Source organism: Weizmannia acidilactici (genome assembly GCF_008974225.1).
GTDB lineage: Bacteria > Bacillota > Bacilli > Bacillales > Bacillaceae_C > Weizmannia > Weizmannia acidilactici.
Window position 1 is genome coordinate 1 of the sequence record NZ_BKZR01000032.1, and the last position, 42,079, is coordinate 42,079.

General features: G+C 46.4%; 35 protein-coding genes, 1 tRNA gene, 2 pseudogenes and 1 riboswitch. Of the genes and pseudogenes, 9 read left to right on the forward strand and 29 right to left on the reverse strand.

Annotated elements, in window-relative coordinates:
• Window positions 1–24: 24 nt before the first annotated feature.
• The 11 genes from GBH70_RS11810 to GBH70_RS11860 form a co-directional block, all read right to left on the reverse strand.
• Window positions 25–462 carry an HIT family protein gene (locus tag GBH70_RS11810; RefSeq protein WP_151681239.1) on the reverse strand — a complete coding sequence of 146 codons (438 nt, stop codon included), beginning with the start codon at window positions 460–462 and terminating at the stop codon, window positions 25–27.
• 63 nt (window positions 463–525) lie between these two features.
• A complete protein-coding gene (locus GBH70_RS11815; RefSeq protein WP_151681240.1) occupies window positions 526–1,554 on the reverse strand; it encodes an IS1595 family transposase in 1,029 nt (342 codons plus the stop codon).
• Between the two features lie 78 nt (window positions 1,555–1,632).
• Window positions 1,633–2,739, reverse strand: a complete 1,107-nt coding sequence (locus tag GBH70_RS11820) for a DEAD/DEAH box helicase (RefSeq protein ID WP_151681241.1) — start codon at window positions 2,737–2,739, stop codon at window positions 1,633–1,635.
• A gap of 122 nt (window positions 2,740–2,861) precedes the next feature.
• Window positions 2,862–5,474: a bifunctional acetaldehyde-CoA/alcohol dehydrogenase gene (gene adhE / locus GBH70_RS11825; protein WP_151681242.1), complete on the reverse strand. Its 2,613-nt coding sequence runs from the start codon at window positions 5,472–5,474 to the stop codon at window positions 2,862–2,864.
• A 388-nt stretch (window positions 5,475–5,862) separates the two neighbouring features.
• Window positions 5,863–6,804 (reverse strand): magnesium transporter CorA family protein, encoded by a 942-nt coding sequence (locus tag GBH70_RS11830; protein ID WP_151681243.1) that lies wholly within the window; start codon window positions 6,802–6,804, stop codon window positions 5,863–5,865.
• A gap of 353 nt (window positions 6,805–7,157) precedes the next feature.
• Window positions 7,158–7,230: transfer RNA gene (locus GBH70_RS11835), tRNA-Lys, on the reverse strand.
• A 102-nt stretch (window positions 7,231–7,332) separates the two neighbouring features.
• Window positions 7,333–8,781: a sodium/pantothenate symporter gene (gene panF / locus GBH70_RS11840; RefSeq protein WP_151681244.1), complete on the reverse strand. Its 1,449-nt coding sequence runs from the start codon at window positions 8,779–8,781 to the stop codon at window positions 7,333–7,335.
• A complete protein-coding gene (locus GBH70_RS11845; RefSeq protein WP_151681273.1) occupies window positions 8,778–9,050 on the reverse strand; it encodes a YhdT family protein in 273 nt (90 codons plus the stop codon). The genes panF and GBH70_RS11845 overlap by 4 nt, the downstream gene beginning before the upstream one ends.
• 8 nt (window positions 9,051–9,058) lie before the next feature.
• Complete coding sequence (locus tag GBH70_RS11850; protein WP_151681245.1) at window positions 9,059–10,174, reverse strand: AbrB family transcriptional regulator; 1,116 nt, start codon at window positions 10,172–10,174, stop codon at window positions 9,059–9,061.
• Window positions 10,175–10,365: 191 nt separating this feature from the next.
• On the reverse strand, window positions 10,366–11,250 hold the full coding sequence (galU, locus tag GBH70_RS11855; RefSeq protein WP_151681246.1) for a UTP--glucose-1-phosphate uridylyltransferase GalU: 885 nt from the start codon (window positions 11,248–11,250) through the stop codon (window positions 10,366–10,368).
• Window positions 11,251–11,315: 65 nt separating this feature from the next.
• A complete protein-coding gene (locus GBH70_RS11860; RefSeq protein ID WP_151681247.1) occupies window positions 11,316–12,770 on the reverse strand; it encodes an NAD(P)H-hydrate dehydratase in 1,455 nt (484 codons plus the stop codon).
• Window positions 12,771–12,918: 148 nt separating this feature from the next.
• Here GBH70_RS11860 and GBH70_RS11865 point away from each other — a divergent pair, with 148 nt between their 5' ends.
• The 5 genes from GBH70_RS11865 (at window position 12,919) to thrB (ending at window position 17,668) form a co-directional block, all read left to right on the forward strand.
• Entirely contained in the window at window positions 12,919–13,338 is a 420-nt protein-coding gene (locus GBH70_RS11865; protein ID WP_151681248.1) for a DUF4064 domain-containing protein, read from the forward strand.
• A 153-nt stretch (window positions 13,339–13,491) separates the two neighbouring features.
• A complete protein-coding gene (locus GBH70_RS11870; protein WP_151681249.1) occupies window positions 13,492–14,271 on the forward strand; it encodes an arginase family protein in 780 nt (259 codons plus the stop codon).
• A gap of 116 nt (window positions 14,272–14,387) precedes the next feature.
• The gene (locus GBH70_RS11875) at window positions 14,388–15,683 is read left to right on the forward strand and encodes a homoserine dehydrogenase (RefSeq protein ID WP_151681250.1); all 1,296 of its coding nucleotides are present in this window, start codon (window positions 14,388–14,390) and stop codon (window positions 15,681–15,683) included.
• Window positions 15,684–15,686: 3 nt separating this feature from the next.
• Entirely contained in the window at window positions 15,687–16,751 is a 1,065-nt protein-coding gene (thrC, locus tag GBH70_RS11880; RefSeq protein WP_151681251.1) for a threonine synthase, read from the forward strand.
• Window positions 16,748–17,668 (forward strand): homoserine kinase, encoded by a 921-nt coding sequence (thrB, locus tag GBH70_RS11885; RefSeq protein WP_151681252.1) that lies wholly within the window; start codon window positions 16,748–16,750, stop codon window positions 17,666–17,668. Before thrC ends, thrB begins: the two co-directional genes overlap by 4 nt.
• Window positions 17,669–17,739: 71 nt before the next feature.
• On the opposite strand, the gene GBH70_RS11890 is transcribed toward thrB, so the two are convergent.
• From GBH70_RS11890 to GBH70_RS11915, 6 genes are all read right to left on the reverse strand, one after another.
• A complete protein-coding gene (locus tag GBH70_RS11890) occupies window positions 17,740–18,489 on the reverse strand; it encodes an ABC transporter ATP-binding protein (protein WP_151681253.1) in 750 nt (249 codons plus the stop codon).
• Window positions 18,486–19,484 carry an ABC transporter substrate-binding protein gene (locus GBH70_RS11895; RefSeq protein ID WP_151681254.1) on the reverse strand — a complete coding sequence of 333 codons (999 nt, stop codon included), beginning with the start codon at window positions 19,482–19,484 and terminating at the stop codon, window positions 18,486–18,488. The genes GBH70_RS11890 and GBH70_RS11895 overlap by 4 nt, the downstream gene beginning before the upstream one ends.
• On the reverse strand, window positions 19,481–20,278 hold the full coding sequence (locus tag GBH70_RS11900) for an ABC transporter permease (RefSeq protein ID WP_151681255.1): 798 nt from the start codon (window positions 20,276–20,278) through the stop codon (window positions 19,481–19,483). Before GBH70_RS11900 ends, GBH70_RS11895 begins: the two co-directional genes overlap by 4 nt.
• Window positions 20,229–20,552, reverse strand: coding sequence for an MTH1187 family thiamine-binding protein (locus GBH70_RS11905; RefSeq protein ID WP_151681256.1), 324 nt, complete (start codon window positions 20,550–20,552; stop codon window positions 20,229–20,231). The genes GBH70_RS11900 and GBH70_RS11905 overlap by 50 nt, the downstream gene beginning before the upstream one ends.
• Window positions 20,553–20,627: 75 nt before the next feature.
• Window positions 20,628–20,731, reverse strand: a riboswitch (TPP riboswitch).
• Between the two features lie 87 nt (window positions 20,732–20,818).
• On the reverse strand, window positions 20,819–21,451 hold the full coding sequence (locus tag GBH70_RS11910) for an RraA family protein (protein ID WP_151681257.1): 633 nt from the start codon (window positions 21,449–21,451) through the stop codon (window positions 20,819–20,821).
• A gap of 82 nt (window positions 21,452–21,533) precedes the next feature.
• Window positions 21,534–23,024, reverse strand: coding sequence for an amidase (locus GBH70_RS11915; protein ID WP_151681258.1), 1,491 nt, complete (start codon window positions 23,022–23,024; stop codon window positions 21,534–21,536).
• Window positions 23,025–23,141: 117 nt separating this feature from the next.
• Between GBH70_RS11915 and GBH70_RS17825 the strand changes: the two genes are divergently transcribed.
• Both GBH70_RS17825 and GBH70_RS17830 read left to right on the forward strand, forming a co-directional pair.
• Entirely contained in the window at window positions 23,142–23,285 is a 144-nt protein-coding gene (locus GBH70_RS17825; RefSeq protein ID WP_172967534.1) for a general stress protein, read from the forward strand.
• A gap of 105 nt (window positions 23,286–23,390) precedes the next feature.
• Window positions 23,391–23,660 (forward strand): annotated as a pseudogene (locus GBH70_RS17830) (YsnF/AvaK domain-containing protein); the annotation flags it as partial.
• Between the two features lie 12 nt (window positions 23,661–23,672).
• On the opposite strand, the gene prpB reads toward GBH70_RS17830, so the two are convergent.
• From prpB to GBH70_RS11975, 11 genes and pseudogenes are all read right to left on the reverse strand, one after another.
• Window positions 23,673–24,587: a methylisocitrate lyase gene (gene prpB / locus GBH70_RS11925; protein ID WP_151681260.1), complete on the reverse strand. Its 915-nt coding sequence runs from the start codon at window positions 24,585–24,587 to the stop codon at window positions 23,673–23,675.
• 15 nt (window positions 24,588–24,602) lie between these two features.
• Window positions 24,603–26,051: a 2-methylcitrate dehydratase gene (prpD, locus tag GBH70_RS11930; RefSeq protein ID WP_151681261.1), complete on the reverse strand. Its 1,449-nt coding sequence runs from the start codon at window positions 26,049–26,051 to the stop codon at window positions 24,603–24,605.
• 26 nt (window positions 26,052–26,077) lie between these two features.
• Window positions 26,078–27,199 carry a citrate synthase gene (mmgD, locus tag GBH70_RS11935; protein WP_151681262.1) on the reverse strand — a complete coding sequence of 374 codons (1,122 nt, stop codon included), beginning with the start codon at window positions 27,197–27,199 and terminating at the stop codon, window positions 26,078–26,080.
• Window positions 27,200–27,499: 300 nt separating this feature from the next.
• Complete coding sequence (locus GBH70_RS11940; protein ID WP_151681263.1) at window positions 27,500–27,880, reverse strand: DUF956 family protein; 381 nt, start codon at window positions 27,878–27,880, stop codon at window positions 27,500–27,502.
• A gap of 218 nt (window positions 27,881–28,098) precedes the next feature.
• The gene (locus tag GBH70_RS11945; RefSeq protein ID WP_151681264.1) at window positions 28,099–29,010 is read right to left on the reverse strand and encodes a PTS system mannose/fructose/sorbose family transporter subunit IID; all 912 of its coding nucleotides are present in this window, start codon (window positions 29,008–29,010) and stop codon (window positions 28,099–28,101) included.
• Window positions 29,011–29,029: 19 nt separating this feature from the next.
• On the reverse strand, window positions 29,030–29,839 hold the full coding sequence (locus GBH70_RS11950) for a PTS mannose/fructose/sorbose transporter subunit IIC (protein ID WP_151681265.1): 810 nt from the start codon (window positions 29,837–29,839) through the stop codon (window positions 29,030–29,032).
• Between the two features lie 30 nt (window positions 29,840–29,869).
• Window positions 29,870–30,847, reverse strand: coding sequence for a mannose/fructose/sorbose PTS transporter subunit IIA (locus GBH70_RS11955; protein WP_151681266.1), 978 nt, complete (start codon window positions 30,845–30,847; stop codon window positions 29,870–29,872).
• A 76-nt stretch (window positions 30,848–30,923) separates the two neighbouring features.
• Window positions 30,924–31,421 (reverse strand): PTS sugar transporter subunit IIB, encoded by a 498-nt coding sequence (locus GBH70_RS11960; RefSeq protein WP_253693820.1) that lies wholly within the window; start codon window positions 31,419–31,421, stop codon window positions 30,924–30,926.
• A 612-nt stretch (window positions 31,422–32,033) separates the two neighbouring features.
• A pseudogene (locus tag GBH70_RS17290) lies at window positions 32,034–32,105 on the reverse strand (group II intron maturase-specific domain-containing protein); the annotation flags it as partial.
• 595 nt (window positions 32,106–32,700) lie between these two features.
• The gene (locus GBH70_RS11970; protein WP_151681268.1) at window positions 32,701–35,565 is read right to left on the reverse strand and encodes a sigma-54-dependent transcriptional regulator; all 2,865 of its coding nucleotides are present in this window, start codon (window positions 35,563–35,565) and stop codon (window positions 32,701–32,703) included.
• 185 nt (window positions 35,566–35,750) lie between these two features.
• On the reverse strand, window positions 35,751–38,474 hold the full coding sequence (locus GBH70_RS11975; RefSeq protein ID WP_151681269.1) for a P-loop NTPase family protein: 2,724 nt from the start codon (window positions 38,472–38,474) through the stop codon (window positions 35,751–35,753).
• Between the two features lie 400 nt (window positions 38,475–38,874).
• Here GBH70_RS11975 and GBH70_RS11980 point away from each other — a divergent pair, with 400 nt between their 5' ends.
• The gene (locus tag GBH70_RS11980) at window positions 38,875–39,927 is read left to right on the forward strand and encodes a lactonase family protein (RefSeq protein ID WP_151681270.1); all 1,053 of its coding nucleotides are present in this window, start codon (window positions 38,875–38,877) and stop codon (window positions 39,925–39,927) included.
• A 217-nt stretch (window positions 39,928–40,144) separates the two neighbouring features.
• Here GBH70_RS11980 and GBH70_RS11985 read toward each other — a convergent pair whose 3' ends face one another.
• Window positions 40,145–40,453 (reverse strand): MTH1187 family thiamine-binding protein, encoded by a 309-nt coding sequence (locus GBH70_RS11985; RefSeq protein ID WP_151681271.1) that lies wholly within the window; start codon window positions 40,451–40,453, stop codon window positions 40,145–40,147.
• A gap of 222 nt (window positions 40,454–40,675) precedes the next feature.
• Here GBH70_RS11985 and GBH70_RS11990 point away from each other — a divergent pair, with 222 nt between their 5' ends.
• Window positions 40,676–41,905, forward strand: coding sequence for a 3D domain-containing protein (locus GBH70_RS11990; RefSeq protein WP_151681272.1), 1,230 nt, complete (start codon window positions 40,676–40,678; stop codon window positions 41,903–41,905).
• The last annotated feature ends 174 nt before the right edge of the window (window positions 41,906–42,079 follow it).

Consider the following 42,079-nt stretch of genomic DNA (forward strand, 5'->3'; position numbering starts at 1 on the left):
GCCATCGTTAGCTGATACAGATTATTATTTAACAGCGTATATTGCCTCTTGTAATTTTAACATTACGTCCCTAAGATTTTTTACTTTATTATCATTTTCTGTCTCATCTTCTAAGTAAAAATCTGAAAAAGACTGATTTTCGTATCTTGGTACAATATGCATATGATAATGGGTTAATTCATTAAAAATACCACCATTTTGACAAATTGTAATACCATCAGGTTTATACAATAACTTAATAGCCTTTGAAACAAGTATAGATGCCTTCATAATTGCATTTGCTGTATCCACATTGAGTTCTTCCACTTCTTTAAAATGTTTCTTTGGTAGTATCAAAGTATGTCCATCATTAAAGGGAGCGTGGTCTAAGATACAAGTCACATACTCATCTTCGTACACAACATAAACTGGTAGTTTTTTGTTTGCTAATTCACTTCCTAAACAATACTTTTCTTGTGGCATATGTTTCCCCCTTTTTCTTCGTAATCTGTTTAGTTAGTCGGAAAAGAAAACTTTATTCATAAATTACACACTGAATTTAGATAAACGTAAACTATCATAAGTATCGGTCATTTCAAATACAAATGAGGATAGTAGGAACTCTTTGATATTGTGTTTTGTGCTTTCATTACTGCGACTATCTATAAACAAGAACCAAGCAAGGTAATTATCAAGATATTTTGTAGCCACACCTTTAAAACGGTCAATCCACTTCTTCATCCGAGAATGAAAACTGTTGACATTTTGAATGTGATATAAGCCTTTTATAACGTGCTTTCCATCATCGGATTTGATTCGGTAATGCTTTAACCCTTTTTCTTTTGCATAGGTTTTGTATGCTCTCCAAGCATCTGTAACAAGCACATTGTCAGACGATAGTTTAGTACCAATGATAGTTTCAATTTTGGTTTTTACAATACGCCCCATACAAGATACTTTGGAGACGGTTGCTTTTGTACGGTCTCTTGCAACAAGAACACATACTTGTTCGTGGCTGATTCCTCTGTGTTTGGATTTTCCTCCACGTTTTCGAGGCTTCCGTTCTGTAATGCCACGTTGCCCTTTTTGAGAGTACAAGAAATAGGTATCGTCAACTTCAACGATACCTTCAAAATGGTCAAAATCCATTTGCTTTAAGGCGGATAGCAGTTTATGTCTCCAGTAAAAAAGTGTAACCCAAGTAACCCCTACGATTTCAGCCGATTTACGCAGGGAGTAGCCTTTGAACATACAATCCACAAATGTAATCCATTCATCACCTTTTCGGGTGCGAAAAAGAACGGGGTTAGTCGTATCCGTAAAGGTTTTAAGGCAACTTTTACAACGATACCGTTGACGACCCTTGACTTTTCCGAATCGAACAACGTGTTCAGATGTACAATGGGGACACTCGAAACCATCTTTAAAACGAGTTTCCCTCATTTCGTTAATCAATCTACCACCAACGGAAGAGGTCGGGTCAACATAACGTTTTACCCATTGATATACTCGTTCCTTTTTAGTATGGGGTAACTTGTCGATGTATTTTAATAGGTTACTGAACGCTTTGTCCATCATTAACACTCCCGAACCTTTGTTCTAATTGTAATTATAGCAAGAACTTGGTTGCGTTTCAAATATCAACAATGTTCTTTAACAGAGCCTTCTTTTTAAATCCAAATCCCTCGCTTTTGCATATTTTTTCAAAACGGTTTCTTCTTTTGGCGTAACGAGGGAAATAACGGTGCCTGCAATGGATCCGAGCCGGCCTGTCCTCCCTGAACGGTGCACGTACCGGGAAACATCCTCCGCCAAATCAAAATGGATCACATGGGTAATCGAAGGAATATCCAAACCGCGCGCAGCCACATCTGTTGCCAAAAGGAGCGGAGCAGCCCCGTTCCGGAACAGCCGGACCGCTTTTTCCCGTTCTTCCTTCCGCATATCGCCATGCAGTTCGGCAGCAACAATTCCTTTATATCGCAGTTTTTCCGCCGCAACCGAAACATCCCATCTGTCATTCAAAAATACAAGCGCCCGGACACCACCCATACGGGCAATTTTGCGCAGCTGTTCGATTTTATCGCGGGGGTCGCCGGTTACGATATATACATGCTCTACCGGTTGTGCCGCATGATCTACTTTAACGTGGACAAGCATCGGATCTTTCATCAGTTCTTTTGCCTTTTGGACGACTGCTTCAGGTAAAGTCGCCGAAAAAAGCAGCAACTGGCAGTCCCGCAGAGCGGATTTGACAATTTTTCCAACTGTGCCGCTGTATTCTTTCCCAAGAAGCTGGTCCCCTTCATCGAGCACAATCGTTCTTACTTCATGCATTTTCAATTTTTTCTGCCGGATCAGTTCCAGGATGCGCCCGGGTGTGCCGGCCACAATTTGCGGGTGCTTTTTCAGTTTTTCAATCTGCCTTTTCACATTTGCACCGCCGATCAGCGAAGCAGCCTGGATGCCGCTTCCCTCCGCCCATTTTCCGATTTCCGCCGTAATTTGCATGACGAGTTCCTTTGATGGGGCCAAAATCACGGCCTGGACATTTTTCTTTCCGGTTTCGATACGCTCGAGCACCGGTAGCAGATAGGAGAGCGTTTTTCCGGATCCTGTCGGCGATTCCGCGATCACATCCCGGCCATCTAAAACAAGCGGGATTGTTTTTTCCTGCACGCCCGTAAGGTGTTCAAACGAAGATTTGTCCCAATTTTGCCGCAAAAAAGTCTGTAGCGAATGAACGATAGTGTTTCCCATTTTTTTCTCCTAACATTTGTTTTTCAGTGCTTTTATCATACACTACCCCGGCCGGAAAAGAAAAGAACCCGGACCGGCAGCCCTTCAAAACGGGAGCCGGCACCGGGCTGATTGTATCATGATTACTTTTCTTCAACACCGTCAAAAGCTTTGCGCAAAATTTCCTCCAATTCGCTGACAAGCGGCAGTTTCGGGTTAGCAGGCGTGCATTGGTCTTCAAATGCACGGTCTGCAAGCAGGGAAACGCGTTTTTCGAAGTCTGCCCTTTTCACGCCGGCTGCTCTAAGGCTGAGCGGCATGTTGAACATTTTCGCCATCCGGATGATCTCCTGGATGAGGCTCTCTACGCCTTCCTCTGTTGTACTGGCTGGAAGGCCGAGGATTCTTGCGATCTCTGCATAGCGCTTGTCGGCTGTGAAATGCTCGTATTTCGGGAATGCCGCAAATTTTTTCGGTTTCACCGCATTATAGCGGATCACGTGCGGCAGTAAAATGGCATTGGCGCGGCCGTGCGGAATATGGAATTCGGCGCCGATTTTATGGGCAAGAGAATGGTTGATGCCCAAGAATGCGTTCGAAAATGCCATCCCTGCCAGGGTCGATGCATTGTGCATTTTTTCGCGCGCCAACGCATCATTACCGTCCGCATACGCTCTCGGCAGGAATTCGTGGACAAGCTGGATTGCTTTGATTGCCAGGCCGTCCGTATAGTCATTGGCCATGTTCGAAACGTATGCTTCAATCGCGTGCGTCAGAACATCCATCCCGGTATCCGCAGTGACCGATTTCGGCACCGTCATGACGAATTGCGGGTCAATGATCGCTACATCCGGCGTCAATTCATAGTCCGCCAGCGGGTATTTCATATTGTTCTTTTTATCCGAAATAACGGCAAAAGATGTTACTTCAGATCCGGTTCCGGACGTTGTCGGGATACATACAAGCTGCGCTTTTTGGCCGAGTTTCGGGAATTTTGCAACCCGTTTGCGGATATCCATAAATTTCTGCCTTAATTCATTGAAGTCGACTTCCGGATGTTCATAGAACAGCCACATGCCTTTGGCCGCGTCCATCGCAGAACCGCCGCCCAGCGCAATAATTACGTCCGGCTGGAAGCTTTCCATCGCCGCTGCGCCTTTGCGTACCGTTTCAATGGAAGGATCCGGCTCTACTTCAGAGAAAATTTCACAGTGGACATAGTCCGGGCGTTTTCTTAAATAGTACAATACTTTATCGACATAGCCAAGCTTTACCATATCCGGGTCGGTGACGATAAAAGCGCTCGAGATGTCAGGCATTTTTTCCAGGTACTGTACCGAATTCTTTTCAAAATAGACGCGTGGCGGAATTTTAAACCATTGCATATTGACTCTCCGTTTTGCCATTGTTTTTACGTTATACAGGTTGATGACGCCGACGTTTGTAGAAACAGAGTTACCGCCGAATGTGCCGCAGCCCAGTGTCAAAGAAGGCATGTAGGCGTTGTAAATGTCGCCGATTGCCCCTTGGGAAGACGGAGAGTTTACGATAATGCGGCCGGCTTTCATCCTTAAACCGTATTGTTTGATCACTTCATCATTTTGCGAATGGATGACGGCTGAGTGGCCAAGGCCGCCGAATTCCAGCATCGCTTCCGCAAATTCAAAACCTTGTTTCGTGCTGTTTGCTTTGAAGCAGGCAAGAACCGGACTCAGTTTTTCCCTTGAAAGCGGATAGTCAGGACCAACGCCGGAGAGTTCCGCAATTAAAATTTTTGTATCTTCCGGAACATCGATTCCCGCCATTTTTGCGATTTCATAGGCCGGTTTGCCGACAATCGCGCCGTTCACCGATTGCGTTTTTTCGTTGATCACGGTTTTTTCGACTTTTTTCTTTTCGCTTTCGTTTAAGAAATAGCATTTGTTTGCGATCAATTCATTCTTCACTTGATCGTAAATTTCTTTGTCAATAATAACCGCTTGTTCGGATGCGCAGATCATGCCGTTGTCAAACGTTTTAGATAATATTAAGTCGTTGACGGCCCTTTGAATATCTGCGGTTTTTTCAATATAGCAAGGAACGTTGCCGGGTCCGACGCCGAGAGCCGGTTTGCCGCTCGAGTACGCGGATTTCACCATGCCCGATCCGCCCGTTGCAAGAATGAGCGAGATGCCCGGATGGTTCATTAATTGCTGTGTGGCTTCAATGGCCGGTTTTTCGATCCATTGGATGCAGTTTTCCGGCGCCCCCGCTTTAACAGCTGCATCGAGCATCACTTTCGCCGCATAGCTGCTTGATTTTTGCGCGGACGGATGGAACGCAAAAATGATCGGATTTCTTGTTTTAATCGAAATCAAAGCTTTAAACATTGTTGTTGAAGTCGGGTTGGTAACCGGTGTAACCCCTGCAATGACGCCGACCGGTTCAGCGATTTTTACAATTTCTTCATTTTCATTTTCTTCAATAATGCCGACGGTTTTGTTGTATTTGATGTTGTGGTAAATATATTCCGTCGCAAATAGGTTTTTCGTAATTTTATCTTCGTAGACGCCGCGTTTCGTCTCTTCGACTGCCATTTTTGCCAGCACCATATGCTGTTCCAAACCTGCCAGTGCCATTTGTTTCACAATGTGATCCACTTGTTCTTGGCTTAACTCCATAAATTCGCGCAGCGCTTTTTGCCCTTTGGCTACGAGCGAATCCACCATTTCCGTAATTTGAGCTGATTTGTCTACAACTTTTTCATCATCCGCCATGATCGTGGCCTCCATTCAAAAAGGTTTTGTGAAAATTTTCACATGCAAAACCAAAAAAAATATAATTGTGAATGAGTTCACAAATATGTGTTGTGAGGCATCTCTTCCTCTTGACTCCATTATAAACGATTTCACATAATATAACTGTGTCTGATTTGTGACAAATGAATAAAAGATTAATAATCCTTTTTCAAAAAATATTGCTTTGCTGCTTAGGTTCAATTAAAATAAATGTTTTTATTATTTCACTGTTGTAAGTGCTTTCATTTTTGATGAATAAATATGCACATATATACAAAGATCTCACTTGTGAAAAATGCGCATTCACAATGAAAAATAAAAAAGGAGATGAATTTTATGCAAAAACATCTCCCCACAGCTAACTGTTTCAAAAATATTTTTTCTTCCAAAAAATGACAGCCGTTACACAGGAAAGTATCAATGAGGTCAGGAAAGCCATCCAGAAACCGTGCGCACTTGAATGCCATGGCATGCCTTGCAAGTTCATGCCGAAAAAACTGGAAACCATCGTCGGCAGTGACAGGATAATCGTGAAGGTTGTCAAAAATTTCATTACAGCGTTCACGTTATTGGAAATGACTGACGCATACGCATCCATCATGCCGCTTAAAATGTTGCTGTGCACTTCACACATTTCAATCGCCTGTTTGACCTCAATCATGACATCATCCAGCAGATCCATATCATCTTCATACACTTTCAAGAAATGCTGCCGCGTCATTTTTTCCATCACAATTTTGTTGGCTTTCAGAGAAGTGGTAAAATAAACGAGCGTTTTTTCGAGGCTCAGAAGTTCAAAAAGTTCTTCATTCCGCATCGACTCGTGCAGTTCGCGTTCGATCAGGCTCGATCGGCGGTCAATATATTTCAAGTAATTCAAATAATAGCTTGCAATTTCATAAAGGATTTGAAGGGTAAATCTCGTTTTCATGTAGGAGTAAAATCCCCGTACCCGCCTGTGGATAAATTTTCCGATTATCGGATTTTCCTGCAGGCAAACGGTAATGAAATAAAAAGGCGTGACGATAATCCCGAGCGGAATGGTATCATACAGCGCGGAGTCCACATCGTCTTTTACCTTTACAGGAAGGCCGACAATGATTAAAATATCATCGTCTTCTTTTTCAATACGTGAGCGTTCGTCAACATCCAAAGGGTCTTTAATAAAATCAACCGGAATATTGGTTTGTTGTACGACCCAATTGATTTCTTCTTCTGTCGGATTCACAAGGTTCATCCAGCACCCTTTTGACAAGGTGTCTATTTCTTGCAGTTTGCCGCTTTCATTCGTTAAATATATATTTAACATGCAGCCACCTCCTCTTGTATTTTGAGGAAGCTCATGCATACTTTACTCTTCCAGAGATTGATAACCTTTTGGATTTGATGAGGTCAGTATGAAGACTTCCTCTTGCGTATGTTTCATGTACGACCTCGGATGCGCGTCTGAATCCATAAGTTATCATCTCCTTTTTTCCTTGTATGATGATTTGCGGCCGATTTCCGCAACCACCTTATTATACCACAATATAGTATGCGTGAATATGTCCGCCCGTTATTTTTTTGCTGGACAATTTTTCGTACTCCACGTCCAGGAAAAGTTTTTTTAAGTATAAAAAAAGCAATATAACCGCACATCATGCCGATTATATTGCTTTGCTATGGGACATGAGGGGCTCGAACCCACGACCCGCTGATTAAGAGTCAGCTGCTCTCCCAACTGAGCTAATGTCCCGCTGATGACAATAAATATATTAGCACAATTTCTAGATGCGGGCAAGAATAAAATTTTTCCTGCCCGCCAACAGGTGTGAAATGGGTTTTCACTATTTAAGGCTCACTCCGTTTTTACCGGAATGGCGGCTGCTTTATGTCTGAACAAGAGGCTTGCCGCGATAAATCCTGCGCATGAAATCAAAATCGGCAGCACGACCGTATGCATGCCGAACGGGTTCGGATGGAGCCGGTCAAACAAAATATAAGAGCCCATGCCAAGCACCATGGAAGCAACGGCGCCGTATTTGTTGCCTTTCTTCCAATACAGCCCGAATATCACCGGCCAAATAAATACGGATTCCAATCCGCCGAAGGAAAACAAATTGAGCCACACAATCAGGTTCGGCGGGCTGAGGGAGAGCAGTACAACAATGATCCCCATCGCCGCGGTCACGCCGAAACTGGCCGCCTTGATATGTTTGATGGAAGCGTTTCGTTTCACATAATTTAAATAAATATCCTTCACAAGCGCGGAGCTGACCAAAATCAGTAGGGCATCAACAGTCGACATAATGGCAGCCATCGGGGCGGCGAGGACAATACCGGCAAAAAATGGCGGCAGCACCTTCATGGACAAAAGCGGCATCACCGTATCCGGTATTTTCACGCCGGGCATGACGGCACGCGCCATAACACCGATTAAATGCATGCCGAGCATGATGAAGCCGACGACAATGGTTCCAATGATAATTGCCCTGTGCATCGCCTGTGAATTTTTATAAGACATTGCGCGCACCGTAATTTGCGGCAAACCGGCCACACCGACTCCGACCAAAATCCAAAAGGACGATACGTATACAGGCTTGAGCCCATGGCCAACACCGAACGGGGTAATCAAATCCGGATTTTGCGCGGCTAGCTTGGTCATGATATGGTCCATGCCGCCGCCCGCTTTGACCGTAGCCACGAATAAAATCAATGTCCCCGTAAACATCACAACGCCCTGGACCGCATCGGTAACCGCGACAGCCCTGAATCCGCCGACAATCACAAATAAAGTGACCGAAGCGGCAAAAATCAACAGGGATGCCGTATACGACATACCGGTCAGCGATTCAACGAGCCGCGCGCCGCCGATCCACTGCGCCGTCATGGACGAAAAAAGGAAAATGATGATGCTTAAAGCCGATAAAATAACAACCGCATCGCTCTGGTAACGCCCTTTTAAAAAATCAATCAACGTGACCGCTTCGTATTTACGCGCCATGATAGCAAATTTTTTCCCGAGCACCATCAGGACGAAATAGCCTGTTGAAAGTTGCGCCATGGCTAGCAGCACCCAGCCGAGCCCCTGCGTGTATGCCACGCCCGGTCCGCCGATGAAACTGCTCGCGCTTCCGTACGTTGCCACCATTGTCATTGCGAGGATAAAACCACCTAGCTGCCGTTCCCCGAGAAAATACTCCTGTACAAAGGAGTGTGTTTTGATGACGTATTGATTGGCCCAGAAACCAACGGCAAAAATGGTAATAAGAAAAATAAGCAATGGGGTAATGACCGGCCAATTCATGGCTCGCCCCCCTTTTCGCCATCAAAAGGAATGTCACGGAAAAAGAATTTGACCAGTACGATGACAAGCAGCGTGACAACGATGTATCCGGCAATGCAGCTGTAAAAAAACCATGCGGGCATCCCAAACACATAATGGAACGATTTTACGGGGCGCGAACCGAGCCCGTAAGCAAAACCGTACCACCATAAAAAATTAAACACGACAAGCCCGACGCCGATTAGAGCCTCCTTGTGCGCCTGTTTAAATCTTTTATCTTCTGTTTCCAGTCTTTTTTTCAAGGTGTGCCTTCCTTTCCATTTACTTGTTTAGCCGCCGGTAGCCTGCGCTTAAACAGCCACCTTAATACGGGCGGCACCGCTGTTAAAATGAAGAAAATCCGGAACATTTGATAGGATGAAACAACCGATAGATTCGCATGGACTTCCTGCGCCAAAAGCCCCATCTGGTCCATCCCCCCTGGCGCAACGCTCAGGAAACTTGTTACCACTGACGCTCCGTATAATTTTACAAGAATAAATCCGAGAAAAAATGAAGCCGTGATTAACCCGGCGCCCGTTAAGATAGAGAGGGAACTGACCCTTGCTTTATTTTTCAATTGTTCCGGTTTCATCATCAATCCGAGGTAAGCGCCCATTAAGATTTGTGAAATATCAATGAACAATTGCGGCAAACGGCTTCCACCGACCCCGGCGAGATTCAGCAGGCAGGTGGCAAGAATCGGCCCGAGCAGGAAAGGTGTCGGCAGTTTCAATTTTTTCCCGAGCATACCGAAGACGGTGCACATAACGGCAAAAAGGAAAATATTCGGGGACAGGTCATGCCAGCTGCCAGCTGTATGCCGAACGGCTTCCCCTGTGCCCGGGCCATGAAAAAGCGGGCTAAACACAAGGAGCGGGATGCAAAACACAATCATGAGCAGCCTTGTCACCTGGATAAAGGTCACCACGGTCAGGTCAATGCCTTTCATTTCTTCCGCCAATGTGACCATTTGTGATAAGCCGCCCGGTATGCTGCCGGTTAAAATCGTCGGATAGTTGATTCCGGTCGCTTTCGACACCACCCAGGCAAAAGCGGCGCTCGCAAGCAGCAAAAGCACCGTAACGGAAAGCATGAGCGGCAGCTGCAGCACCATTTCCTTGATCGCCTGCTTCGTAAAAGACAGCCCGATCGTATAGCCTACAATAATAAGCCCTGCATTACGCAACTGTTGCGGCCAGTACAGCCTCACCTTTCCGATCCGCGAACCGGCCATGACGGCGGCCAAAGATCCAAGCAACCACGGAAGCGGCAGATGGATAAGGCTGAACAAATAACCGCCTATAAGTGACCAGGCAAGCGTGAAAAGGATCCTTGCCGCCAGATGTTCCCCGTTGAAATACAGCGATTTCATTCCATCACTCTTTCATTCTATTTCTGTTTTCATCTTAAAACTTGTTGGCGATTTTTTCAATCCTAACCAAAATTGGACATGTAAAATCAAAAAAGCGCCTGTTTTCGGCAGATGCTGGCACTGCCGAAAACAGGCGCCGATCGGTTACCGGGAAAACCGCAGGATGAGCGGCGGATAACAATCCATAGCCTTTATATAAGATGGTTTTTGATTTTCAACTGTAAATCTTCGAGATACTTGAGCAGTTCATCCCGCAGATCGTCGCGGGTGAGCGCCATTTCAATCGTTGATTTGATAAAGCCGAACTTTTCTCCGACATCGTAGCGCTTCCCATCATATGCATAAGCATACACTTTTTGGATGCCATTCAGTTTTTCAATGGCATCGGTTAGCTGAATTTCGCCCCCGGAGCCGACCTGCTGCAGTTCTAGGAAATTAAAGACTTCCGGCGTTAAAATATAGCGCCCGATAATCGCCACATTGGACGGTGCCTCTTCCACTTTCGGCTTTTCGACAAAGCCTTTCACGTCGTACAAACGACCCTTTTGGCCGAGCGGGTCAATGATGCCGTAGCGGTCCGTTTCTTCCCTTGGCACTTCCATGACCGCAATCACACTTGACTGGACTTCTTCAAATACATCTATCATTTGTTTTAAACAAGGCGGTTCGGCCTGAATGATATCGTCGCCAAGCAGCACCGCAAACGGTTCATTCCCGATAAATTTGCGCGCACACCAAATGGCATGCCCCAGCCCTTTAGGTTCTTTTTGCCGGATATAATGGATATCCACTTCGGCAGGCTGACGCACTTTTTCAAGCAGATCGAATTTTTCTTTTGCAATCAAATTATCTTCCAATTCAAAAGCATGGTCAAAATGATCTTCAATCGCCCGTTTTCCTTTCCCGGTTACGATGATGATGTCTTCAATGCCCGAGTCTATTGCCTCTTCCACAATATATTGGATCGTAGGCTTGTCGACAATCGGAAGCATTTCTTTCGGCATCGCCTTTGTTGCAGGCAGAAAACGTGTGCCTAAACCGGCTGCCGGGATAATCGCCTTTTTGATTTTCTGCATATTTCTATCACCTCTTTGTTAAACAATCCCCACTTTCGAATGGGGTGGCGCTTCTCTTTTTCAGACTAATTTACGCAAAGCTTTTCCAATTTATGCATGACTCTTGGGAGCAGTTGGGAAAAATCATGTGCTGTGAGCGTTGCAGCGCCGTTTTCCCGGATCCAAAGGTCTGCGCAGGCGCCGTGTATGTAAACGGCATTCGCAACCGCTTCTTTGATGTTATCATGCGTACATATATTTGCCAAGAGCATGCCTGTCAGTGTATCTCCGCTTCCACCTTTTGCCAGGCTGCCGTTGCCGGTCGGGTTTACAATGCCGCTGCCGTCCGGAAAAGCAATAACCGCGTACTGTCCTTTCAATACGACAACAACGCCCTGTTCCCGTGCATAAGCTGAAGCAAGCCGGATCCGGTCGGCCGCAATGGTTTTAGAAGGTATATCTATCATACGCGAAAATTCTCCCGGGTGCGGCGTTACAATCACTGGTGCCGTCCTTTTCGGGTACGTCCTTTTGCTTAACGCCCCTGCATCAAGCACGACCGGCAACGGTTCTTGAAATGCAGCAGCAATAAAGGCTTCAAACGCCTCATTCGGTTCAATCCCCGGACCGATGGCAATCCCGGCAAATTTTTGGCCAAGGTCTCCGATTTTCTTTGAAAAATCCCTTTGAATATAAGTTGCTTCCGGTACGAGCGCGGCGATTACATTTTTGGCGCCGCTTTCCGTAAATACCGACAGCTTTCCAATGCCCATCCGCATGGCGCCGATTGCAGCCAGTGCCGCGCTGCCCGGCATATCATCGCTCCCGGCAACCAAAAGCCCTGTGCCGTATGTACCTTTATGTACATTGCCGTCCCGTTTCGGCAGCGTGCGGGCAACATCCTCTTCCGTCCACACCTTCCATGTGGAAGTCTGCGGCAAACCGATATCAATAACCCGGGTCTCCCCAAAATAATCGGAAGAAGGGAATAAAAAACTTGACGGCTTAAACCCGTGTAGCGAAAATGTGTAATCCGCACGAACCGCGTGTTCATCCGCCTCGCCCGTATCGCTCGCCGCACCCGTCGGCACATCAATCGCCACAACTTTCGCACCTTGCGCATTGATCCATTTTGTGACATCCTTTAGCTCCCCCCTTAACGGAAGCTTCACACCGACGCCGAGCAGCCCGTCAATGATCCAGTCGTATTTTTTTCCTTGGCCAAAAGGGGTCTCTTCAAAGCCGCACGCTTTAAAATAGGAAAAATGCTGTGAAGCTTCTTTTGTTTGCGGCAGCCCTAACGGAAAAATCAAGTCCGCTTTGTATCCGTTCAGCTTTAAATAACGGGCAAGCACGATCCCGTCGCCGCCGTTGTTTCCTTCGCCGGAAAGGATGGCAACGTCTTCCTCTTTCGAAAGCAACGGGGCGAGTTCCCGGTACAAGCCGCTCCCGGCATTTTCCATCAACGCAAACGTTTCCATTCCTAAAGAAGCAGCCAATTGATCCGCCTCTTTGAGTTCCCTGCTTGTATAAATATACATCAGTACACACCTCCATCCCGATAGTTTTATTGTAACACTGGCAGCGCGCAGGAACATAAAATTTGCGATTTTAGAATCCTTTTCTTGTTTTGTACGTATGTATTTGAAGGAATGCTTTTGATAAGATTTTAGAAAAGGGGTGCAATGAATGAAACGGACCGGTGAAATCGTGCTGAGTGTGATTGGGGCGATCTTAAACGGGCTTGCCGCGCTGATGGTGATTTTTGTCGCGGCTGTGCTGAAAAACCAGGATTTTGTAAACCAATTTCAAAAGGAAATCAATAACGAACCCGCTTTGCAGCAAGCCGACGTTCAAAAAGCATTGGATACGTTCCAGGCACTCGGCTGGGGCCTTGCGGTAATCCTTGCCATCGGCATGGTGCTCGGCATTGTTGCAGCTGTAAAACTAAGGGGCAATAAAGGCCCAAAACTGGCAGGCATTTTGCTGATTATCGGGGCTTTGCTCATGTTCTTTTTTTCCATCGGGATCGGCTGGCTTCCGGCATTGCTTTATCTGATCGCCGGCACTATGAGCCTTGTACGAAAAGTGCCGAAAGCAATTGATTAACGGGACATAAGCCTTTCTTTCTTAAAGGGGAAAGGCTTTTTTCCATATTCCCCGGCAAATATGATAGAATAGAAACAAATATCGTTTCAATATTCCGCCATCAAGGAAACCTGTTTGCAGCCGATCGATTATTCTTAAAGGAGATGGAGAAAGATGGGTTTATTGCATAAAGGTGTAACGATTTTGGCATTTGATGAAACGTACGACGACCAGAAAACAGTCCAGTCTTTTACACATGAAACCATTAATCTAAAAAACTTGCACCATACGAATCTTTTTTGCGAAGAAGATTCCCTCCGCAAAATTGAAGCCGCACTGAAACGCCGTACGCAAAGGGGCATTACTTTTCTCGGCAGCGGCAACTACCACTATGTTTCTTCTCTGCTTTTAAAAGAGGCGCCAAAGCCTTTCACCCTTGTGCTGTTCGACAATCATCCCGACATGGATAACGGTTTTGAACAAAAAATGCTCTCATGCGGGTCTTGGGTCTCTTACGCCCTGAAAACCAACCCGCTTCTTGAAAAAGTGGTCATGATCGGACCGACTTCGATTCAAGCACACTTCCGCCCTCCGTATTCCGTCCAAATTTTCCCTTTTACGAAACAGCATCATGAAGACCGTAATTTGGTTTTATCAGCCATCCATACCGATATGACCTACATCAGCATTGATAAAGATGTCCTTGATCCGGATTTTGCCGAAACAAACTGGGACCAGGGCGTAATGGACAAGCAGGAACTATTTTCGTATATAGCAGCTATTCTCGAAGAAAAACAGGTTTTCGGCATTGATATATGCGGGGAAACCCCAGTCTCACCAGCCGAACGCTTTTTGCCGCATGCTTCCGGCATCATCCGTAAAAATGATGCGGTCAACGCAGAAATATTGGCACTGTGCCTGCAGGCGGAACCCCGACACGTTGTTGGTGCATAAAAATTTTTCCTACTTTTTTAAAAAGAAAGTCTTGATCTTCCTCTTTAATCATGTTTTAATGTCTACTATACAAAGACATTTGTTCTCTTCAAAAATACATAAAGAGGTGTGATCAAATGAAAACGGACGTTTCAATCGGCTTGCTCGGCTTAGGGACCGTCGGCTGCGGCGTCGTCAAACTAATCCGCCAGCATCAGGAAGAACTAGTCCATCAGCTTGGATATGAAGTGAAGGTGAAACGCATATTGGTGCGCGACATCGAAAAAGACCGCGATATAGAAATTGATCCCGCCTCGATTACCTTAAATCCCGATGACATATTGAATGATCCGGAAATTGATGTAGTGGTCGAAGTGATGGGTGGCGTCAACGAAGCTCGCCAATACATTATAAAGGCGCTGGAAAATAAAAAGCATGTTGTCACCGCCAATAAAGATTTAATCGCTTTATACGGCCCGGAACTCCAGGAACTTGCCTGGAAAAACCAATGCGACCTACTGTATGAAGCGAGCGTCGGCGGCGGGATCCCGATTATCCGGGGACTGACTGACGGACTTGTTTCCGACCGGATCCAAAAAGTAATGGGCATTGTCAATGGAACAACGAATTTCATTTTGACGAAAATGATGGATGAAGGTGTTTCGTACGAAGAAGCGCTAAGAGATGCGCAGGCGCTTGGATTTGCCGAAGCCGACCCGACCGCGGATGTGGAAGGACTCGATGCGGCGAGGAAAATGGCGATTTTGGCAAGGCTTGCATTCTATACAAATGTAAAACTGGAAGATGTGGAGGTGGGAGGGATTACGAATCTATCATCGGAAGATTTGCATTACGGGAAAACGCTCGGTTATACGATGAAGCTGATCGGTGTGGCGGAGTGCCAGGATGAGCAAATCGAAGTCTGCGTGCAGCCGACTTTTGTAGCCCAAAATCATCCGCTCGCTTCAGTCAAAAATGAATTCAACGCCGTCTATATCAACGGGGAAGCAATCGGAGAGGCGATGTTTTACGGTCCGGGCGCCGGAAGCATGCCAACTGCAACAGCTGTGGTGAGCGATGTGGTCGCCGCCATTAAAAACATGCAGCTCGGTGTGAACGGCAGGAATTTGCGGGGCCCGCGCTTTGAACGGAAATTGATGCCGCTCGATCAGCGCTACGGTCAGTTTTATATCCGCTTGCATTTAAAGGATCAGGTCGGCGCTTTTTCAAAAATTACCTCTGCGTTCAGTGCATTGGACATCAGTTTTAAACGGATTTTGCAGACGCCTGATAAACGGGATGAACTTGCGGAAATCATCATTGTAACCCATAAAGTTTCGCTTGACCGTTTCCAAAAAGTACTGCTGCAATTAAACGAAATGCCTGTCGTTAAAGAAGTGAACAGCTATTACCTTGTTGAAGGAGAGGCGTAAAATATGAATCAATGGCCAGGATTATTAATACAGTATGAAGCATTTTTACCCGTAACAGACAAGACACCGGAACTGACTTTATATGAAGGAAATACACCGCTCATTCCATTTGCGCGCCTCTCGGAAAAACTCGGCGTGGAACTGTACGGAAAATTTGAAGGCTTAAACCCGACCGGATCTTTTAAAGACCGCGGTATGGTGGTGGCCGTCGCCAAAGCGATCGAAAACGGCAGCAAATCGGTGATTTGCGCTTCAACCGGAAATACCTCGGCTTCTGCTGCTGCATACGCGGCCAAAGCGGGGATCCGCGCGATTATCGTCATTCCGAGCGGAAAAATCGCACTCGGCAAACTAGCCCAGGCAGTGATGTACGGAGCGGAAATTGTAGAAATTGAAGGCAATTTTGACCAAGCGCTGAAAATCGTAAGGAAGGTGAGCGAAACATCGCCGGTCACGCTTGTAAACTCCGTCAACCCTTACCGTTTGGAAGGCCAAAAAACGGCCGCATTCGAAATTTGCGAACAGCTCGGTTCGGCGCCGGATGTGCTTGCGATCCCGGTCGGAAATGCCGGAAACATCAGTGCTTATTGGAAAGGGTTTAAAGAATTCCATGAAAAGTTCCGGACAGGGTTGCCGGAAATGCACGGCTTTGAGGCGGAGGGCGCCGCGGCGATTGTCCAAAACCGCGTCATCGAAAATCCGGAAACCGTTGCAACGGCAATCCGCATCGGCAATCCGGCAAGCTGGAAATTGGCTGTTACTGCCCGCGATGAATCCAACGGTGACATCGATTCGGTTTCAGACCCGGAAATTTTGGAAGCTTTCCAGCTGCTTGCCCGCAATGAAGGGATTTTCGCCGAACCCGGTTCATGCGCTTCAATCGCCGGTGTGATCAAGCAGGTGAAAACGGGACAGATCAAAAAAGGAAGCAAGGTTGTTGCCGTCCTCACCGGAAACGGATTAAAAGATCCGCAAACTGCCATGTCACAAGTAAATGTCCGGCCTGCCGTGCTGCCGGCTAATGAAAAAGCCGTGATGGACTATCTTTCAAATGTGATCCATGTATGAACAGGTTGACAATCCGCGTGCCCGCCAGCACGGCAAACCTCGGGCCCGGATTTGACTCTGTCGGGATGGCGCTTAACCGCTTTTTGACGCTCGAAGTATATGATCATGATGAATGGGTTTTTGAGCAGGTTTCGCCGCTTTTGCCGCCGCTGCCGGCAGACGATGATCCTTTTATCTTAAAAATTGCACGGCAAACCGCTGATTTGTATCACGCTTCTCTTGCCCCGTGCAGAGTGGTTGTAGACAGCGAAATCCCTCTCGCCCGCGGGCTCGGAAGCAGCGCCTCGGCTGTGGTCGCCGGAATAGAACTGGCCAACTACGCCGGAAATCTCGGCCTTTCCCCGCAGGAGAAACTGGATCTCGCTTCCAAGATTGAGGGGCATCCCGATAATGTTGCTGCGTCGTTATTTGGCGGGCTGATTGTCTCGGCGGAGCATGGGGACGGACGATTCGAAGTTGTACCATTTTTTGACATTATGGCCGATTTGCTGCTGTTTATCCCGGATTATGAACTGAAAACAGAAGACGCGCGGAAAGTGCTCCCTGAATTTTATGTTAGGAAAGAAGCTGTAAAGGGGAGCGCAGCCAGCAATCTTTTCATCGCCGCACTCATCGGCGGGCAGTATGAACTGGCCGGCAAAATGATGGAGCAGGACCGTTTTCATGAACCGTACAGGATCAAATTAATTCCGGAATTTATGGAAATCCGGCAGTTGGCCAAATCGCTCGGCGCATACGGCACTGTGATCAGCGGCGCCGGCCCGACGATCATTTCGTTGGTGCCGTTCGGTCGTGCAGAAGCAATGGCGGAAACGCTTCAGGCGCATTTTCCCCATATGTCAGTAGAAGCAGCCAAAATTGACCATACAGGCCTTGTCGTCGAAAAATTTGCGGCATTCAATATGCTGAATCATTAAAAAAAGGTGTTGATGCCCAGGCATCAACACCTTTTTTCATCATTCGACATTGCCAGTTCCGCTTATTCTTGTCACCTTCCTAAAAAGGAAGCAAGTTCACTTAACAGTTCATCCTTATCTTTTTTCAATTCTTCTGAAGCGAGCATGTCCAGTTTGCGCGGCCGCGGCAGGTTCACTTTCAGCTCGTGGATAATTGACGATGGCTGCTGCGACATCACAAAGACGCGGTCCGATAACAAAATCGCTTCATCCAAATCATGGGTCACCATTAAGATTGTCTGGTTCCCTTTCTCCCATGAATCGAGAAGCCAGCGGTGGACATCCATTTTCGTAAAAGCATCAAGCTTTCCGAACGGCTCGTCCAGCAGCATGAGCGGCTTTTCACACAAATACGTCCGCAAAAAACTGATCCGCTGCCGCATGCCTCCGGATAAAGAAGAAGGATAGTGGTCCGCATAATCTTCCAGCCCGAATTGCCGAAGCACATCCCTTCCCCTGGAAATACGATCCCGTTTCGGCATACCCTTCATTTCCAGCGGAAGGACGATATTTTGCAGTGCGGTCCGCCATGGCAAAAGCAAATCCTGCTGTGGCATAAAACTAATCGCATCCTGAACAGCTGACGGCCGGCTGCAGAGCCTCACTTCCCCGCTGTCCGCCTTTTCGATGCCGGCAATGATATTCAGCAAGGTGCTTTTCCCGCAGCCGCTCGGGCCGACAAATGCGCAAAACTCGCCTTCCCGGATGTCGGCGCGGATATCGGATAATACTTTATTTCCCCCAAACGTTTTCGAAACGCCGTCAATTTGCAAGTACATCATGGCTGTCCAGGAAGAAATTCATTTGTGTAGGCAGCTTTGATGTCAATTTTTTTCTTGATGACCTTATGTTTATAAAGGAAGTTCATATACCTGCTCCACACTTCTTCCTTCTGAACCCCCCATTCCTTCGCATCATCCTGGTATTTTGTGCTCAGCCATTTTTGGCTTGCACGGATCAGGCCTTTATTTGTATCCGGCACGTCTTTGATAAAAATATCGGCCGCCTGCTCCGGATGCTTAATCGAAAACTCATATCCTTGCGCAGTAGCTTTCATAAAAGATTTGACAAGTTTTTTATCATCTTTCGCCAGCTTTTCGCTTGTAATAATGACAGGGCTGTAATAATCAAGTGCAGGATCCAAATCTTTCACCAGGATAATGTTCAATTTTTTCCCTTCACGCTCTGCCTGGATGCCGTCCCAGCCGTAATAAATCCATTCAAAATCGGCTTCACGCCCGATCGATTTGAAAAAATCCGTCTGCCCGAGCACGATGTTTTTGACTTTGCTGTAGTCGGCACCGTATTTTTCCATGACTGTTTTAATCACAGCTTCTTCAGATGGGGAGCCCCATCCCCCGTAACGTTTCCCCTCAAAATCTTTCGGCGAGGTGATATTGTCCTTTTTCAGGGAAGCAAAACCCGATGTGTTGTGCTGGATAATGGCGGCAATCGAAACAATCGGAATACCTTCCACCCGGGCTGTTGTCACATTTTCCTGGTAGCTGATCCCGAAATCGGCTTTGCCGGATGCAACCATTTGTTCAGCGGTAATATTGTCGCCGGGCTGGATGATTTTTACATTCAAGCCTTGTTTTTTATAGTAGTTTTTCGTTTTGGCCACATACAGGCCGGTATGATTTGTGTTCGGGTACCAGTCCAGTACAACCGTCACTTTTTGCAGCGCTTTTTTGCTGCTGCTTTTCTTCCCGCTGCCGGAGCATCCCGCCGCAAGAAGCAGCATAACAGCAGATAGCACAATCCAAATTTTTTTCATTGATCGTCTTCCTTTCTGTAAAACCATGGCGCAGATAATCTTTGCAGCGTTTCAACGGCGCCATATAAAAGAAATGTCAGTGCTACAATGATGGCCGAGATGGCAAACAGGCGGGCGGTCATAAAAGATTTCGTTGCCCTTGTCAGCATGACGCCGAGCCCTTCGCTTGCGCCGAGCCACTCGCCGATAATGGCGCCCATCACACTATATGTAACGGCGATTTTTAAGCCGGAATAAAAATAGGGAAGCACAGCCGGAAATTTGACTTTCCGGTACACTTGCCATTTTGTCGCATGCATCGTCTTTAAAAGTTTGATCAGATCCTTGTCCACGGTTTGGAACCCTTCCAAAATGCTTAACGCCAGCGGAAAGAAGCAGACCAAAATCACAACGATCACTTTTGGGCGCAGGCCGAAACCAAACCAGACGATGAGAAGTGGTGCAATCGCCACAATCGGTACCGTTTGCGAGACCACGAGCAGCGGCTGGATGAACGCCCGGAAAATGGGAACCATGTCCATCAAGACAGCAATGGCCGCACCGATGGCAATGGAAAAGGTTAGCCCGATCAGTACTTCTTTTAAAGTTTGCCAAATATTGGGCCAAATCATCCCTTTCATGCCTGCCATTTCCTGCCACACCTCCGTCGGCTTCGGCAGCATCCATTCACTAACATGAAACCCTGTCGTAACCGCCTGCCATAAAAAAAGCAGAAAGACGAGCCAGGCAGCAGTGAGGCAAGCGTTAACGAACGGGCTGCGGCGCTTGTGTGCGGTACTTTGCAATTTTTTCATCAATCGTCACCCCGGTGCTTGGGCGGTAATGGATCTTGATCGAGGTGACCACATCAATGGCCCCGGCTTCGATGCAGGCATCCTGCGCTTTTTTAATGATTTCAAGCAGTTCGTCCAAATCGCCCTCCATCGTGGTTTCCATCGCGCCGACTTCATAACGCACGCCGGATTTTTGGACCACTTCAATCGCGCGGTCGACGACACCATATAAGTCATCGGTTTTGATATGCGGAACCACCGAAAACGAAACGGTTACTTGCTTTGATTTTCCCATGATTTTCTCCTCCTTTGGTCAATAAATAAAAAAGGCTTTCATTGCGTGCGCAAGAAAGCCAGTCATTCCCAAAACATGATTCTTTATATGGCTCCCTACGCTGGTATTATCCAGATCAGGTTAAAGGGTCGATGCCAAACCGCATCCTCTCAGCCAAACCGGCTCCCCTGCTCTTTTCCTATTCGGCTCTGTTCATCATCAATGCGGACCAAATCCTTCTGTTTATTATTGTAACATGAAATCCCGGTTGCACAACAAAAAATTGTTTACACCGTTTTCCCTGCTTTTTGCAGCATCTTGTCCAAGTATTTCAAAATCTCTTCGCGGTTGCCGCTTACCTTTGCTTCCCGCTCTTCGTCTTTTCTCAGCTTATTCGCCGCTTTTTGATAGACTTCTTCTTCTTTCTCCCGGGGCACGACAACAACCCCGTCCGCATCCCCGACAATGATATCCCCGGGGCGTACCGGTACGCCGCCGCAAGAGATTGGGACATTCACTTTGCCGTTTCCCGCCTTTCCGCCGGCTGCAACGGTTGTACCTTTTGCAAAGACCGGAAAATCCAACGCCAAAACTCCTTTAATATCGCGGATCACGCCGTCAACGACAACACCTTGGATGCCGAGCGTTTTCGCCATCCCGAGAACAAAATCACCGGCAATCGCCCGGTATAAATCGCCTTTTGAATCAATCACCAGCACATCCCCCGGTTTTGCTTCCCGTATTGCCTGAATCACCGCAAGATTATCCCCGACCGGCATTTTCACTGTAAAAGCCCGGCCGGCTAATCTAAAACCATCGTTTAAAGGCTTGATCTCCGGATCGAGGTTGTTCATTCCATTCATCGCATCGGATATGCAGGTTGTCGGCAAATGTAAAAACTGTTCAATCATCATCTCCATGTTCATGCTCCCTTTGTTTGATTATTCTTACTATATTGTACCGCGAAAAAACACCTTTGAAAATATTGTTTTGGCATCGGTTTCAAAAATTCAGATTTTCTTGCGTCCCAACCCAAAGTTCGGACTGTTCAATCGCACAGGACACATCAAACAGCCAGTGCTCATTTCCTTTTGGAGCAATCAACTGGACACCAATCGGAAGTCCGTCTGCCGTTAAATGGACAGGCACGCTGACAGCCGGCTGTCCGGTTAAATTCGCCAACTGTGTAAACGGGGAAAATGTCAGGCTCGGCTCAAACATTTCATAGACAAGGGCCTGCTGTTTTTCTTTCGGCAGGTCGGTAACCCGGAGCAGTTTTTCCCTTTCCTCCCAAGTTTGCGTCAGTTCCCCGATTTTCGGTGCCGAAAAAGCGGTGGCCGGCGTCATAAAAAGATCGTATGTTTGATGGAATTCGGCCATTTGTGCTGCGGCTGTGTCCCATTCGGCAAGGCTGCGTGCATATTCGGCGGCTGTTACATTTTTTCCGGCTTGATACAGCACCCATGAAACGATTTCCATGTCTTTTTCTGTAAGCAGGCGCCCCATTGCTTTTTCCAAGTCTATCATTTCAGCGGCCATTTCCCCGCAGTTCATCAAATAATAGTTTTCCATCAGCCGCCTGCCGTCCACACCGTTTTCCGCTTCTTCCACTTCATGCCCCTGCGTTTCAAGCCATTTGGCCGTTTCATAGACAGCCTGCTTTGCTTCGCGGCTGACGGGTGTTCCGACCGGGGATTCAACGGAGAAGGCGATCCGGTACTTCTTCACGCCGCTGCGTTCGATTTCTTGTAAATAACTGCCCGAAAAAAGCGGTGTTTGGAATGCGGCTTCCGGCTGGAACGTTTGCAGTACGTCAAGAAGCGCTGCGCTGTCCCTGACCGTCCGTGTAAGCACAAAATCAACCGCGGCACCCTGCCATTGCCGTCCCCTTCCCGGCCCGACCGGCGTCCGCCCCCTCGTCGGTTTTAATCCTATTAAACTCGTAAAAGAAGCCGGGATGCGGATGGAACCGCCGCCATCATTTCCACCTGCGACCGGCACCATTCCTGATGCGACGGCAGCCGCCCCGCCCCCGCTTGATCCGCCCGGCGAATGCCCGGGGTTCCACGGATTTCTTGCCGGCCCGTACAACTCGGGTTCCGTAATATTTTTCAGCCCGAATTCCGGCACATTCGTATGGCCGAGGATCAAAAAACCTGCTTCTCTTAATGTTGCCGTAAAATAGGAATCTTCCCTGGCGAGGTTTCCTTGCAGCAATTTCGAGCCGGATGCAAGGGGTTCATCTTTTACCGCCTGCGAAATATCCTTTAATAACACCGGTACTCCGGCAAACGGCTGTTGATCCAAATTGATCTGTTCTGCTTCCGCCCTTGCTTTTTCATAACGCGTCCGGATTACGGCATTCAAGCCCTGGTTTGTTTTTTCAATACGGTCGATTGCCGCTTCCAGCACTTCTTTTGCATCCACTTCTTTCCGCTTGATCAGTTGGGCCAGCCCAACGGCATCTTGGGAAAGGTAGACTGATTCTTCCATGGTTTTCCCTCCATTTTTCGCTTTCATTTCTATATTTGCCGAATTTTCTGTTCCTGTCAAAGTCTATGAAACCTGGTTACTCCTATTTCTACCGAGTAAAAGTCCAATATCATCTCAATGGAGAAAGATAGACGTATCAAAAAAGTTGTCGGCATTTCCCCAACTCTGCAGGATACGATTGATGCAGTGGACCGGTTAACCACAAAAGGCTACAGCAATTCCAATATTTCAGTCATTACGAATGGAAATGATACTGGTTAACTAGAAAACCGGACCGGCGCAATGTTGATCATTCGGCGACACTCCAAAAAGAACAAAACGGTTCGCTTTGGGATAAATCAAAGATTTCTTTACCACTGATTACTATTGGAAGATGGAAAAACAGATGTAGCCGTTGACGGTTCGGAAACGATTAAAGTGCCGATCGTAGAAGAACGGGTAGAAGTGACCAAAAAACCGGGGAAAACAGAAGAAATCGTCATCGGTAAACGCACTGTCGAAGATACTGAACATATATCTGAAACGGTGAAAAAAGAGGAAGCCCACGTCAGGCAAAAAGGGACAGGCAAAGTGGACAAAAGACAAACGGGTAATATTAAAGCAGCAAAACCAGCCCGGAAAGGAGAACCTTTCTAGGCTGGTTTATGTTCATTTATCCGGTGTGACCGGAAGAATCGTCTTGGCAATCGACCGGTCGAGCGCTTCAAACTCATCATAAGAAATGATGCCGTACAGTTCTTTCCTTGTCTGCATATCGGAAAGGGCATTTTTTTGCGTGCCTTCGTTTTTGATCTTTTCAAATACCCGTTCATATGCTTTTGCGGCGACGCGCAGCGATGTGACCGGATAAATGACCATCGCATAGCCCATATCCGCGAATTCTTCCGCGGTGTAATACGGGGTTCTGCCAAATTCTGTCATATTCGCGAGAAGTGGGGCTTTGATTTTTTCCACAAACATCCGGAATTCATCGGCAGATTGCAATGCTTCGGGGAAGATCGCATCCGCCCCTGCTTCTACATAGGCATTTGCACGCTCCAAAGCCTGTTCCACGCCTTCCACACCCCTTGCGTCCGTACGGGCAACGACAACAAGCGTCGGAGCCACTTCTTTCAGCGCCCTGATCTTTTCGCACATTTCCGACGCTTCAACAAGCTGTTTCCCGTTCAAATGGCCGCATTTTTTAGGCAGCTGCTGGTCTTCGATTTGCACGGCCGCAACCCCCACTTCAACCATTTCACGCGCTGTCCGGGCAACATTCAGCACACCTCCAAACCCGGTGTCAATATCGACAAGCACCGGGAGATCGGCCGCGCGCACAATATCACGCGCGCGCTCCGCCATTTCACTCGATGTGATCATGCCGAGATCCGGGATCCCTTTGCTGGCGGTATAAGCGGCGCCGGACAGGTAAAGCGCCTCAAAACCCGTATTTTTCGCAACCAATGCTGCCATTGCATCATGTGTGCCCGGGATTTGCAAAATGCCCGGCGCCTGCATCAGCTCTTTAAACCGCTTTGCAAGCACCTCCTGCGAAGACGGCTGATTGACAATCCAAACCATGGTGCAACACCCTTTCTACAAGGTAAATAGATTGACAAACTCATTCACGTTCATCTTTTCAAGCGTTTCCCCCTGCAGGCAAGCTGCTTTGATCCATTCCTGCTGCTTGGCCGAATAATGGGTCGCCAGGTTATTCGAAAACTTGCAGATGATTTTCGGGATCGCTTCTTCCCTTCTGAAGCGGTGGCCGAGCGGATATTCAACCTCGACTTTTTCCGTGCTCGTGCCGTCTTTGAAAAAGACTTGCACTGCATTGGCGATTGAGCGCTTGTTCGGATCGAGGTAGTCGATGCTGTACTGTTTGTTTTCCACTACGCTCATTTTTTCCCTTAGTGCATCGATGCGCGGATCTTTCGCTGCATCGTCTTCATAGTCATCGGCCGTAATATTGCCTTTGATCAAACCGACAGCCGTAACATACTGGATGCAGTGGTCGCGGTCGGCAGGGTTACGTAACGGACCTGTTTTGTCAATGATGCGGATCGCGGACTCATGCGTCGTGATCGTAATGCTCTGGATGTCATCCAGCCTTTCGGCGACCAGCGGATGGAGCTTTACCGCAGCTTCCGCAGCTGTCTGCGCATGGAACTCGGCAGGATACGATACTTTGAATAAAACATTTTCCATGACATAGGAGCCGAGCGGCCGTGCCAGTGTCAATTCTTTCCCTTTAAAGAGGACATCCTGGAAGCCCCAGCCCGGTGCGGACAACGGCGTGTTATAGCCCATTTCCCCTTTCATGGCGATGAGGGCAAGTGCAACGCCCCTGCTCGTCGCATCACCAGCTGCCCATGATTTGCGTGAACCGGTATTCGGCGCATGACGGTATGTGCGGAGAGGCGCATTATCAATCCAGGCATGGGAAACGGCGTTCATAATTTCTTCCAGTCCCCCGCCGAGCATTTTTGCCGTGACAGCGGCCGTTGCCACTTTAACAAATAATACATGGTCAAGCCCGATGCGGTTTAAGCTGTTTTCCAAAGCCAGCACACCCTGGATCTCATGGGCTTTAATCATAGCTTCGAGCACATCGCGCATCTTTAGTGGATCTTTCCCGTTTGCCACGCGTGTCCGGCTTACATAATCCGCGACTGCGAGGACGCCGCCCAAGTTATCGGAAGGATGGCCCCATTCCGCGGCAAGCCAAGTATCATTATAATCGAGCCAGCGGATCATGCAGCCGATATTGAACGCGCCCTGCACTGGATCGAGCACGTAGGAAGTACCCGGCACATGCGTCCCGTTCGGCACAATCGTTCCCGGCACAACCGGCCCGAGCATTTTTACGCATTCCGGGAACTGGAGGGCAAGGATACCGCAGCCGAGCGTGTCCAAAAGCCCGTAACGCGCTGTCTCAAAAGCTTCCGGACTTGTAATCTCCGTTTCATAAACATAACGTGCAATTTCTTCAACCAATGCATCTCTTTTATCAACTTTTTCATTTGCTGCTGTTGTACCGGCCATTTTTTGTTTTCCCCTTTCCTGCATGTTTAGTCGTTTGGATGCAAACCGCGTGGGCCTCTATAGTTTACACGTGGGCGGAACAAGCGGTTGTTTTCGTGCTGCTCCATCACGTGCGCACTTAGTCCGGCTGTCCTTGAACTGAAGAAAATCGGTGTATAAAGCGGGATCGGAATGCCGAGCATCCAATAAACAGGCGCGGCGTAGTAATCCAAATTAGGGAAAAGCCCTTTTTCCTGCGCCATGATTTTTTCGCCGACCTCGCACATTTCAAAGAGCGTATTGTCCCCTTTCGCCTCACTTAGTTCTTTTAACGCTTCTTTCATCATGAGGGCGCGCGGATCCATCTTTTTCATGTACACACGGTGGCCGAAGCCCATGACTTTTTCCTTGTTTTTCAGTTTTGTATACAGCAATTCTTCAAATTTTTCCACCGTGCCAGCTTCCTTCAGCATTTCCATGACTGCTTCGTTGGCACCGCCGTGCAGATGCCCCTTTAGCGAAGCCACTGCGCCTGTTAATGCGCCGTACAAGTCGGAAAGCGTGGATGCAATGACCCTTGCCGTAAAGGTGGAATTTGGCAGTTCATGCTCGCTGTACAGGACAAGGGAGCGGTCAAAAATCCTTTCTTCCATTTCGGACGGGACTTTCCCGGTGATCATGTACAAAAAGTTTGCGCTGTACGACAAATCCTGCCGCGGCTCGACCGTTTCTTCGCCGTTTAAAATATGGTAGCTGTTTGCGACGATATTCGGGACGTTTCCGAGCAAATGGTACGCACGGTTTAAATTCGACTCATGGGAGCGATCCAAAATATCTTTATCATAACCGGAAAGTGCTGAAACCCCTGTGCGGAGTGCGTCCATTGGATGAGTGGATTCCGGCAGCAGCTTTATCATTTCCATCACGGCTTCCGGAACGTGATAGTTTTTCTTCAAACTTTCTTCCAGCGCTTTTTTCTCGGCTTCATTCGGAAGCGAGCCTTCCATAAGCAAATGCACGATGTCTAAATAGCCTTTTGACTTTGACAATTCGATTAAGTCATACCCCTTTAAAACAATCTCACTTTCGACCGTGTCGAGAAAAGAGATTCCCGTTTCAACAGCGACAACACCTTCAAGCCCCGGGACAAATTGCATTGTATTTCCCATATCCATCCTCCGTTCAACAATTTGTCAAACTGTAAGCACTTACAGTTTGGTACAAAAAAAGATGCGCTGTTGCCAAAATCCCTGATGCCTTTCATAAAAAACATATCATAACATTTGCAAAATTACAACGTTCCGGGGGCTGCATCCGCTTTTTCCAGGTCAAAAAACCGCTGACAGGGGCAGCGGACCCGTTCCAGTACCGGATAAAAACAGCCGGCGTTTATTATCTGGTTCCACGACAAACATGCCGTCTCAGGCAGATAAAAAAAGACAAGTTTCAACCTGTCTTCATATAAAAAACTATTTCTTTTTAAATTTAAACAGATGCTTCAAGCCGCGTTTCACAACCTGAAAGAAACTTAATGATTTAACCATATGATTTGGGTCAACGTATTCACGAATCGCTCTTAAAACTTTTTTTGGATCCCTGGAAGAAAAAGTAAACATCCCGTTTCGCTTCGTTTTAATCGCAAAACGGGGAATCCATTTTCCTCTGAACATGACGGATGCGATCACGTAATCCACTTCTTCCCACGGAATTTGAATAAATTTTCGTGCATCACGGTCATTGTAGAATTCAAATCCTTTATCTCCAATCATGATCTTACCATAATCTGCAAGTCCCATATGTGAGGTTGCATTCGTGACTAAATCGACTTTTGTGTTGATTGATTGGACCATTTGATCTACTCCATTTCTTACCTTTAATCATTATTTATTATAAAGCGGGTTAATGCTTTAAGCAAAAGATACCGGAAAAAGTGCTGGGCAGCCGCTAATACCGTATTCATCATAATTCGCTTCGTACCGTGTTTTCAGGACATATTTACAAGCCGGTTTCCACCATCCATTATTATTTGATTTTGAAAAAGCCCGGGCAAAAGCCCAGGCATTTTTTGTTACATCAAGTGGATTAAGTGGAAGACGATACCAACCACGAACAACCCGAGAATCATGATAATCGGAGATACTTTCTTTTTCAGCAACCACATGCAAAGAAGTGTTAACAGCAGTGCAGCCAGGCCAGGAATTAAGCTGTCCAAGTTGTCTTGTAAAGTTGTTACCTTCGTGGAATCCAATGAAAGTCCGGCAGCTTGTTGTTCCAGCGCGGATTTAATTCCCTGTGCTCCGGAAGGTAAATTATCCCAGTCAATATACGCGCCTTTATCGAGTTTAACTTTAGATACAATTGGCGTGAATTTTATCGATACCCAGCGGTTAACCAATGAACCCAGAATGAACATACCAAGAATAGATGCACCTTTTGTAATATCCTGAAGTATTCCGCCGGACAAGTCTTCCGTAATTCTGGAACCGGCTTTGTAACCAAATTCCTGTGTATACCACATGAATGCCATACGGATAATATTCCAAGCAACAAAGTAGATGATCGGGCCAAGGATGTTACCGGTAATTGCAAGAGAAGCTGCTAACGCACCAAGGATTGGTTTAACTGTGAACCAGAAAACCGGGTCCCCGATACCAGCCAAAGGCCCCATCATACCGACTTTAACCCCTTGAATGGCTACATCGTCAACCGGTGCCCCATTAGCACGTTCTTCTTCAAGTGCCAGCGTTACACCAATAATCGGTGAAGCAACGTAAGGGTGAGTATTAAAGAACTCCAGGTGACGTTGCAGTGCAGCAGCACGATCTTCTTTTGTTTTATATAATTTTTTGATGGCAGGAATCATTGTATATGCCCAGCCGCCGTTTTGCATACGTTCATAGTTCCAGGAACCTTGGATGAAAGTTGAACGCCACCATACAGAAATACGATCTCTTCTAGATAATTTTAATTCTTGAGCCATTTTCCTGTCCGCCTCCTTCTTAGTAATTGTCAATAATATCGCCTAACGGATCGCCGATGTTTGCGTTTCCGCCGCCATTACCTGAACCGCCTTGTTTCGAAAGCGCTAAATAGATGAGAGCGAGTGCGATACCGATACCGCCAAGACCGATAAGTGTGATCGAAGAAACAGTCGCTAATACAAAACCAATAATGAAGAACGGCCATACTTCCCGTGTCGCCATCATGTTAATAACCATTGCATAACCAACGGCTACGACCATGCCCCCGCCGATGGATAAACCGTCTGTCAGCCAGGTTGGCATTGCTTCAAGCAAGCCTCTAACCGGTCCTGCACCAATCGCCAGAATTAATGCAGCCGGAATGGCAATACGCAAACCTTGCATGCAGATCGCAACGATGTGCCAGAATTCAACTTTGCCGATACTTCCTTCTTTCGCTGCAGCATCCATAAAGTGTACAAATGCTGTTGCAATTGTACGGCAGATGATGGTCAATAACAAACCTGCAACGGCAAGCGGAACGGCAATTGCAATTGCTGAAGATACACCGGCTTTACCTGCCCCGCTTAAAACTAAAATAATTGCTGATGCAACAGATGCCAGTGCAGCATCTGGCGCTACGGCAGCCCCGATGTTTGCCCAACCTAAAGCGATCATTTGAAGCGTACCGCCCAGGATAACACATGGTACTAAGTTTCCTGTAACTAGGCCTATTAACGTACAGGCAATAATTGGTTGGTGGAAGTGGAATTCATCCAAAATGCCTTCCATACCAGCTAAAAATGCTACGATAAAGACTAGTATCATTTGGACAATATTCAAATCCATAATTATTATTCCTCCCTTTTCTCCTGATGATCAGGATTTATTTTGTTTGTTTAACTCTTCTTGAGCTCTCCTGATAATTTCGTCCATGTCGCCTTTTGAATCACTCGGCACTTTACGCACATCGAAATTCACACCAAGCTGTTTTAACTTGTTGAATGTGTCGATATCATCCTGGCTGAAGGCCAGTACTTTATTCGGCTGAACTTTACCAGGCGAGTGTGCCATGGAACCGACGTTGATGGTCTTCAATGGAACGCCGCCTTCAACCGCTCTGAGCGCATCCTGCGGGTTTTCAAAAAGAAGCAGTGCGCGCTGGCCGCCGAAGTGTTGATCATCTTTTGCAAGTTCGATCATTTTAGCGACAGGAACAACGTGTGCTTTTACACCAGGAGGCGCAGCCTGCTGGATTAATTTCTTACGAAGATCATCTTTCGCAACTGCATCCGATACAACAATGATCCGTGTAGGCCGTGTTGTTTTTGTCCAGGCAGTTGCGACTTGTCCGTGAAGCAGACGGGAGTCGATCCGTGCCAGTACGTATTCAAACTTACCAGGAGCGCCTACATTGGACGGACCTGCAGCAGCTTTAGCAGCTGGTGCTGCCGGTTCCAGACTTTCCGGTCTTACTTTAACCCCTTCTTTACCTGCGCCCAAAATATGCGCAGCAATTTCATGCGCTGTATTCATGGAGAAGCGCGATGCAAAAGCTTCTATTAACATTGGTAAATTTAAACCGGCAACGATTGCCCATTTATCTTTATGTTCTTCAAACAAACTGTTCGCCTGATTGAACGGAGTTCCACCCCAAAGATCGACTAAGAATAATACTTCATCCTGGTTGTCGAAAGAGGCGATTGCTTCTTTCATTTTTGCCTTTACATCATCAGGTCCTTCGCTCGGCATTAATGTAACGGCTTTTACATTTTCCTGTTCCCCGAAAATCATTGATCCGGATTGCAGGATACCATTGGCAAATTCACCGTGAGTAGCAATGATAATCCCTACCATCTTCTGACCTCCTTATAATTATTGTTACAGCTTAAAGAATCATATAAATAGTTATAAAAAAACCTGTAACCAAAATTCATTCATGCAGCAACTTTTCTTTTTTGATCAGTTGCATCAGATCCGTTTTCCGATCTGCAGGTACTTGGCGGACTTCAAGCTCGATCCCCAGATTGGCCAACTTTACAAAGGCTTGAACATCCTCATTATCCAGGGAAATAAAATTTGTGACCATCTTTTTGCCTTCAGAAAAACGCATCCCGCCGATATTAACCGATTTTAAATGAACACCTGCGAGGACTACTTCCAGTACATCTTGTGGTGAAGCAAACAACAACATAATCTTCGTCCCGTCAAACAGTCCGCTTTGATCGATATCAATCAGTTTTTGTTTCGTAATGACGTGGGATTTGATGCTTGGTGGTGTAGCTTGTTTCAATAGAAACTTTCGCAACTCATCATGGGCGGCTTCATCACTGACCACTAAAATTCGTTCGATTCCCGTTGCCTTCGACCAGGCAGTAGCAACCTGGCCATGAATCAAACGGTCATCAATACGAGTGAGTCGTATATCCATTCTCATCCCACCTCCAACTGTAAGCCTGTTCACTACTGAACTTTTTCTTGAAGGCCTCGGCGGATTTTCTCCGGCTTTCCATCAAGGGATAATACCGACAAGTCGGATCAAGCGATTTTCTTTATCTCATTTTCCGCCATAAGGTAGAAAAAATTCTTCTGCAAATTTTGTTGATTTACCTCTTTTGCTTTTCTGCCTTTTTATAATGCAAGATGCGTGCCAACTTTTGAGTATCAATGTCGAATCTTGACGTATAAGCGTTTTCTGAAAAACCTTTCATGCTTATAATACACAAACACCCTTTTTAATACACATTAAAAATGTATTTCATCTTTCATTTTTATTACTGTATTAAAAAAGCCCGCGATATCATTTTGATACTTTGATCTTAAACATGTATTCTGTATCGCAAACAAACGATTTCCGGCATCTGTTGAAAAAAGAAATTCCTGGCAAGTTCCTGTTCTTTTTTGACGATAATCGAGTAGGAGGAGGTGACTAGCCCCCGTCCTCTCACACCACCGTACGTACGGTTCCGTATACGGCGGTTCAATCAAATAAATGACGCTTGTCACAATACTTTTCATACAGGCTTTTCAGTCCTTGGTGATTTCAGTAGGAGTTACCAAGGGTTTTGTGTAATATTGGACTTTTAGAAATTCGCCAATATGCTTTCCTTGAGTTTCTCCTCAATGACCCATTTGTATCCTCTTTCAATAAACCTGTTCTGGCTCCACCCTCTTGAGGTCCCTCATGGAATTCACCACTACTTTCCTCAAGTAAGTCCACTACGGATTGTCTGTGTCATTGCCATACAGAATTTCCAGACGAAAACTTCTCTTTGATTGTTCAGTCCTTCCAAAACGGGAGCGACCCGTATTGTACTATGACCTCTGCTGACTTCTGACTGTTCAATAACCTATCACTAGGCTAGTTACCAACTTAGTCGGCGTACCAGTCAGACCTCCCTGGGTAAGACTGCACTCTTTCCTCCACCTATCTGCCTCATTTACTCTGTATCACCTTTGGCAGTATGGACTTTACTTTGTTCGGCAAGCTCATCCAATGATACCTAGCCTTGTATGAGGTTCGTGTTCCTCAAGAATCGGAGGTTTGCCGCTCGCTTCCTTCAGATTCCGCATCACTACGGACACACTTGCGTTAGGCTATCGCTACTACTGCCTTCGCGATTCGGGACTTTCACCCTATAGAGTGCAGCCACGCCAGGCGCACTAAAAAAGCCTGTAAACAGCAGTTTTCCTCTGTTTACAGGCAAAAATCACTGCACACCCGCCGTCTGCCGGGAGGATAAATTGTCGATCATATCGACAATATAATACAGTTCATCATCCGAAAGCTTCAGTTTCAGCTGGTCTTCAAAAATTTTCGCTGCTTTTTTATAACTTTCTTTCTTCTCTTCTTTTTCCGGGGTAATTTCATTTTTATAAATGAGTCCGGCATGTGTGACCACTCTTTCCAGCGCACATCCGATATGAATATTCATATTGATTTTCGAAGCGTTATTAAACGGCCTTTCGGCAAGCCTTTCAATAGAAGATACAAACTCCGTTATTGCGCCGACCACTTTTTTTGGATTTAAAAATGTTAAAAATTCATTCAGGCTTTCTTCCGTCATTTCACGCACCATTGCCGGAGACCTTGGCGGCGTCTGCAGCAGCTGCTGATTTTGGATGAGATGCATAACCTGTGCTTCCCCGTCGCCCATAAACAAGGCCTCTACCGGAATAAACGGGGCATGTACTTTCGGATCGGCAATTCCGACGGTTAGAAGAATGTCATACTTATGCATATACGTTTCTTTTTTATCTTCAACTTCATTAATCTGCAGCGGAATCACGGTTATGTCGCTTCTGCCGATGTTTTTGAGCAATTGCTCGACAAGCTGTTTCAGTTTTTCCGCCGTCCCTTCCCCGGTTGAGCAGACGGAAAGGATGGCCGGCGGTTTTTGCGGCTGCCTTGTTTCCTCTGTTTTCTGCTCCACCTGGTAAGATCCGTAGCCGCGGAAATCTTTTAACGACTCGTAAATATCTTCAAGGTCCATTTCCATAATGGTCGCTTTGCGGATCGCCTCAATGACAAGCGCCGTTGTGACCATATCGATTGTCCGTGTTTTGATGCCCGTTTCCTGTGTAATAATATCGCCAAAACCAGTCAGAGACCCCATATCGACAAGCAGCAGCACGCCTTTTCCCATGTCAATTTCTTTCACCCGTTTTTTCATTTCTTCCAACACATATTTTGGGCTCATATCAAGCGGCATATCGATGCTGTCGACGTTTGATTCGCCAAGCAGGCTCTTTACCACGCTCACCATACTGCTTGCTGTGCTGCTCCCGTGGGCGGCAACAAGAATGGCGACCTGTTCGGCTTTTTGGTCGTCCAAAAGTGACGTGAGCAGGATCGTCAAGTACATTGCTTCTTTAACCGGCACATGGACGCGGTACCTTTTTTCGATCATTTTGCAAATGTCAAGAGACAACTGGTACTCTTCCGGGCGGTCATTGATCACATTTTCGATATTTGTATAATTGGCGACCTGCTGGTTTTTCACCCGCTTCAGGAAAGAAGTCAAATGCAGGCTGAACGCAAACAGAAAGCGGTCATTGACTTTGCGTTTCAGCCGTTTTTCCACAATTTCCTGCACTTCTTCGCTGAAATCAAGAATATCTTCACTCACGATTTTTAAAATTTTCTCGCGGTTCAGTGCATTGCTGTAAAACTTATTGTAAAACTTATTCAAGTGGATATCAATATCCAGTTTTAAAAACCGGTTGATGTCTTCATCCGAAACATCCTGATCCATCATAAAGCTGACTTTATCCCCGATAATATTGTATAAGTTGAAATCGGGTTCATAAGGGTCCTCTTCAAAGAGCGCCTTGTTTTCCCCTTCCGGATACACTGTCAAATACGAATCAATCAACTCCGACAGTTCCTGAATTTCCTGCCGCTTCCTACTCAAATAGAAAAAGCCGTTTTTCAGTTCGGAAGGCAGGTCTTTAAAGTTGATAGTAATGACATCATCGTTCAGGCAATGCAAAAATCCGTTGGCGCACACAAGCTGGATGTTCGATTTCAGTTGCCCGACATTTCCGTATGAAGTATTCCCGATTAAAGCTTTCATCGATTCCGCATCAATCTTAATCGGCTTTTGGACGCGATTTGCTTCGATAGCAAGCAGGAACTTCAGGATTTCGATTTTATCTTTTGCAGGCCGCTCTTCAAAGGACGGAATCCGGATCAGGATCGGAATCCGCCGGACAAATGTTTTTAATAATGAAGAATCCGGATCTTCCGTTGTCGCCCCGATAATCAGGACATTCGCTTTCCGGTTCCGTTCCGTTTCCCCAAGCTTCGCATACGTCCCTGTATCCATAAAATAAAACAACATTTCCTGGCCTTCAGGCGGGAGCCGGTGAATTTCATCAAGGAACAGCATGCCGCCGTCCGCTTTTGTGACAAGGCCGTCTTTTTCACTGTCAGCCCCCGTAAACGCACCCTTGGTATGGCCGAAAATATGGGAAAGCAAAAGCTGCGGGTTATTTGCGTAATCTGCGCAGTTAAACACGATAAATTGAGCATCTTCATCCATAAACGGCGCCGAAGATTTTGCATAATTAAACATCATATTGGCAAACAGCGTTTTCCCGACACCGGTCTGCCCGACAATTAACGTATGGAGACCGTGCGGCGGATACAGGACCGCTGCCTTCGCCTGTTCAACCTGCACTTTTAAGCTTGTTTTTGAACCGATTAGGTCATCAAAAGGATTCGGCTCTTCCGAAGCATCCGCATTTCCCTTTGCAGCGGGCCTTATTGTTGGAGATTGAAAGCTTAAAAGCTCGTTCATATTTTCATATTCATGCTGGTCATCCGGCAGTTTGCACCCCAGCAGTTTTTCGATGCTGCTTTTGACCAAATAATGCACCGGCCGGCCTTTAATTTTGATGATGGAGTTTTGCCGCAGCAGTTTATTGAGTTCCGCGCTGACATTATTCCTTAAAATATCAAGATCGTTGGCAATATCAGAAGCTGTAAACCCTTCCATGTGGACAAAGTCATCCAGCGTTTTTCCTTCTGACTGCTCAACCAGGTAGGCATAGATCCGATCAATACGCTTCATGGTCCCACCTCAATTCAATTTTTATCCGTACTGTATCTTTATAGTATCACGAATGTATCAAATACGACAGTAGAAATGTATTATGATCGATAAAATTCATAGATACACTTTTCCAGCCGCAGGAATGGCAGGAAGTAAAAAAAAGCGGCGCCGTATCAAAAAATTGAATTTGGCGCCGCCACGTTTTACACTTTTTGTCTTGCTTTGGTATTTATCTGCATCCATTCGAACTGGCGGAGTTTCAGTTCGAACAGTTTTAACGGATCCTGATACACTTCAGGGTTTTCTTTCATATTCGACAATTTTTCTTTACTTTCGTCAATGACCGTCTCTGTTTCTGTAATCGTATCACGCAGTACCGTTTCCGGATTTTTAAAGAACATGCGGATATCCCTTTCGAGCCCCTGCTCAAACAGCTCAAACTGCAGCATTACTTTATTGGTAATCAAGCCTGCGATATCCTGGTAATCTTCACTTTCAATGAATTTCTTGTAGCGGTTATACAGCATCGCTTTATTTTGGGAAAGCGCGCCAAGCAGTTTGCCCGCGCTTTTCAACAGCACTTGCGACGGCGTATGGCGAAGTAAAATATTCACGGAATCAAAGTGGACGCCGTTTGCCATCCGGTCTGCATCGCGCCGCCAGTCGTCCATGATTTTAAAATCGCAGGCGAGGGCAATGATGTTTTCCCCGTACAATTGATTAAAGCCTTCCGCCATTTCACCCAAGTAAGCCTGGCTTTGCTGCAGCTCACTCTCCGAATCCGCAATCCATTTTGTCACGAGCTCATAATATTTCGGGAAAATGGCCGTCTGCAAAAAGCTCCGGATCCGGTTGTTCATTTCCTCATTCAATTCGAGATGGATTTTTCGGAAATCGCTGTTTAGCTTAATATAATCGGAACTTTTCCGTAAAATGTCCGGGATTTTGGCCTGCAGCTCGTCTTTAATGGACTTGGTCATGCTGTGGTAAGACGAACGGATCAGCTGGATTTGTTCATGGATGACATCTTCTAATTGGTTCGCAGCCCCGTTTAATTTCGCTAGCATATCTTCATGGCGGTGGATCGATTCGACCAATTCATTCTCGTTTTGCAGCCTTTGCTTCAACAAATACGTGATCGATTCCCGTATACAGCGGACCAATTTTTCAATCCGGTGCGCTTCCAGATTTTCCACTTTAAAGTTTTTACGGAAAAACTGCGCCAGCCCGTTTACCGCTTCCCTCGCGGCATAATGCGAGGAATACGGGTGCAGTTCTGCCTGTGGGAAATCCCTCTTTATTTTTTGCGCCGTTTCTTCCACTAAGTCCGCCGCTTCCTGCTTGCTGTAAATCATGTCCATTTTGCTCATCAAAAAGTGGATTTTCAGATCCGGCACCTGTTCCTTTATTTTTAACAACACATCCGTTTCTTTGACGGTAAGCGGGTCATTCGCATTTAAAACGAACAGGAGACCGTCCGCAAAATGCAAATACTCGTATACTTTACTTCGCTGTGACCCGTTCAGGCCCGGCGTATCGAGAAAAACAAGCGCATTTTCTTTCAAAAACTGGCTCGGCCCCCGCCATTCGAGGATGGCATTCGGGTCCAGCTGCTGGCTGTCTTCTTCCGTTATAGCCGAAATCCCCCCGTCGGAAATCACCGCCAGCTCATGATGATCACCGTGGCGCGCCGCCATGACAAATTGGGTCGGCTTTTCCGGCAGGCTGTCCGCCAAGACAGATTGGATAAACGCTGTCTTCCCGCTGCCATTCATGCCGGCAACAAGAATATGCTGCACATCAAAATCAATCAGCTCCCTCGCCATCCATTTTAAGCGTGTGCTGACGGAAAGTCCATGCAATTTCGCCCATTTGATGATGGAATCCAGCAGTTCAAGCGGATATTCGAGCTGATCAATCGTTTTTTCGGCCCGGTACAAAATCGTTTCCGCATCGGCTATTTGATCCGGTTCGATGCCGGCCGAAAATAAATCGTTCCAAGCCAAAACCGCGGACGAGGCCAAAAGCGCGTGGCCGGAGTCCGTAATCCTCAGCCAATTCGTTAACAGGCCCGGCATAATCGGGGTGAGCTGTTTCAATAAATAATTGCCGCCGATCAAAGAGAGATACGTCTCCTGATAAATGGCGGAGAGCTCATGCCATGTTTCAAACGAATGGATGTCCAGCCCGGCAAACAAAACATTGAATTCGCGAAGCCATTCGAGGTAGCAGCTTTCCGTTTGATACGAACGCCAAAGCGCAGCGGCCATCTGCTCAAAATGGATTTGATCCACTTTGTATAAAACGGCCAAAACTTCACGGAAATAATCCGGCGAAATTGTTTTAGTATACCCTTTTTCAATGTACGATTTTAAAACTTCAAACCAAAACAGCGATTCGGTCCTGACCGACTCGTTTACCGCCAGTTCGACTGCATTCATCCAGTCTTCGTTTTTTTCAAAATAAGCGCGCGCTATTTTTGTAACATTTGAATAATCCGGATTCATCGCAACCGTTTGTTTAATCGTCTGCACGGCCTGTTCATGTTTTTGTTCTTCGATATAAAGCGAGATAAGCTGCAGCGCGACTTCCGTTTTCAAAATCATTGAATCGGTCTGGATGGTTTTGTAGATTTCTTCCGCCATCCCCGTAAGGCCCAACTCGAAGTAGGCATCCCCCATATTTTTCTGCGCCCACGGCTCAAAGTCGTTATGTATGCTCTCCCACTTAAAAACGGCCGCTTCATAATCTTTGTAATGGAAATACACTTCCCCCTGCGCAAAGCGGATATAGGAAAGATCGGAATTTTCCAAGGCATTTTCTTCCACAAACGCTTCCCCGAGCACTTCAAGCGGATGGCGTTCTTCGCCTTCTTTTATAAAAGTTTCATAATAAGATTTATTCACAAACTGGTCTTCTAGCTTCATGATTCCCCTCCTCATCAGCGGGCCCTGTTTTATATCTATCATATTGTATCCAGTATGTATCTATGTGTAGAATTTTGTCGTTTATCCTTATTTTAACAAAGATATGCCGGCAGAAAAATTTCAGTTCGCTATCATTTCTGATACAAAGCTGAAACATTTGGCAAGGAATTTTTAAATCCGGTTATTGCATGTAATATACAAAATCCGCAAGCCACCCGCACGGACACAGTTGCTTGCTTTTCAAGAAGGGGTCCCGCAATAATTCGTGGTGATAAAGGCCGGATTCCAAAATCCCTATACACGTTCACGATGTTGTGATGCCTCGGAAGTTCACAAATTACAGAATTCAAGCGTTTTCTATGTTATAATATTCACATTACCGATTGGAAGGAGATCAGCCATGGAACATTCAAAATTCATTGGATATGTCGGCACTTATACAAAAGGCGCCAGCGAAGGGATCTATACATTTACCCTCGATCCGGGGAAAAAACAGATTGAAAATGTAAAAGTTGCCGCGAAACTGGACAACCCGACTTATGTGAACATTACGAAAGACAACCGCAATCTTTACGCCGTTGTAAAAGAAGGTGGTCAAGGCGGCGTGGCAGCTTTTTCTGTAAACGCCGAAACGGGGGAACTGATAGAACTCAACCGGCAATTATCTGACGGCGCCTCCCCGTGTCACGTCAGCGTCGATGCGGCCAAACAAACCGTTGTCTCCGCCAACTACCATAAAGGCACGGTTTCCGCCTATACCGTGAATGATGGCGGAAGCCTGCAGCAGGCCGCTTCCGTCATCCATCATACCGGCTCCGGCCCGAACAGAGAACGCCAGGAAAAATCACATGTACATTTTACAGGCTTCACGCCGGACGAAAAATATGTTGTAGCCGTCGATTTGGGGAATGATACGGTAACGACCTATGCGCATGGCAACGGGAAATTAACCGAAGCAGCGGTCCTCTCCGTCCTCCCGGGAAGCGGCCCGCGCCATCTTGCGTTCCACCCGAACCGGAAATTTGCCTATGTGATGACGGAACTGAGCAACGAAGTCATTGCGCTGGAGTTTGACGAAGCATCCGGTACATTTAAAGAGCTGCAATATATTTCCGCAATCCCGGAAGATTTTACGGAAAACAGCCAGGGGAGCGCGATCCATCTTTCTTCCGACGGCCGCTTTGTTTATGCCGGGAACCGCGGGCATGACAGCATTGCCGTATTCGCAGTAAAAGAGGACGGCAAGCTTTCCCTCGTTGAATACACGCCGACGGAAGGAAACTGGCCGCGCGACTTTGTGCTGGATCCGACCGAACAATTTGTCGTTGCCTCGAACCAAAATTCAGGCACGCTCGTCTTATACGCGCGCGATGCCGAAACAGGGAAGTTAACTTTATTGCAAAAAGATATCCCTGTTCCGGATCCGGTTTGCGTGAAATTTTTGCATGCTTAGTCAAAAAGGTGAACGGTCGCAATGCCGTTCACCTTTTTAAGTCTATGCCATTTTTTCACAAATTCTCATCGCTTTATCATTTTTCTTTCATACGATTTTAGTTTTGCTGCATTACATTTATTACAGCGGCAAGGAATTGCAGCAAACCATATTTGGCCGGGCTTCCCCCAGAGCTCGGTCAAACCTCCTTTTATCATACCGGCCTTGTGCCGGGTTTTTATTTGCCCATTTTTTCCGCAACAGATGCCAGCTTCCCTTCCATCGTTAACGGTTTATCCCTGCGGTCGTCGATGCGGATATTGGTTTCCACCCGCATGATCCCGTGTTTGAAAGGCACCTCATGCAGTTTTTCAATGATTTCAAACAAGTCATGAATATCCCCTTCGATCAATGTGCTCATCGGGGTGAGCTGGATCTTTACCCTGTTCCTCTCTTTCTTCAGCACCTTCTCAATTTCCGCAATATAACGGCTGACGCTTGTCGACTCGGTTCCCATCGGAAAAATGGTGATGTCTGCAATAGCCAAAGCAATTCCCTCCCGACGTCTTTTTTTCCATTATAGGCGAACCGGTGGGAAATTGGAACGATACTACCCCCCCCATTAAAAATTCGCACAAATATATCTTTTCTCTTTTTTCTATAAAAAAGAAGCCATTTTTCCTTCTTCGTAATATGAATTTAATAGGATTGTAATCTTACTTTTTACCTATTTATGTTATAACAATAGTACGGAGAAGGGAGTTGTCATATGCACTTAACAAGGCGAATTGCAGTTATGGCTTTTGCCATTTTTGTTGGCACGTCACAGCTAAATGCCTATGCAGAAACAGATCAAAATTCCTTACAGAAAAAATTGGATGAAAACACGCAGATCATCCAAAAGAAAGAATCCGAAAAAAAATCCGTAGAAAGCGAAATGGAAAATTTGCAAAAAGACTGGAATGCTTTGCAATCATCCATTCAGCAAAATAAAGAAGACATCACAACAATAGAAAATAAAATCCAGTCGGCAAACGATTTGATTGAAAAGAAAAAAGAAGAAATCGTACATCTGGAAGACCAGGTTTCTGCAAGAGAAGACGTTATGAAAAAACGTCTTGTTGCCATGCAAAAAAACAACGAATACGGCTTCGTCATCGAGACATTGTTAAACGCTGATAGCTTCGGCGATTTAATCAACCGGATCAACGCCGTCACCACATTGTTAAATGCCGATTCGCAGCTTTTGGACCAGCAAAAAGCCGATCTTGAGAAAATCGAAGCGGATAAAAAGGAAATTGCAGAGCAGGAAAAAGTGCTGGAACAGGAGCAACAAAATCTTAAAAACAGTCAAATCAAGCTTCAGTCAAATTTGAAAGAAAAAGAAGTTGCACTGTCAAAGTTAAAAACAAAGTATAATAGTCTTGATAAAGAGCTGACAAAAGCCCAGCAAAACAAGTCAGACCTGAAAGCGCAAATCAGCAATCTGCAAAAAGAATTAAAAGCGCAGCAGGAAGCGGCAAAAGCAAGGGCTGAAGCGCTGGAAAAGCAGCAGCGTGAGGCGGATACCGAAAAGGTTGCTGAGGCTGAAGCTGAGAAAACTGCCCAAGCTGAAGCTAAAAAAGCGGCTCACACAAATGCACAATCTGCTGCCAAATCGAACTTCAACTCAAGTGCCAGCGCGGATCCATCATCCAGCACGCAGACTTCAGGCAAGTCATTTTATGTGACAGCCACTGCTTACAGCCACGAAGATACAAAATTGGATATTACCGCTTTAGGATACAACATCAAGAAAAACCCGAACATGAAATTGATCGCAGTGGATCCGTCGGTTATCCCGCTCGGCAGCAAAGTCTGGGTTGAAGGGTACGGCGTTGCAATCGCAGGAGATACAGGTGGGGCCATCAAAGGACACACGATTGACTTACTGATGCCAAATAAAAAAGCTTGCCTCGCATGGGGGCGGAAAACTGTAAAAGTCATTATATTGAATTAACGAAGGGGCTGTCTCAAAAGTCAATTAACTGACTTAGGGACACCCCCTTTTTTCATAAAAAGTAAAAGTTATCAGAGATTGCTGATGGAAAACCATGTAGCCCGCGTTGTCAATGATATGGTGAATCAAATCAGCGACGACTTCTTCTTCTCGTATTATAAAGGCGGAGGCCGT

Coding starts and splice junctions, on each gene's coding strand:
- GBH70_RS11810 (WP_151681239.1), bottom strand. CDS start 462: ATGCCACAAGAAAAGTATTGTTTAGGAAGTGAATTAGCAAACAAAAAA.
- GBH70_RS11815 (WP_151681240.1), bottom strand. CDS start 1,554: ATGGACAAAGCGTTCAGTAACCTATTAAAATACATCGACAAGTTACCC.
- GBH70_RS11820 (WP_151681241.1), bottom strand. CDS start 2,739: ATGGGAAACACTATCGTTCATTCGCTACAGACTTTTTTGCGGCAAAAT.
- adhE (WP_151681242.1), bottom strand. CDS start 5,474: ATGGCGGATGATGAAAAAGTTGTAGACAAATCAGCTCAAATTACGGAA.
- GBH70_RS11830 (WP_151681243.1), bottom strand. CDS start 6,804: ATGTTAAATATATATTTAACGAATGAAAGCGGCAAACTGCAAGAAATA.
- panF (WP_151681244.1), bottom strand. CDS start 8,781: ATGAATTGGCCGGTCATTACCCCATTGCTTATTTTTCTTATTACCATT.
- GBH70_RS11850 (WP_151681245.1), bottom strand. CDS start 10,174: ATGAAATCGCTGTATTTCAACGGGGAACATCTGGCGGCAAGGATCCTT.
- galU (WP_151681246.1), bottom strand. CDS start 11,250: ATGCAGAAAATCAAAAAGGCGATTATCCCGGCAGCCGGTTTAGGCACA.
- GBH70_RS11860 (WP_151681247.1), bottom strand. CDS start 12,770: ATGTATATTTATACAAGCAGGGAACTCAAAGAGGCGGATCAATTGGCT.
- GBH70_RS11865 (WP_151681248.1), top strand. CDS start 12,919: ATGAAACGGACCGGTGAAATCGTGCTGAGTGTGATTGGGGCGATCTTA.
- GBH70_RS11870 (WP_151681249.1), top strand. CDS start 13,492: ATGGGTTTATTGCATAAAGGTGTAACGATTTTGGCATTTGATGAAACG.
- GBH70_RS11875 (WP_151681250.1), top strand. CDS start 14,388: ATGAAAACGGACGTTTCAATCGGCTTGCTCGGCTTAGGGACCGTCGGC.
- thrC (WP_151681251.1), top strand. CDS start 15,687: ATGAATCAATGGCCAGGATTATTAATACAGTATGAAGCATTTTTACCC.
- thrB (WP_151681252.1), top strand. CDS start 16,748: ATGAACAGGTTGACAATCCGCGTGCCCGCCAGCACGGCAAACCTCGGG.
- GBH70_RS11890 (WP_151681253.1), bottom strand. CDS start 18,489: ATGATGTACTTGCAAATTGACGGCGTTTCGAAAACGTTTGGGGGAAAT.
- GBH70_RS11895 (WP_151681254.1), bottom strand. CDS start 19,484: ATGAAAAAAATTTGGATTGTGCTATCTGCTGTTATGCTGCTTCTTGCG.
- GBH70_RS11900 (WP_151681255.1), bottom strand. CDS start 20,278: ATGAAAAAATTGCAAAGTACCGCACACAAGCGCCGCAGCCCGTTCGTT.
- GBH70_RS11905 (WP_151681256.1), bottom strand. CDS start 20,552: ATGGGAAAATCAAAGCAAGTAACCGTTTCGTTTTCGGTGGTTCCGCAT.
- GBH70_RS11910 (WP_151681257.1), bottom strand. CDS start 21,451: ATGGAGATGATGATTGAACAGTTTTTACATTTGCCGACAACCTGCATA.
- GBH70_RS11915 (WP_151681258.1), bottom strand. CDS start 23,024: ATGGAAGAATCAGTCTACCTTTCCCAAGATGCCGTTGGGCTGGCCCAA.
- GBH70_RS17825 (WP_172967534.1), top strand. CDS start 23,142: ATGGAGAAAGATAGACGTATCAAAAAAGTTGTCGGCATTTCCCCAACT.
- prpB (WP_151681260.1), bottom strand. CDS start 24,587: ATGGTTTGGATTGTCAATCAGCCGTCTTCGCAGGAGGTGCTTGCAAAG.
- prpD (WP_151681261.1), bottom strand. CDS start 26,051: ATGGCCGGTACAACAGCAGCAAATGAAAAAGTTGATAAAAGAGATGCA.
- mmgD (WP_151681262.1), bottom strand. CDS start 27,199: ATGGGAAATACAATGCAATTTGTCCCGGGGCTTGAAGGTGTTGTCGCT.
- GBH70_RS11940 (WP_151681263.1), bottom strand. CDS start 27,880: ATGGTCCAATCAATCAACACAAAAGTCGATTTAGTCACGAATGCAACC.
- GBH70_RS11945 (WP_151681264.1), bottom strand. CDS start 29,010: ATGGCTCAAGAATTAAAATTATCTAGAAGAGATCGTATTTCTGTATGG.
- GBH70_RS11950 (WP_151681265.1), bottom strand. CDS start 29,839: ATGGATTTGAATATTGTCCAAATGATACTAGTCTTTATCGTAGCATTT.
- GBH70_RS11955 (WP_151681266.1), bottom strand. CDS start 30,847: ATGGTAGGGATTATCATTGCTACTCACGGTGAATTTGCCAATGGTATC.
- GBH70_RS11960 (WP_253693820.1), bottom strand. CDS start 31,421: ATGGATATACGACTCACTCGTATTGATGACCGTTTGATTCATGGCCAG.
- GBH70_RS11970 (WP_151681268.1), bottom strand. CDS start 35,565: ATGAAGCGTATTGATCGGATCTATGCCTACCTGGTTGAGCAGTCAGAA.
- GBH70_RS11975 (WP_151681269.1), bottom strand. CDS start 38,474: ATGAAGCTAGAAGACCAGTTTGTGAATAAATCTTATTATGAAACTTTT.
- GBH70_RS11980 (WP_151681270.1), top strand. CDS start 38,875: ATGGAACATTCAAAATTCATTGGATATGTCGGCACTTATACAAAAGGC.
- GBH70_RS11990 (WP_151681272.1), top strand. CDS start 40,676: ATGCACTTAACAAGGCGAATTGCAGTTATGGCTTTTGCCATTTTTGTT.